Annotated in this window: 54 protein-coding genes (2 of these 54 only partly in view); 14 read left to right on the top strand and 40 right to left on the bottom strand. The window is 68.1% G+C overall.

Translation table 11 applies throughout. From position 1 onward, the window contains the following. Together ABGI63_RS10520 and ABGI63_RS10515 are read right to left on the bottom strand one after the other, a co-directional pair. Positions 1 to 604, bottom strand: partial view of an NADP-dependent oxidoreductase gene (locus tag ABGI63_RS10520; RefSeq protein WP_137944600.1) — the 5' portion only. 413 nt of this gene lie to the left of the window's left edge; 604 of the gene's 1017 nt are visible here — the first part of the coding sequence; it begins with the start codon at positions 602 to 604; the stop codon falls past the left edge of the window. A gap of 97 nt (positions 605 to 701) precedes the next feature. Continuing rightward, the gene (locus ABGI63_RS10515; protein ID WP_349742401.1) at positions 702 to 2120 is read right to left on the bottom strand and encodes a short-chain fatty acyl-CoA regulator family protein; all 1419 of its coding nucleotides are present in this window, start codon (positions 2118 to 2120) and stop codon (positions 702 to 704) included. 125 nt (positions 2121 to 2245) lie between these two features. On the opposite strand from ABGI63_RS10515, the gene ABGI63_RS10510 reads away from it, so the two are divergent. Together ABGI63_RS10510 and ABGI63_RS10505 are read left to right on the top strand one after the other, a co-directional pair. After that, the gene (locus tag ABGI63_RS10510) at positions 2246 to 2680 is read left to right on the top strand and encodes an acyl-CoA thioesterase (RefSeq protein WP_349742366.1); all 435 of its coding nucleotides are present in this window, start codon (positions 2246 to 2248) and stop codon (positions 2678 to 2680) included. Positions 2681 to 2799: 119 nt separating this feature from the next. Continuing rightward, a complete protein-coding gene (locus ABGI63_RS10505; RefSeq protein ID WP_269838862.1) occupies positions 2800 to 3639 on the top strand; it encodes a sterol desaturase family protein in 840 nt (279 codons plus the stop codon). Here ABGI63_RS10505 and ABGI63_RS10500 read toward each other — a convergent pair. Next, positions 3636 to 4379 carry a helix-turn-helix transcriptional regulator gene (locus ABGI63_RS10500; RefSeq protein WP_349742365.1) on the bottom strand — a complete coding sequence of 248 codons (744 nt, stop codon included), beginning with the start codon at positions 4377 to 4379 and terminating at the stop codon, positions 3636 to 3638. The two genes, ABGI63_RS10505 and ABGI63_RS10500, sit on opposite strands and share 4 nt — an antisense overlap. Further along, positions 4379 to 5302, bottom strand: a complete 924-nt coding sequence (locus ABGI63_RS10495) for a LysR family transcriptional regulator (RefSeq protein WP_137944596.1) — start codon at positions 5300 to 5302, stop codon at positions 4379 to 4381. The genes ABGI63_RS10500 and ABGI63_RS10495 overlap by 1 nt, the downstream gene beginning before the upstream one ends. A 108-nt stretch (positions 5303 to 5410) precedes the next feature. Here ABGI63_RS10495 and metE point away from each other — a divergent pair, with 108 nt between their 5' ends. Continuing rightward, a complete protein-coding gene (metE, locus tag ABGI63_RS10490; RefSeq protein ID WP_349742364.1) occupies positions 5411 to 7720 on the top strand; it encodes a 5-methyltetrahydropteroyltriglutamate--homocysteine S-methyltransferase in 2310 nt (769 codons plus the stop codon). Positions 7721 to 7732: 12 nt separating this feature from the next. Here metE and ABGI63_RS10485 read toward each other — a convergent pair whose 3' ends face one another. The 6 genes from ABGI63_RS10485 to ABGI63_RS10460 are packed head-to-tail and all read right to left on the bottom strand — an operon-like array spanning position 7733 to position 14605. Next, positions 7733 to 8194, bottom strand: coding sequence for a PaaI family thioesterase (locus ABGI63_RS10485; protein ID WP_349742363.1), 462 nt, complete (start codon positions 8192 to 8194; stop codon positions 7733 to 7735). A gap of 6 nt (positions 8195 to 8200) precedes the next feature. Next, on the bottom strand, positions 8201 to 8992 hold the full coding sequence (locus tag ABGI63_RS10480; protein ID WP_349742362.1) for an SDR family oxidoreductase: 792 nt from the start codon (positions 8990 to 8992) through the stop codon (positions 8201 to 8203). Positions 8993 to 9023: 31 nt separating this feature from the next. After that, complete coding sequence (locus ABGI63_RS10475) at positions 9024 to 10874, bottom strand: acyl-CoA dehydrogenase (protein WP_349742361.1); 1851 nt, start codon at positions 10872 to 10874, stop codon at positions 9024 to 9026. Positions 10875 to 10890: 16 nt separating this feature from the next. Continuing rightward, positions 10891 to 11313, bottom strand: coding sequence for a PaaI family thioesterase (locus ABGI63_RS10470; RefSeq protein ID WP_349742360.1), 423 nt, complete (start codon positions 11311 to 11313; stop codon positions 10891 to 10893). After that, positions 11310 to 12485 (bottom strand): acetyl-CoA C-acyltransferase, encoded by a 1176-nt coding sequence (locus ABGI63_RS10465; RefSeq protein WP_349742359.1) that lies wholly within the window; start codon positions 12483 to 12485, stop codon positions 11310 to 11312. The genes ABGI63_RS10470 and ABGI63_RS10465 overlap by 4 nt, the downstream gene beginning before the upstream one ends. 26 nt (positions 12486 to 12511) lie before the next feature. Beyond that, positions 12512 to 14605, bottom strand: a complete 2094-nt coding sequence (locus ABGI63_RS10460) for a 3-hydroxyacyl-CoA dehydrogenase NAD-binding domain-containing protein (protein ID WP_349742358.1) — start codon at positions 14603 to 14605, stop codon at positions 12512 to 12514. A 288-nt stretch (positions 14606 to 14893) separates the two neighbouring features. On the opposite strand from ABGI63_RS10460, the gene ABGI63_RS10455 reads away from it, so the two are divergent. Continuing rightward, entirely contained in the window at positions 14894 to 15307 is a 414-nt protein-coding gene (locus ABGI63_RS10455) for a hypothetical protein (protein ID WP_349742357.1), read from the top strand. A 16-nt stretch (positions 15308 to 15323) separates the two neighbouring features. Here ABGI63_RS10455 and ABGI63_RS10450 read toward each other — a convergent pair whose 3' ends face one another. The 7 genes from ABGI63_RS10450 to ABGI63_RS10420 form a co-directional block, all read right to left on the bottom strand. Further along, positions 15324 to 16826, bottom strand: a complete 1503-nt coding sequence (locus ABGI63_RS10450; protein ID WP_349742356.1) for a TonB family protein — start codon at positions 16824 to 16826, stop codon at positions 15324 to 15326. Positions 16827 to 16995: 169 nt separating this feature from the next. After that, the gene (locus ABGI63_RS10445; RefSeq protein ID WP_349742355.1) at positions 16996 to 17700 is read right to left on the bottom strand and encodes an ABC transporter ATP-binding protein; all 705 of its coding nucleotides are present in this window, start codon (positions 17698 to 17700) and stop codon (positions 16996 to 16998) included. Further along, complete coding sequence (locus tag ABGI63_RS10440) at positions 17697 to 18485, bottom strand: ABC transporter ATP-binding protein (RefSeq protein WP_432767395.1); 789 nt, start codon at positions 18483 to 18485, stop codon at positions 17697 to 17699. The genes ABGI63_RS10445 and ABGI63_RS10440 overlap by 4 nt, the downstream gene beginning before the upstream one ends. Then, positions 18482 to 19792, bottom strand: a complete 1311-nt coding sequence (locus tag ABGI63_RS10435; protein ID WP_349742353.1) for a branched-chain amino acid ABC transporter permease — start codon at positions 19790 to 19792, stop codon at positions 18482 to 18484. Before ABGI63_RS10435 ends, ABGI63_RS10440 begins: the two co-directional genes overlap by 4 nt. Position 19793: 1 nt before the next feature. Next, complete coding sequence (locus ABGI63_RS10430; RefSeq protein ID WP_432767402.1) at positions 19794 to 20744, bottom strand: branched-chain amino acid ABC transporter permease; 951 nt, start codon at positions 20742 to 20744, stop codon at positions 19794 to 19796. 154 nt (positions 20745 to 20898) lie between these two features. Then, positions 20899 to 22140, bottom strand: coding sequence for a branched-chain amino acid ABC transporter substrate-binding protein (locus ABGI63_RS10425; protein ID WP_349742351.1), 1242 nt, complete (start codon positions 22138 to 22140; stop codon positions 20899 to 20901). Positions 22141 to 22219: 79 nt separating this feature from the next. Then, positions 22220 to 23866, bottom strand: coding sequence for a 3-(methylthio)propionyl-CoA ligase (locus ABGI63_RS10420; protein WP_349742350.1), 1647 nt, complete (start codon positions 23864 to 23866; stop codon positions 22220 to 22222). A gap of 219 nt (positions 23867 to 24085) precedes the next feature. On the opposite strand from ABGI63_RS10420, the gene ABGI63_RS10415 reads away from it, so the two are divergent. The 5 genes from ABGI63_RS10415 to ABGI63_RS10395 all read left to right on the top strand — a co-directional run bounded on the left by ABGI63_RS10415 (position 24086) and on the right by ABGI63_RS10395 (position 27857). After that, entirely contained in the window at positions 24086 to 25630 is a 1545-nt protein-coding gene (locus ABGI63_RS10415; RefSeq protein WP_349742349.1) for a methyl-accepting chemotaxis protein, read from the top strand. 56 nt (positions 25631 to 25686) lie between these two features. After that, positions 25687 to 26100 carry a peptide-methionine (R)-S-oxide reductase MsrB gene (gene msrB / locus ABGI63_RS10410; protein ID WP_349742348.1) on the top strand — a complete coding sequence of 138 codons (414 nt, stop codon included), beginning with the start codon at positions 25687 to 25689 and terminating at the stop codon, positions 26098 to 26100. Next, positions 26097 to 26360: a BolA family protein gene (locus ABGI63_RS10405; protein WP_349742347.1), complete on the top strand. Its 264-nt coding sequence runs from the start codon at positions 26097 to 26099 to the stop codon at positions 26358 to 26360. Before msrB ends, ABGI63_RS10405 begins: the two co-directional genes overlap by 4 nt. A 55-nt stretch (positions 26361 to 26415) precedes the next feature. Continuing rightward, positions 26416 to 27219 carry a peptidylprolyl isomerase gene (locus ABGI63_RS10400; RefSeq protein ID WP_349742400.1) on the top strand — a complete coding sequence of 268 codons (804 nt, stop codon included), beginning with the start codon at positions 26416 to 26418 and terminating at the stop codon, positions 27217 to 27219. Positions 27220 to 27299: 80 nt separating this feature from the next. Beyond that, positions 27300 to 27857, top strand: a complete 558-nt coding sequence (locus ABGI63_RS10395) for a DUF2062 domain-containing protein (RefSeq protein WP_349742346.1) — start codon at positions 27300 to 27302, stop codon at positions 27855 to 27857. On the opposite strand, the gene ABGI63_RS10390 is transcribed toward ABGI63_RS10395, so the two are convergent. The 4 genes from ABGI63_RS10390 to ABGI63_RS10375 all read right to left on the bottom strand — a co-directional run bounded on the left by ABGI63_RS10390 (position 27848) and on the right by ABGI63_RS10375 (position 31048). Further along, complete coding sequence (locus ABGI63_RS10390; RefSeq protein WP_349742345.1) at positions 27848 to 28369, bottom strand: peptidase associated/transthyretin-like domain-containing protein; 522 nt, start codon at positions 28367 to 28369, stop codon at positions 27848 to 27850. The genes ABGI63_RS10395 and ABGI63_RS10390 overlap by 10 nt on opposite strands. A gap of 17 nt (positions 28370 to 28386) precedes the next feature. Then, the gene (gene pcaH, locus ABGI63_RS10385) at positions 28387 to 29079 is read right to left on the bottom strand and encodes a protocatechuate 3,4-dioxygenase subunit beta (protein WP_349742344.1); all 693 of its coding nucleotides are present in this window, start codon (positions 29077 to 29079) and stop codon (positions 28387 to 28389) included. Positions 29080 to 29102: 23 nt separating this feature from the next. Beyond that, entirely contained in the window at positions 29103 to 30269 is a 1167-nt protein-coding gene (gene pobA / locus ABGI63_RS10380) for a 4-hydroxybenzoate 3-monooxygenase (protein ID WP_349742399.1), read from the bottom strand. Positions 30270 to 30361: 92 nt separating this feature from the next. Next, complete coding sequence (locus ABGI63_RS10375) at positions 30362 to 31048, bottom strand: ABC transporter ATP-binding protein (protein ID WP_349742343.1); 687 nt, start codon at positions 31046 to 31048, stop codon at positions 30362 to 30364. Positions 31049 to 31063: 15 nt separating this feature from the next. Here ABGI63_RS10375 and ABGI63_RS10370 point away from each other — a divergent pair, with 15 nt between their 5' ends. Further along, entirely contained in the window at positions 31064 to 31708 is a 645-nt protein-coding gene (locus ABGI63_RS10370; protein WP_432767394.1) for an arylesterase, read from the top strand. A gap of 1 nt (position 31709) precedes the next feature. Here ABGI63_RS10370 and ABGI63_RS10365 read toward each other — a convergent pair whose 3' ends face one another. Both ABGI63_RS10365 and def read right to left on the bottom strand, forming a co-directional pair. Beyond that, positions 31710 to 33530, bottom strand: a complete 1821-nt coding sequence (locus ABGI63_RS10365) for a DUF6600 domain-containing protein (protein ID WP_349742342.1) — start codon at positions 33528 to 33530, stop codon at positions 31710 to 31712. Positions 33531 to 33614: 84 nt separating this feature from the next. Further along, on the bottom strand, positions 33615 to 34151 hold the full coding sequence (def, locus tag ABGI63_RS10360; protein WP_137944571.1) for a peptide deformylase: 537 nt from the start codon (positions 34149 to 34151) through the stop codon (positions 33615 to 33617). Positions 34152 to 34200: 49 nt separating this feature from the next. On the opposite strand from def, the gene ABGI63_RS10355 reads away from it, so the two are divergent. Next, complete coding sequence (locus tag ABGI63_RS10355) at positions 34201 to 35163, top strand: MBL fold metallo-hydrolase (protein ID WP_349742341.1); 963 nt, start codon at positions 34201 to 34203, stop codon at positions 35161 to 35163. On the opposite strand, the gene ntrC is transcribed toward ABGI63_RS10355, so the two are convergent. The 10 genes from ntrC to ABGI63_RS10305 all read right to left on the bottom strand — a co-directional run bounded on the left by ntrC (position 35160) and on the right by ABGI63_RS10305 (position 45471). Then, complete coding sequence (gene ntrC, locus ABGI63_RS10350; RefSeq protein ID WP_349742340.1) at positions 35160 to 36629, bottom strand: nitrogen regulation protein NR(I); 1470 nt, start codon at positions 36627 to 36629, stop codon at positions 35160 to 35162. The genes ABGI63_RS10355 and ntrC overlap by 4 nt on opposite strands. Positions 36630 to 36659: 30 nt before the next feature. Next, the gene (gene glnL / locus ABGI63_RS10345) at positions 36660 to 37754 is read right to left on the bottom strand and encodes a nitrogen regulation protein NR(II) (RefSeq protein ID WP_137944567.1); all 1095 of its coding nucleotides are present in this window, start codon (positions 37752 to 37754) and stop codon (positions 36660 to 36662) included. Positions 37755 to 37787: 33 nt separating this feature from the next. Next, complete coding sequence (locus tag ABGI63_RS10340) at positions 37788 to 38288, bottom strand: hypothetical protein (protein WP_349742339.1); 501 nt, start codon at positions 38286 to 38288, stop codon at positions 37788 to 37790. Between the two features lie 120 nt (positions 38289 to 38408). After that, positions 38409 to 39824, bottom strand: coding sequence for a type I glutamate--ammonia ligase (gene glnA, locus ABGI63_RS10335; protein WP_137944565.1), 1416 nt, complete (start codon positions 39822 to 39824; stop codon positions 38409 to 38411). A 252-nt stretch (positions 39825 to 40076) separates the two neighbouring features. Next, on the bottom strand, positions 40077 to 40883 hold the full coding sequence (locus ABGI63_RS10330; RefSeq protein ID WP_349742338.1) for a competence/damage-inducible protein A: 807 nt from the start codon (positions 40881 to 40883) through the stop codon (positions 40077 to 40079). Then, positions 40880 to 41761, bottom strand: a complete 882-nt coding sequence (locus ABGI63_RS10325; RefSeq protein WP_349742337.1) for an EI24 domain-containing protein — start codon at positions 41759 to 41761, stop codon at positions 40880 to 40882. Before ABGI63_RS10325 ends, ABGI63_RS10330 begins: the two co-directional genes overlap by 4 nt. A 49-nt stretch (positions 41762 to 41810) precedes the next feature. Continuing rightward, entirely contained in the window at positions 41811 to 42773 is a 963-nt protein-coding gene (locus ABGI63_RS10320) for a sterol desaturase family protein (protein WP_349742336.1), read from the bottom strand. Next, positions 42773 to 43570 (bottom strand): polysaccharide deacetylase family protein, encoded by a 798-nt coding sequence (locus ABGI63_RS10315; RefSeq protein WP_349742335.1) that lies wholly within the window; start codon positions 43568 to 43570, stop codon positions 42773 to 42775. The genes ABGI63_RS10320 and ABGI63_RS10315 overlap by 1 nt, the downstream gene beginning before the upstream one ends. Beyond that, a complete protein-coding gene (locus ABGI63_RS10310; RefSeq protein ID WP_349742334.1) occupies positions 43567 to 44529 on the bottom strand; it encodes a YncE family protein in 963 nt (320 codons plus the stop codon). Before ABGI63_RS10310 ends, ABGI63_RS10315 begins: the two co-directional genes overlap by 4 nt. Before the next feature lie 129 nt (positions 44530 to 44658). Continuing rightward, the gene (locus tag ABGI63_RS10305; RefSeq protein ID WP_349742333.1) at positions 44659 to 45471 is read right to left on the bottom strand and encodes a TIGR00266 family protein; all 813 of its coding nucleotides are present in this window, start codon (positions 45469 to 45471) and stop codon (positions 44659 to 44661) included. Positions 45472 to 45541: 70 nt separating this feature from the next. Here ABGI63_RS10305 and ABGI63_RS10300 point away from each other — a divergent pair, with 70 nt between their 5' ends. Continuing rightward, a complete protein-coding gene (locus tag ABGI63_RS10300; protein ID WP_137944560.1) occupies positions 45542 to 46345 on the top strand; it encodes an IclR family transcriptional regulator domain-containing protein in 804 nt (267 codons plus the stop codon). A gap of 87 nt (positions 46346 to 46432) precedes the next feature. Here the strand turns inward: ABGI63_RS10300 and phbB are convergent, their stop codons facing one another. The 3 genes from phbB to phaC form a co-directional block, all read right to left on the bottom strand. Continuing rightward, the gene (gene phbB, locus ABGI63_RS10295) at positions 46433 to 47173 is read right to left on the bottom strand and encodes an acetoacetyl-CoA reductase (RefSeq protein WP_349742332.1); all 741 of its coding nucleotides are present in this window, start codon (positions 47171 to 47173) and stop codon (positions 46433 to 46435) included. Positions 47174 to 47307: 134 nt separating this feature from the next. Beyond that, positions 47308 to 48489, bottom strand: a complete 1182-nt coding sequence (locus ABGI63_RS10290) for an acetyl-CoA C-acetyltransferase (RefSeq protein ID WP_349742331.1) — start codon at positions 48487 to 48489, stop codon at positions 47308 to 47310. A gap of 40 nt (positions 48490 to 48529) precedes the next feature. Next, the gene (phaC, locus tag ABGI63_RS10285; RefSeq protein ID WP_432767393.1) at positions 48530 to 50224 is read right to left on the bottom strand and encodes a class I poly(R)-hydroxyalkanoic acid synthase; all 1695 of its coding nucleotides are present in this window, start codon (positions 50222 to 50224) and stop codon (positions 48530 to 48532) included. 113 nt (positions 50225 to 50337) lie between these two features. On the opposite strand from phaC, the gene ABGI63_RS10280 reads away from it, so the two are divergent. Further along, positions 50338 to 50610: a hypothetical protein gene (locus ABGI63_RS10280; protein ID WP_349742330.1), complete on the top strand. Its 273-nt coding sequence runs from the start codon at positions 50338 to 50340 to the stop codon at positions 50608 to 50610. On the opposite strand, the gene pgeF is transcribed toward ABGI63_RS10280, so the two are convergent. Continuing rightward, the gene (gene pgeF / locus ABGI63_RS10275) at positions 50539 to 51309 is read right to left on the bottom strand and encodes a peptidoglycan editing factor PgeF (RefSeq protein WP_349742329.1); all 771 of its coding nucleotides are present in this window, start codon (positions 51307 to 51309) and stop codon (positions 50539 to 50541) included. The two genes, ABGI63_RS10280 and pgeF, sit on opposite strands and share 72 nt — an antisense overlap. After that, on the bottom strand, positions 51306 to 51941 hold the full coding sequence (gene maiA, locus ABGI63_RS10270; protein WP_349742328.1) for a maleylacetoacetate isomerase: 636 nt from the start codon (positions 51939 to 51941) through the stop codon (positions 51306 to 51308). The genes pgeF and maiA overlap by 4 nt, the downstream gene beginning before the upstream one ends. Positions 51942 to 51980: 39 nt before the next feature. Between maiA and ABGI63_RS10265 the strand changes: the two genes are divergently transcribed. Beyond that, on the top strand, positions 51981 to 52541 hold the full coding sequence (locus tag ABGI63_RS10265) for an NUDIX hydrolase (RefSeq protein ID WP_349742327.1): 561 nt from the start codon (positions 51981 to 51983) through the stop codon (positions 52539 to 52541). 11 nt (positions 52542 to 52552) lie between these two features. On the opposite strand, the gene ABGI63_RS10260 is transcribed toward ABGI63_RS10265, so the two are convergent. Next, positions 52553 to 54463, bottom strand: a complete 1911-nt coding sequence (locus tag ABGI63_RS10260; protein WP_349742326.1) for a bifunctional diguanylate cyclase/phosphodiesterase — start codon at positions 54461 to 54463, stop codon at positions 52553 to 52555. A gap of 25 nt (positions 54464 to 54488) precedes the next feature. Further along, positions 54489 to 55124, bottom strand: the 3' portion of a protein-coding gene (locus ABGI63_RS10255; RefSeq protein ID WP_349742325.1) for a transglutaminase-like cysteine peptidase. It continues 24 nt past the right edge of the window; the window shows 636 of its 660 coding nt (coding positions 25–660); its start codon lies off the right edge, out of view — the gene reads right to left on this strand; its stop codon occupies positions 54489 to 54491.

The following is a 55124-nucleotide window of genomic DNA, read 5'->3' as shown; positions in this document are numbered from 1 at the left end:
TGTAGTCGATGCACTCGTCAAAGCCCAGCTCCTCGACCACCTGGCGGCATTTGTCAGGGCCGCCGGCGATGCCCACCGCACGCGCGCCGCGCACCTTGGCCAGCTGGCCCACCGCGCCCCCGACCGCACCGCTGGCGGCACTGACGACGACGGTCTCGCCGGCCTTGGGGTTGATGATCTTGACCAGGCCATACCAGCCGGTCACGCCGGGCATGCCTACCGCGCCCAGATAGGCCGACAGCGGGATGTGGCTGGTGTCCACCTTCTGCAGCACGCCGCGCTGGCTCGCATCGACCAGCTGGTACTCCTGCCAGCCGCCCATGCCGACCACCTTGTCGCCGGGCTTGAAGGCGGCGTTCTTCGACTCGACCACCTCGCCGACCGTGCCGCCAATCATCACCTCATTGAGCGGCTGCGGCTGGGCATAGCTCTTGCCCTCGTTCATGCGGCCGCGCATATAGGGGTCCAGGCTCAGGTAGTGGTTGCGCACCAGCACCTGGCCCTCGGCCAGCGCCGGCAGCGCCACCTCGACCAGCTTGAAGTTGTCGGTGCTCGGCTCGCCCTGCGGGCGCGACGCGAGTTGGATCTGGCGGTTGACGGTCATGGCGGGCTCCTCGAATGCAAGAGCGCCGATTGAATCACGGACGCTCGGACCTCGGGCGTCTCATGGGTGACAAAAAAGAACGGTCGTTCGATTCCGCTCAAGCGGCCGCATAGGGCTCGCGCAGGCGCTCACCCTCGTCGATGCGCAGGCGCCGCCCCAGCGCCGGAAAGGCGCGCTGGGCGCAGCCCTGGCGCTCGCAGAGCTTGCAGCCGGGGCCTATCGGCGTGGCGCTGTCCGGGTCGCTCAGATCCAGGCCCTGGGCATAGACCAGCTGGGCCGCGTGGCGGATGTCCACACCCAGGCCGATCGAGAAGCTGCGCGCTGGCGAACGGTAGCCGCCGCTCTGGCGGCGCTCGCTGCGCGCAATCCACAGATAGCGGCGGCCATCGGGCATCGCGGCCAGCTGGGTCAAGACCTGAGCCGGCTGGGCAAAGGCTTCGTAGACCGTCCACAGCGGGCAGGTGCCGCCGCTGCGCGAGAAATGGAAATCGGTGGCCGACTGGCGCTTGGAGATATTGCCGGCGCGGTCGACCCGCACAAAGAAAAACGGCAGGCCGCGTGCCTGCGGGCGCTGCAGGGTCGAGAGCCGGTGGCAGACGGTCTCGAAGCTGACGCCAAAGCGCTGGGCCAGCAGCGCGATGTCGTAGCGCAGCGCCTGGGCCGCCGCCAGGAAGCGGCCATAGGGCAGGACCAGGGCGCCGGCGTAATAGCTGGCCAGGCCGATGCGGGCCAGGGCCTTGGCCTCGCCGCTGGCGAAGCGGCCCTCATCGGCGGTCGCCTGTATCAGCGGCCCGGCCTCCAGATAAGCCAGCTGGGTGGCCAGCTGGAAGGCGCGCTGGCCGGGTGTCGCGCCGTCGCTGAGCTGCAGCAGGCGCCGGGCCGGCTCGTAGCGGCGTAGCGGCGCCTGCTCGGCGCTCAGGGTCTGGACGCTGACGCGGTGCCGCATCGCCAGGCGCGCTTCCAGCAGCGCCGCCAGGTCGGCACCCGGCGGCCCCTCGGCCAGCAGCTGTTCATGGCAGGCCTCGGCGGCCTCGTCGAGCGCGGCCATGTAGTTGTGACGTGCATAGAAGAAATCGCGCACCGCCTCATGCGGCTGCTGGCCCGGCAGCTGCTCCTCGCCGCGCTCGCCGAGGCCGACGGCCAGCGTGGCGATGCGCTCCTCGGCGGCCCGCGCCCGGCCATGCAGCCGTATCAGCAGCTGTGACAGCCCCGGCATCTGCTGCGCCAGCGTGCGCAACTCGGCATCCGGCACCCCTTCCGGCAGGGCGGTCTCGGCCACGATTTCGTGCAGCTGCGCGGTCAGGCGCGCCTCGTCGTCCTCAGAGAAGAACTGCAGATCCACGCCCAGCGCCGACTGCAGGCGCAGCAGCACCGGCACGGTCAGCGGGCGCTGGTTGTTCTCCAGCTGGTTCAGATAGCTGGGCGACAGCGCCAGCGCCTGGGCCAGCGCCGCCTGGGTCAGGCCGCGCTGCTCGCGCAGCGTCTTCAGCTTCACACCGAGAAAGGTCTTGCGCACCGTCATTCACCTTCGCAAACATTGCAAATTCAGCCAGATCACATCGCAAACATTGGCCAGTTCAGCTCTTGTTGCCAGCATACCCAAATGCAAATATTGCGAATATCAAAACCCCGGAATCCCCCATGAATGACTGGATCAGCGGCCTGGCTGCAACACCGACCAAGGAACTGCGACTGACCGAGTTGGTGCTGCCGGCCCAGGCCAACCACTACGGCACGCTGTTCGGCCCGCAGGCCCTGGCCCTGCTGGGCAAGACCGCCTACCTCGCGGCGGCCGGCTTCGCGCAGCAGGCGGTCGTGATGGCCGGCGCCTCGCGCATCGACTTCATCGCCCCGGTGCCGGTGGGCGCCCTGCTGCATCTGCATGCCCGGGTCAGCCGGGTCGGCCGCAGCTCGCTGACGGTCGAGGTGCGGGCCGCGCTGGACGCGGCGCCGGGCACGCGGCCCGGCGAGGTGCTGCGCGGCAGCTTCGAGATGGTGGCCGTGGACGCGCAGGGCCGCCCCAGCGCGCTGCGGGCCCGGCAGCGGCAAGCGGTGCCGGAGGCCCTGACGCGCTGAGGACGGGCGCGCAGCCAGAGCCCGCCGGTGCGGCGACCCTGTCGAGGCAGCCGCTGCGTTCAAGACAGGGCAGCCGCCCATCGACACCATGGGCGCTCCTGAACCCTGTGGAGCGTCTCGTGAATTTCTTGTTGCTCAAGCGGATCTATGCACCGCTGATGCTGATCGGCTGGAATGCCGCCGCGCTGACCCTGCTGATGCGAGGCGGGCCCGGCATCGCGCTGCTGCCCCTGCTGCTCGGCGCCGTGGCCTGCTCCTTTCTTGCCGAGCGCTGGATCCCTTATGAGCCGCGCTGGAACCAGGCGCATGGCGACCGCTGGCGCGACACCGCCCATGCCCTGGTGAACGAGGGCTTGAGCCTGATGGGCGTGCTGGCCATTCCGCTGCTGGCCGCGCTTCGACCCTGGCCCTCGATATGGCCGACGGACTGGCCGCTGGCCCTGCAATGGCTGCTGGCCCTGCTGGTGGCCGATGCCGGCATCACGCTGACGCATTGGGCCAGCCACCGCCTGCCGTGGCTGTGGCGCTTTCATGCAGTTCATCATTCGGTCGAGCGTCTGTATGGCTTCAACGGGCTGATGAAACACCCGGTGCATCTGGCCATCGAGACCGCGGCCGGCACGGCGCCACTGCTGCTGCTGGGCCTGCCTCAGCAGGTGGCGGCCTTGCTGGCCTTCTCGGTGGCGCTGCAATTGCTGCTGCAGCATGCCAATGTCGATATGCGCATCGGCGCGCTGCGACACCTGCTGGCGCTGGCGCCGGTGCACCGCTTTCACCATCTCAAATGGGCGGGCACCGGCGATGTGAACTTCGGCCTGTTCACGACGCTGTGGGACCGCCTGCTGGGCAGCGCCCACGACGAGCCGGGCCGCCGCTTCCGGCCCGGGGACTTCGGCATCGGTACCGCGCCCGACTATCCGAAAAGCTATCTGGCGCAGCTGCTGGCGCCCTGGCGCTAGGCCCGGATCTGCGAGGCCGTGACGCCGAACATCGCCTTCAGCGTGCGGGCCAGATGGGCGGCATCGGCAAAGCCGGCCTGATGGGCCGCCGCCGTGGCGCCCTGCCCGGCGGCCAGGGCCTGGCCGGCCAGCCGCAGCCGGCGCCACAGCACATAGCGCTTGAAGGGCAGACCCGATGCCTGCGCAAAGCGATGGCGCAGATGCTCGCTCGACAAACCCATGTGCGCGGCCAGATCGTCCAGCGCCAGCCGACCGTCGCCCAGGCGCAGCTCGATGAAGTGGCAGGCGCGCGCCAGCCAATCGCCATCGGCGCGATCGGCGCCATTGGGCTCGCGCCGAGCCAGCCAGCGCTGCCAGAAGGACGCTGGCGGGGCCGGACTTGCCAGCTCGCTCAGGCGCAGCGCGTCGGCCATCACCGCCTCGAAGCCGGCGGGCAGAATCGATTGGGCCAGCACCTGGCTGGCCGGCACCCAGGGCTCCAGAAACACCAGGGCCACGTCGGCGCCCACCGGCAGGCGATGCCATTGCATAGGCTCGATCAGCACGCAGGCCGCTTCGCAACGCCGGCCGTGCCGGTCCTCCACCACCGCCAGGCCTTGACGGGCCAGCACCGCCTGTGCCGCCGTGTGCCGGTGCAGCAGGCTGTCACCGGCCACACCGCGCCAGACCGCGCAGGCCGGGGCAATCTCCAGCCCACCCTGCCAGTGCTGCGGCCGCCGCGATGCGCTGCCCTCCCTCATCACAGCAGGCTGACGCCCGGCAGGTTCAGCAGCGAGGTCTCGCGCATGATGCGCACGAAGTCTGCGAGAAAGGGCTTGCGGGCCAGGGCCTCGGTGCTGACCGCATAGAGCCTGCCGGTCAGCCCGGCCTCGCCGATGCGCTGGCGCGCCAGGTAGCCGCGCGCCAGATAGCTCTCGACCGCCCACAGCGGCAGGGCCGCCAGGCCGCGGCCGCTGGCCACCAGCTGCAGCATCGCGACGGTCAGCTCGGTGCTGCGCCGCGGCGGCGTGACCCCCGCCGGGGCCAGCACGCGGCGCACCAGGTCCAGCATCTCGTCGGGCACCGGGTAGGTGATCAGCGTGTGCGGTGCGAAGTCCTGTGCCTCCAGCCAGGGCCGGGCCAGCAGCTCATGGCCCTTGGGCAGCAGGGCCACGATCTCGAAGCTGAACAGCGGATGCACGGCCACGCCTGACTCGTCGGCATCGACCTCGGAGACGATGGCCAGCTCGGCGCGGTCCTGGTGCAGCAGGCCCACCGGGTCGGCATGGAAGCCCGAGACGATGTCGAGCTCGACCTCGGGCCAGCGGGCGCGGAAGGCGTCCATCGCCGGCATCAGCCAGTCGAAGCAGGTATGGCATTCGACCGCGATGCGCAGCGTGCCGGCCGAGCCGTCCACCAGGCGCCGCACCTCCCGCTCGGCCTCGTCGACCAGGGGCAGCACCGCATCGGCCAGGCGCAGCAGGCGCTGGCCGGCCGCGCCAAAGACCAGCGGGCTGGACTTGCGCTCGAACAGGCCGATGCCGTAGTGCGCCTCCAGGCCCTTCAGCTGGTGCGACAGCGCCGACTGGGTCAGGTTCAGCAGCTGGGCCGCGCGCGACAGATTGCCGGCCTCGCGCAGGGCCAGCAGGGTCTTCAGATGGCGCAGTTCAAGCAGCGAGTTCATGACCTGGTGCATGAATGACATTCAGAGTCATCACAAGAAAGTTTCGTTTGAATCATAGAGCTGGTTTGCCGATGATGACGAATCAAATTCACCGTCATCACAAACAACATGATCAAGACTCATATTCTCGGCTTTCCGCGCATGGGCGCGCAGCGCGAGCTGAAGCAGGCGCTGGAGCGGCATTGGCGCGGCGAGATCGATGCGCAGGTGCTGGAAGCCACCGGCCGGGCCTTGCGCCAGCGGCATTGGGCGCTGCAGATCAAGGCCGGCCTGGCCTTTGTGACGGTGGGCGACTTCGCCTACTACGACCAGGTCGCCAACCATATCCAGCTGTTCGGCTGCGAGCCGGCGCGCTTCGGCTTCTCGGGGCAGGAGGCGCCGCTGCAGCGCTATTTCACGATGGCGCGCGGCATCGCGCCGACCCAGGGCCACGAGGGCTGCACCCACGCCCCGGCCGAGACCTTCGCGCTGGAGATGACCAAATGGTTCGACAGCAACTACCACTACCTGGTGCCCGAGTTCGATGCCCAGACCCGGTTCAGCCTGCAGGCCGAGCGATTGCTGGCCGAGGTCGACGAAGCCATCGCGCTGCCGGCGGCGGTCAAGGTCGTGCTGCTGGGCCCGGTCAGCCTGCTGTGGCTGGGCAAGTCCAAGCAGGCCGGCTTCGATCGCCTGGACCTGCTGGAGCGCCTGCTGCCGGCCTATGCCGAGCTGCTGAACCGGCTGGCGGCGCGCGGCGTCAGCTGGGTGCAGCTGGACGAGCCGGTGCTGGGCCTGGATCTGGACCGGCCCTGGCAGGACGCGCTGCGCCAGGCCTATGCGGCGCTGGCCCACAGCGAGCAGCAGATCCTGCTGGCGAGCTACTTCTCGCCGCTGCAGGGCAATCTGGCACTGGCCTGCGAGCTGCCGGTGGCCGGCCTGCATATCGATGCGGTGCGCGCGCCCGAGGAGATCTTCGCGGTGGCGCGCCGGCTGCCGCGCGAGCGCGAGCTGTCGGTGGGCATCATCGACGGCCGCAATATCTGGCGCAGCAATCTCGACCAGGCCCTGGCCCTGCTGCGCGAGCTCAAGGAGCTGCGCGGCGGCCGGCTCTGGATCGCGCCATCCTGCTCGCTGCTGCATGTGCCCTTCAGCCTGCGCGAGGATGCTGCACTCGACCCCGAGCTGCAGAGCTGGCTGGCCGGCGCGGTCGAGAAGCTCGATGAGCTGCGCGTGCTGGAGCGCGCGCTATGGGGCGACCAGGCCAGTGTCGCGGTCGAGCTGGCCGATGCCCGAGCGGCCCTGGCGGCGCGCCGTCACAGCCCGCGCGTGCGCAATGCGGCGGTGAGCCAGCGCCTGGCCGCGCTGCCGGCCGATGCCGACCGCCGCCGCTCGCCCTTCCCGGCCCGCCAGGCGGCGCAGCAGGCGCGCCTGAAGCTGCCGGCCTACCCGACCACCACGATAGGCTCCTTCCCGCAGACCGCCGCGATCCGCGCCGCCCGTGCGGCCTTCAAGCGCGGCGAGCTCGACGCGGCCGGCTACCGCGCGGCGATGCGCGCCGAGATCGCGCTGGCCGTGGCCCAGCAGGAAGCGCTGGGCATCGATGTGCTGGTGCACGGCGAGGCCGAGCGCAACGATATGGTCGAGTATTTCGGCGAGCAGCTCGACGGCTTCGCCTTCACCGCCAATGGCTGGGTGCAGTCCTATGGCTCGCGCTGCGTCAAGCCGCCGCTGCTGTATGGCGATGTCGCGCGCCCCGAGGCGATGACGGTGGACTGGACAGTCTATGCGCAAGGCCTGACCCCCAAGCCGATGAAGGGCATGCTGACCGGACCGATCACCATCCTGCAATGGTCTTTCGTGCGCGACGACCAGCCGCGCTCGAGCACCGCGCTGCAGATCGCGCTGGCGATCCGCGACGAGGTGGCCGATCTCGAGGCCGCCGGCATCGCCATCATCCAGATCGACGAGCCGGCCATCCGCGAGGGCCTGCCGCTGCGCCGCGCCCAGTGGCGCGATTACCTGGACTGGGCGGCGCGCGCCTTCCGCATCTCGGCCAGCGCGGTGCGCGACGAGACCCAGATCCACACCCATATGTGCTATTCGGAGTTCAACGACATCCTGCCCGAGATCGCCGCGATGGACGCCGATGTGATCACCATCGAGACCAGCCGTTCGGACATGGAGCTGCTGCGCGGTTTCGGCGACTTCAAGTACCCCAATGAGATCGGCCCGGGCGTCTACGACATCCACTCGCCGCGGGTGCCGTCCAGCGCCGAGATGCTGAGGCTGATGCGCAAGGCCGCCGAGGTGATCCCGGCCCGGCAGCTCTGGGTCAATCCGGACTGCGGGCTGAAGACCCGGGCCTGGCCCGAGACCGAGGCTGCGCTGCGGCGCATGGTCGAGGCCGCTGTAACCCTGCGCGCCGAGCTGGCCTGAGGAGCGCGCGCCTCAGCTGCGCTGCAGGGTCTTCAGGCTGCGGCCGCGCCCTGGCAAGGCCTTCAGGTATTTGAAGGTGCCGGTGGCATGGGCGCAGAGCTTGCCGTCCTCGCCCAGTACCGAGCCTTCGCAGAAGGCCATGGTCGTTGAGCGGTGCAAGAGCTTGCCGATCGCGCGCAGCTCGCCCTCGCCGGGGCGCATGAAGGAGGTCTTCATCTCTATGGTGACGACGCCGGGGCCGAAGCCCGGCTGATCGCGATGGATGCTGCGCGCCGCATGGGCCATCGCCACATCCAGCAGTGTCATGATGACACCGCCATGTGCCACCTCCCAGGAGTTCAGATGCGCCTCCTTCAGGTCCACCCGCAGCTCGGCCTCGCCCTCGCCCATGCTGTGCAGCTCCAGCCCCAGCTGCTCGACAAAGGGGATGTGAACGGGGAATTGCAGCGGCGGCGGGGGCTTTTTACTACTCATCGTCGATCAGGTTCCGTGAATGGCCGAGACGCCGCCATCGACCGCCAGGATCTGGCCGGTGATGTGCTTGCCGGCGCGCGAGGCGAACAGCAGGGCGGCGCCCTTCAGGTCTTCATCATCGCCGATGCGGCGCAAGGGGGCGTGCGCGGCCAGGGTCTCCTCGCCGATGCTGGCCAGCAGGCCCTTGGTCATCTTGCTGGGGAAGAAGCCCGGCGCGATCGCGTTGACCGTGATGCCGTAAGGGCCCCACTCGCCGGCCAGCGCGCGGGTGAAGTTGACCGCCGCGCCCTTGCTGGTGTTGTAGGCGATGGTCTTCATCACCGCCGAGTTGCCCGACAGGCCGGCAATCGACGCGATATTGATGATGCGGCCGTAGCGGCGCGGAATCATGCTCTGCTTCGCGGCCTCCTGGCTCATCACGAAGAGGCTGCGGATGTTCAGGTTCATCACCTTGTCCCAGGCCTCGAGCGGATGCTCCTCGGCCGGCGCGCCCCAGCTGGCACCGGCGTTATTGACCAGGATGTCGATCTGGCCGAGCCGCTCCATGGTCTGCGTGACGATGCCGCGTGCCTGGGCCTCGTCGGCCGCATCGGCGGCGATCCAGCGGGCGTCGATGCCCCGGTCCTGCAGCAGGGCCACGGCCTCCTCCAGATCAGCCGCCTTGCGCGAGCTCAGCACGATCTTGGCCCCGGCCTCGCCCAGGCTCTCGGCGATCTGCAGGCCCAGGCCGCGCGAGCCGCCGGTCACCAGGGCCACCTGGCCGCTCAGATCGAACAGTTCTTGGATGCGTTGTGTCATTGCTCGTGTCTCCGTCTGTGTCTCGGTTGTCTCAGAACCAGCCGTCCCGCATCTCGCGGCACAGCGCCTCGCGGCTGCCGACCACGCCCAGCCAGGCATCGATCTTGGGCAGCTCGTAGGCATAAAAGTAGCGCGCGGCCGCGCGCTTGCCCTGGGCAAAATCCGAGGGGCCTGCAGCGCTGAGGCTCAGGTCCAGCCACAGCCAGGCCAGCACCACATGGCCGAAGGCCTGCAGATAGGGCGTGGCATTGGCCAGCGCTTCCTCGGGATTGCCGGTGGCCCAGGCGTTCTTGGTGGCACGGCCCAGCTTGGCGAGCGCGGCCGCCAGCTGGTTGCCCTGCTCGGCCAGCGCGGGCTGCTGCACGGCGGCCTCGATGGTGCTGTTGATGCGCGCGGCCAGGGCCAGCAGAGCCGCGCCGCCATTCATCACCACCTTGCGGCCCAGCAGGTCCAGGCCCTGGATGCCGTGCGTGCCCTCGTGGATCATGTTCAGGCGGTTGTCGCGCCAGTGCTGCTCGACCGGGAAATCGCGCGTGTAGCCGTAGCCGCCCAGCACCTGGATGGCCAGCGAGTTGGCCTCCAGACACCATTCGCTGGGCCAGCTCTTCGCGATCGGGGTCAGCACCTCCAGCAGCAGCCTGGCCTCGGCCGCGGCCTCGGGCGCGCCGCTGTTCAGCTCGTCGACCAGGCGCGCGCAATACAGCTCCAGCGCCAGCCCGCCCTCGACATAGCTCTTCTGCGCCAGCAGCATGCGCTTGACGTCGGCGTGTTCGATGATGGGGAGTTGCGGGGCGGCGGCGTCCTTGCCGCCGGGGCCTTTGCCGGTGACAGCCCTGCCCTGAGGCCGCTGGCGGGCGTATTCCAGGCTGGCCTCATAGCCGGCGTAGCCCAGCATCACGGCGCCGAGGCCGACACCGATGCGGGCCTCGTTCATCATATGGAACATGCACTGCAGGCCCTGGCCGGGCTCGCCGACCAGATAGCCCACAGCGCCCGGTCGGGCGCTGCTCTCGGGATCGCCCGGCTTGCTGCGAGGCAGGAACTTGCCCTCGCCGAAATTCAGCAGGCAGTTGGTCGTGCCGCGATAGCCCAGCTTGTGGTTCAGGCCGGCCAGCGCGACGTCGTTGCGCTCGCCGGTCAGCCGGCCCGAGGCATCGACCATTTTCTTCGGCACGATGAAGAGCGAGATGCCGCGCGTGCCAGGCACCAGCTTGCCGTCGGGGCCGGGGATCTTGGCCAGCACTAGGTGGATGATGTTCTCGCTCAGCTCGTGCTCGCCGCCCGAAATCCACATCTTGTTGCCCTTGAGCCGATAGCGCGTGCCCAAGGGGTCGTCGCCGTCCGGCTCGGCCCGCGTCGACACATCGGACAGCGAGGACCCGGCCTGCGGCTCGCTCAGGCACATGGTGCCGAACCAGCGGCCGGCGAACTCGTTTTTCGCGAACACTTCCTTTTGCAACTCGCTGCCATGGGCCATCAGCAGGCCGGCATTGCCCTTGGTCAGCATCGCGTAACCGCTCATCGCGACGCTGGCCTTGCTGAAGAAGGAGGTGGCCGCCATCTCGACCACGCAGGGCAGCTGCATGCCGCCGATCTCGTAGTCCTGGCTGGCGGCCAGCAGGCCGGATTCGGCAAAGGCCGCCATCGCCGCATGGGTGGCCTCGGGCAGATGCACGCGCTCGCCATCAAAATGCGGCTCCTGCGTATCGACCAGGCGGTTGAAGGGCGCGAACTTCTCGCGAGCCATCTTCTCGCTGGTGGCCAGCACCGCATCGAAGGTTTCGCGGGAATGGTCGGCAAAGCGCTCACGCGCGTTCAGGTCCTGCACCTTGAGCCAGTCGTAGAGCAGGAAATCCAGGGTCTGGCTCAGCGCTTGACTCACGGCAGCCTCCTTGTCGTTAGTTGGTCTTGGTCACGGCCATCGTTCCGGAGGCCTTGACGCAGAGCTGGCGCTGGCCATCGGCCGCCACCGCATACACCTCGGCCTCGGTGAACATGATCTGCCGGCCGGGCTTGAGCACCCAGGCCTCGCAGACCAGCTTGTCGCCACGCGCGCCACGCAGCAGATTGGTCTTGAACTCGGCCGTCAGGATCCAGTGGCCGTCCGGCGTCATCACCTGCGCCGCCGCGCCCATGCTGTGGTCGGCCAGCGAGGCCAGCACGCCAGCATGGACCACGCCGGTGTGCTGCAGATGGCGCGGCGCCAGCAGCAACTCGGTCGTGACCCGCCCCTGCTGCACCGCCACCGGCTCGACACCCAGGTCCACCATGAAGGGTGCGCTGCGGAAGAAGCCGCGCAGGGTATCGAGGTCGATGTTCACAGCACCTCGAACACGCCGGCTGCGCCCATGCCGCCACCGATGCACATGGTCACGCACACCTTCTTGGCGCCGCGGCGTTTGCCTTCGATCAGCGCATGGCCGGTCAGGCGTTGGCCCGAGACGCCGTAGGGATGGCCCACCGCGATCGCGCCGCCGTTGACATTCAGGCGGTCCATCGGGATGCCCAAGGTGTCGGCGCAGTACAGCACCTGCACCGCGAAGGCCTCGTTGAGCTCCCACAGATCGATGTCGGCCACCGTCAGGCCCAGCTTCTTCAAGACCTTGGGCACCGCGAACACCGGGCCTATGCCCATCTCGTCGGGCTCGCAGCCGGCCACCGCAAAGCCGAGGAAGCGGCCCAGCGGCTTCAGGCCGTGGCTCTCGGCGTACTGCTCGCTGACCACCACACAGGCACCGGCGCCGTCTGAAAATTGGCTGGCGTTGCCGGCCGAGATCAGACCGCCCGGCAGGGCCGAGCGCAGGTCCTTGATGCCGTCATAGGTCGTGCCTTCGCGCAGACCTTCGTCGGCGCTGATCGTCACTTCCTTGCTCATCAGGCCCATCACCTTGTCGGCCACGCCCATGGTCGTCGTGACGCTGATCAGCTCGTCGGCGAACTTGCCGGCGGCCTGGGCGGCGCAGGCCTTTTGCTGGCTGGCCGCACCGTACTGATCCATGCGTTCGCGGCCGATGTTGTAGCGCTTGGCCACCTGCTCGGCGGTCTGCAGCATCGACCAGTAGATCTCCGGCTTGTGCTTGACCAGCCAGGTGTCGGCATACATATGGCGGTTCGCCTCGTTCTGCACGCAGGAGATGCTCTCGACGCCGCCGGCCACATAGACATCGCCCTCACCGGCGATGACGCGCTGCGCAGCCATCGCAATGGTCTGCAGGCCCGAGGAACAGAAACGGTTGATGGTGACGCCCGACACCGTGATCGGCAGACCGGCGCGCAGCACGATCTGGCGCGCGATATTGCCGCCGGTCGCGCCCTCGGGCGTGGCGCAACCCATCAGCACATCCTCGATGGCGCCGGCCTCGATGCCGGCGCGCTCGACGGCGGCCTTGACGGCATGGCCGCCCAGGGTCGCGCCATGGGTCATGTTGAAGGCGCCCTTCCAGCTCTTGGCCAGCGGCGTGCGTGCGGTGGAGACGATGACTGCTTTGCTCATGATTGCAACTCGCTAGGAAGAGGGTTTCAGGAGAAGGACTTGCCTTCGGCGACCAGGCGCTTGATCAGCGGCGCTGGCTCCCAGAACTTCGCGTCATCGAGCGGGTTCTTGGCAAAGCGCTTCATCGCCTGTACGACGTTGAACAGGCCGACGGTGTCGGCATAGCACATCGGGCCGCCGCGCCACAGCGGGAAGCCGTAGCCGGTCAGGTAAACCATGTCCACGTCCGACGCGCGCTGGGCGATGCCCTCTTCCAGCAGATGGGCGGCCTCGTTGACCAGCGCGAACACCAGGCGGTGCACGATCTCCTCGTCGCTGATCTGGCGCGGCGTGATGCCCAGGGCGGCGCGGTGCTTGTCCAGCATCTCGCCCACCACCGGCGACGGGATCGCGTCCCGCTTGCCCGTCTGGTAGTCGTACCAGCCGGCCTGGGTCTTCTGGCCGTAACGGCCCAGCTCGCAGAGCAGGTCGGCGCTCTTGGAGTAGCGCAGATTCGGTTTCTCTTGATAGCGGCGCTTGCGGATGGCCCAGCCGATGTCGTTGCCGGCCAGATCGCCCATGCGGAACGGGCCCATCGCAAAGCCGAATTTCTCGGCCGCCTTGTCGACTTGCTGGGGCGAGCAACCCTCGTCCAGCAGGAAGCCGGCCTGGCGGCTGTACTGCTCGATCATGCGGTTGCCGATGAAGCCGTCGCAGACGCCCGAGACCACGGCCGTCTTCTTGATCTTCTTGGCCAGCTGCATCACGGTGGCCAGCACATCCTTGGCCGTGGCCGCACCGCGCACCACCTCCAGCAGCTTCATCACATTGGCCGGGCTGAAGAAGTGCATGCCCACGACATCTTGCGGGCGCTTGGTGAAGTTCGCGATCTTGTTGACGTCCAAGGTCGAGGTGTTCGAGGCCAGGATCGCGCCGGGCTTCATCACCTCGTCGAGCTGCTTGAACACCGCCTCCTTGACCGACAGCTCCTCGAACACCGCCTCGATGACCAGGTCGGCCGAGCCGATGTCGGCATAGTTCAAGGTGGTGCTGAGCAAGGCCATACGCTGCTGGTACTTGTCTTCCTTGAGCTTGCCCTTCTTGACCTGGGCCTCGTAGTTCTTCTTGATGGTTGCAACGCCGCGGTCGAGCGCTTCCTGCTTGGTCTCGAGCATCGTCACCGGGATGCCGGCGTTCAGGAAGTTCATGCTGATGCCGCCGCCCATCGTGCCGGCGCCGATCACGGCCACCTTCTCGATCTTGCGGGTGGGCGTGTCCTCGGGCACATCGGCTATCTTGCTGGCGGCGCGCTCGGCGAAGAAGGCATGGCGCAGGGCCTTGGACTCCGGCGTCAGCATCAGCGCGGCAAAGCCCTCGCGCTCGGCCTTCATGCCGTCATCGAACTTCAGCTTGACCGAAGCAGCCACCGCTTCCAGGCAGCGCAGCGGCGCCGGGAAGTTCTTGCTCATGCCGCCGACCATATTGCGAGCGAACTGGAAGTAGGCTTCCGGGTCGGCATGGCGGGCTTTCAGCTCGCGCACCTTGGGCAGCGGACGCTTTTCTGCCACTTCCTGCGCAAAGGCGATCGCACCGGTCAGCAGGTCGCCCTCGATGATCTTCTGGAACAGCTGCTGGCCAGGCACCTGGGCGAGCAGCTCGCTGGCGACCGGCTCGCCGCTGACGATCATGTTCAGCGCGGGCTCGACACCCAAGGCACGCGGCAGGCGTTGCGTGCCGCCGGCGCCGGGCAGCAGGCCCAGCTTCACTTCCGGCAGCGCGATCTTGGCGCCCGGCGAGGCGACACGGTAATGGCAGCCCAGCGACAGCTCCAGGCCGCCGCCCATGCAGACCGTGTGAATCGCGGCGACGACCGGCTTGCTGCAGTTTTCCACCACGGCGATCAGGCTCAGCAGGTTCGGCTCGGCCAAGGCCTTGGGGCTGCCGAATTCCTTGATGTCGGCGCCGCCGGAGAATGCCTTGCCGGCCCCGGTGATCACGATGGCCTGCACGGCCGCATCGTTCTCGGCCTGCTCGATGCCGGCGGCGGTGGCCTTGCGGGTGTCATAGCCCAGTCCGTTGACCGGCGGGTTGCTCAAGGTGATCACGGCAACATTGCCGCGGACTTCGTAAGTAGCTGTCATGCTGACCTCTTGCTCGGGGTGATCGGGGCGGGGACTACAAATAGAACGGTCGTTCGATTCTAGGCATGTGCCCCGACGATGATCTGTCCCTGTCGTGACAAAGTGCTTTGGGGGCTTGCTGCGGCTGTGCTTACAATGCCGGCCGACGCCATCGAAACATCGACGACGTCACCGCCGATTTACCAACTACTTGCGGGCGGACTACAAATGCGGCTAAAGCGTTGCGGCTCCGCTGCCCCGGGACCGGCAAACGCCGGTGACACCCATGGGCAGCGGAGTTTTTTCGTCATGCATGAACTGGCCAGCTTTGATCGCCTGATCGCTCGCTCCCATCCGAGCCTGAGCCCCTTGAACAAGCCCGCCGCGCGCCTGCTGCGCGACCCCGAGGGTCAGGTCGTGAGCACGCTCGCCAGCGGCCCGGACCTGGCCCGCAGCATCCTGCTTGCCGCCCATCGCATCGCCGCCGGCGACTGGCTGGGCCTGCTGGCCGACGAGAACCGGGCCCGTGGCCTGCAGCAGGCCTGGCGTCTGGCCCTGCTGCGCGCCGAGCGCCACGGCCAGCCCCGCACCCTGCGCGATGGCGGCCCGCTGTGGCTCAGTCCCGCCCTGCCCGGCCGCCCCGGTCTGGCCCCGGCCCTGCTGCGCCAGCAGGTCGAGGCGCTGGCGCTGCGCCAGCTGTGGCAGCTGGGCTGGCGCTGGTAGGTCTTGCGGCTACCCGTCAGTACAGCCGCACCGCCATATCGAAGCGCCAGGTCCGGCGGATCTCGATCACATCGAACTCGCGCGCCAGGGCCGGCGGGAAGGCCGGGTAATTGGCCTGGCTCTCGACGATGCGCCTGACGGCAGCGTCGATCGCCGGCACCCCGCTGGAGCGCACAAAGCTCACCGACTCCACCGAGCCATCGCTGCGGACGGCCACCGTCACCAGCGGCTCGGCATGCGGCTGCCTGGCCGCCTCGCGCACCAGCTCGAAGGTCTGGTTGAGTTCTATCTTGCGACTCCAGGCTTCGGCGTAGAGCACCAGTTCCGCATTGGCATCGCTGCGCCCGAACAGCCGGCCGCGGCGGATGCTGCTGGCCGAGGGCGGCAGCCGCGCGGCGATGGCGTCGCGCCGGGCGGCCTCTTCGTTCAGCTGACGGCCGATCGCCCGCAGCCGCTCTTCGCGCTGTGCTTCGGCCTGGGCCTTGGCCTCGGCTTTCGCGGCAGCCAGCCGCGCGGCCTCGACCCGTGCGGCGTCCTGGCGGTCCATCTCCTCACGCGCCGCCTGCGCAGCCTCGGTCACAGCCGCAGCCTGACGTGCCGTCGCCTGGCGCTGAGCCTCGACACGTGCGGCCTCCTGCCTCAAGACCTCCTCCTGGCGCGCAGCCTCCTGTCTTGCAGCCGCCTGCTGCTCGGCCGCCGCCCGCTGCGCCAACGCTTGCGCCTCGCGCGCCTGCAGGCGCTCAGCCTCCAGGCGCGCGGACTCTTGCCGCGCGGCGGCCTGCCGGATGGCTTCCTGGCGCAAGGCCTCGGCCCGCATGGCTTCCTGCCGCGCGGCTTCCAGCCGGGCCTCCAGTTCCTGGGCCGCTCGTCCCCCGACGCGATCTAGCACTGCAAGTTCCGGCGCGCGCGTCACGGCCATCGCATCGACCTGCACGAGCGGCGCCATCGTGGCAGCCGCATGCAGCTCGCGCGTCTGCGGGCTGGAGGCACTGGGTGCCGCTGTGATGGCCGGCAGCAGCGGCAGCGTCGCCGGCACGGCCGGCAAGGCCCAGGAGCGGCTGTCAGGCCGCAGCGCGCGGATCACGTCGGGCGGTGCCAGAAGCGTCGGCGGCATCGGCTCGGCAGCTGCTGCAGGCTCATCAGGGCCGGGGTCGGCCACAGGCGGCTCCGCCGACACCATCGCTTCGGGCGCCATCACCGACAGGCTGGCGACCGCCGCCACCGTCTGCTGCGGGGCCGGCGCGGGCAACTCGGGCGGCGCCGGCTCAGGAGCTGCGGCAAGTTCAGGGGCCGGCTCCGCAGCTTCGGCCGGCGCAGCGGCGGCCGCGGGCGCTGCTGTCTGCGGCGCCTGGGTCAGCACGACGCGCAACTCCGGCGCCTCGGCGCGCCGCTCCTGCCACGGGAAGACCAGGCCCGGCAGCCCCGGCCCGTCGCCGCCGAAGCTCAGGCTCAGCAGCAACGCATGGATCAGCAGGGAGAGCAACAGCGCCGTCGTCGGGCGCCTGCGTTCAGCCCTCATGCGCCGGGGCAGCCGGTGGCACCGGATGGCATGGCCCCGCGACCATGGCGGTGACAAAGCAAGTCGGAGGCGTTCGGGTCTGCATCCGCCCTATTGTCTTATCCAAAGCGCCTGCGATTGACGGTTCGGTGGGGTCAGGTCTTTCCCCAGGGCTGCAGTAGCCGAACCTTCACACCTCCAACCACTCCTTGCGGATATAGGCATTCCCGCGCAGATCCGCCGGCGTGCCCTCGAACACGATGCGGCCGTGGCCCATCACATAGCAGCGCTCGGAGATTTCCATTGCGATGGCCAGCTTCTGCTCGACCAGCAGCACGGCGATGCCGCGGCGCTTGAGTTCCTTCAGGTATTCGGCCACCAGTTCGACGATCTTGGGGGCCAGGCCTTCGGTGGGCTCGTCGATCATGATCAGGTCGGGGTCGCCCATCAGCGTGCGGCACAGGGTCAGCATCTGCTGCTCGCCGCCGGAGAGCACGCCGGCCTCGGTGTGCTGGCGCTCCTTCAGGCGCGGAAACATGCCGTACATATCGTCGAAGCCCCAGCGCGGCGTTTTCGCGCCGGACTTCTGACCCAGCAGCAGGTTCTGGTGCACGGTCAGCTTGGGGAAGATGTCGCGGTTCTCGGGCACATAGCCTATGCCTTGGTGGGCGATCTCGTAGGCCTTCTTGCCCAGCAAGTCCTTGCCGCCGAACTGGATCGAGCCGCTGCCGTCGACCTGGCCCATGATGGTCTTGACCGTGGTCGAGCGGCCCGAGCCGTTGCGGCCCAAGAGGCTGACGATCTCGCCGGGGCGCACCTCCATGCTGACGCCATGCAGCACATGGCTCTTGCCGTAGAAAGCGTGGACGTTGTCGAGTTTGAGCGCGCGGGTCATGCCGGCACTCCTGCGGCGGCCTGCTGCTCGGCCAGCACCGAGCCCAGATAGGCCTCCTGAACCCGCGCGTTCGCGCGCACCGCCTCGGGCGTGTCGAAGGCGATCACCTCGCCATAGACCAGCACCGCGATCTTGTCGGCCAGGCCGAACACCACACCCATATCGTGCTCCACGGTCAGCAGCGTCTTGCCCTCGGTGACCTCGCGGATCAGCTGGATGAAGCGCTTGGTCTCGCTTTTGCTCATGCCGGCGGTCGGCTCGTCGAGCAGCACCACCTCGGCGCCGCCGGCGATCGTGATGCCGATCTCCAGCGCGCGCGCCTCGGCATAGGTCAGATTGGTGGCCAGCACATCGCGCTTCTTGTCCAGCTTGATCATCTCCAGCACCCGGTCGGCGCGGTCATTGGCATCGTCCAGATCGGCCAGGAACTTCCAGAAGGCATAGCGATAGCCCATGCTCCACAGCACCGCGCAGCGGATGTTCTCGAACACCGACAGCCGCGTGAACAGATTGGACACCTGGAAGCTGCGCGACAGGCCCAGGCGGCTGATCTCATAGGGCTTGCGGCCATCGATGCGCGCGCCGTTGAGCCGGATCTCGCCGCTGCTGGGCGCAAAGCGGCCGCTGATCAGATTGAACAGCGTGCTCTTGCCGGCGCCGTTCGGGCCGATGATGGCGATGCGCTCGCCGGGGCGCACCTGCAGCTGCGCGCCACGGATGATCTCGCTCTTGCCGAAGCGCTTGTGCACATCCAGCAGCTCCAACGCGAATTCGCTCTTGCTCACAGGCTCTCCCGGCGCTTGATCTCTTTCTCGATCTCTTCCTGGGTCTGGTCCCATTCGAGTTTGAACTGCCGGCGCGACAGCTCAAACAGACCCAGGCCCACCAACAGCAGCATCGCGGCACCGAACCAGGCATCGATGCGCTCGCTGTTCAGGCTCACGCCCATGAAGTTCAGCTCCGGGCCCAGCGCGGCATTGAGCTGCCAGTGGTAGAGCATCTCCACCATCGCCGCCGCGCCGATCAGCATGGCCAGCGCGGTGCCGCCCAGGGCCAGATAGGAGGTCCAGAGCCGGCCCAGCTTGCCGAAGGCCGCAACGCGCAGATTCATCATGATCAGCGCCGCAAAGCCGCCCGGCGCATACATCACCATGAACAGGAAGATCAGGCCCAGATAGAGCAGCCAGGCCGAGGTCAGCTCGGACAGCAACACGCCCGCCAGCACCATCAGCACCGCACCGATGATGGGGCCGAAGAAGAAGGTGGCGCCGCCCAGAAAGGTGAACAGCAGATAGGCGCCCGAGCGCAGCGCGCCCACCACCTCGGCCGTGACGATCTCGAAATTGATCGCGCCCAGGCCGCCGGCAATGCCGGCGAAGAAACCCGAGATCATGAAGGCCAGAAAGCGCACCCACTGCGTGTCGTAGCCGATGAACTCGACACGCTCGGGGTTGTCGCGCACGGCGTTGAGCATGCGGCCCAGCGGCGTGCGGGTCAGCGCGAACAGCGCCGCGGTGCAGACAAAGCAGTAGCCCGCGATCAGGTAGTAGACCTGGATCTGCGGCCCGAAGCTGATCCCCATCACCGGCTTGCCGACCACGCGGTTGCCGCTGATGCCGCCCTCGCCGCCGAAGAACTCGGGCAGCATCAGCGACATCGACCAGATCAGCTCGCCCAGGCCCAGCGTGATCATCGCGAAAGGCGTGCCCGACTTCTTGGTCGACACATAGCCGAACAGCGCCGCGAAGAACAGGCCCGCCAGCCCGCCGACCAGCGGGATCAGGCTGACCGGCACAGTCCAGGCGCCGGCCGAGACCTGGTTCAGCGTGTGGATGGCCAGAAAGGAGCCCAGGCCGCTGTAGACCGCATGGCCGAAGCTCAGCATGCCACCCTGGCCCAGCAAGAGGTTGTAGGCCAGGCAGGCGATGATGCCTATGCCCATCTGCGAGAGCATGGTGTGGGACAGGCCCGAGGTCCAGATCAGCGGCGACACCAGCAGAACCAGGGCATAGAGGCCCCAGATGATCCAGCGGCCGACGTTGTAGGGTTTGAAGTGGTAGTGGGGGCCCGAGGCGCGTGTGCGTGTCGTCATATCATTCGTCTCGCGTGCCCATCAAGCCCTTGGGGCGGAAGATCAGGATCAGCACCATCAGCAGATAAGGCAGGATGGGCGCCACCTGGGCCAGGCTCAGTTTCAGCACCGGGTAGCCCCAGGTGTCGGGGCCCAGCTTGAACAGTGTGGCCAGCGAGCCGTCGACGGTCAGCGGCAGGGTCTGCAGCAGGCCGATCAGGATGGAGCCGACAAAGGCTCCCGCCAGCGAGCCGACCCCGCCGACCACCACGACCACGAAGATGATGGAGCCGACGATGACGGCCATCGAGGGCTCGGTGACGAAGGTGATGCCGCCGATCACGCCGGCCAGCGCCGCCAGCGCGCAGCCGCTGCCGAACACCAGCATGAAGACGCGCGGCACGTTGTGGCCCAGCGCCTCGACCATCTCGGGATGCTTCAGCGCGGCCTGGATCACCAGACCGATGCGGGTGCGGGTCAGCAGCAGCCACAGCGCCACCAGCATCGCCAGGGCCACCAGCATCATGAAGGCGCGGGTCAGCGGAAACTTGGAACAGATCACGCCGGCCGCGCTGCACACGCCGGCGCCGGCCTCGCCCAGCGCGAAGCTGAGGCCGCTGGCTGGGTTCTGGATGAAGGTGAACGCCGGGCCCTGCAACTCGGGCGGCGGCGCGAACGGCACCGCCGTGCGGCCCCAGATCAGCTGCACCAGTTCCAGGATCAGGTAGGACAGGCCGAAGGTGATCAGGAGCTCGGGCACATGGCCGAACTTGTGCACCCGGCGCAGCGCCATGCGCTCGAAGCCCGCGCCGATCAGCCCCACCAGCAGCGGCGCCAGCAGCAGCGCCGGCCAGAAGCCCAAGAGGCCCACCAGGGTGTAGGCGATATAGGCACCCAGCATATAGAAGCTGGCGTGAGCAAAGTTCAGCACGCCCATCATGCTGAAGATCAGCGTCAGGCCCGAGCTGAGCATGAACAGCAGCAGTCCGGAGGACAGGCCGTTCAGCAGATTGATCAGGAATTGGTCCACAGGATCTCGCCAATGCAGGGCATCTCAGGAACGGGGCCACCCCAAGGATGGCCCCGCCAGGATCGGCGCCAGAATCTGCGCCAAGCGCCACGCCTACTCAGGACGGCCGCTTCATCTCGCAGGAGGTCGGCGTGCTCGACACATAGGGCTCGAAGGTGCGCACCGGCACAAAGGTCATGCCGGTCTTCTCGGGGCTGTAAGTGTTCTTCGCATCGGTCTTCTGCCAGACCGACAGATACAGGGTCTGCTGCAGCTGGTGGTCGGTCTTGCGCATCTCGACCTCGCCGTTGAAGCTCTTGGTCTTCATGCCCTCCAGCACCGCGGCCACCTTGACCGGATCGGTGCTCTTGGCCTTGGCGAAGGCCTCGCCCAGCAGGGTGTAGATATGGATCACGCTGCCGGTGTAGAAGTCCGAGTTGAACTTGTCCTGGAACTCCTTTTGCCACTTGGACATCTGGCCGCCCATGTTGTAGTGGTTGTAGGAGATCTGGTAGACGCGGCCGGCCGAGCCGGTGCCCAAGGCCGTGGGCGTGCCGGTGACGCCGGCGTAGTAGGTGAAGAACTTGCCGTTGTAGCCGGCCTCGTTGGCGGCCTTGACCAGCAGGGCCAGGTCCGAGCCCCAGTTGCCGGTGATCACGGTGTCGGCGCCACTGGCCTTGATCTTGGCCACATAGGGCGCGAAGTCGCGCACGGCGGCCAGCGGGTGCAGGTCCTCGCCGGCGATCTTCACATCGGGGCGCTTGCGGGCCAGCATTTCCTTGGCATAGCGCGCCACCTGGTGGCCGTGGGCATAGTTCTGGTTCAGCAGGAAGACGCTCTTGATGTCGGGCTGGTCCTTCATGAAGGTGGTCATCGCCTCCATCTTCATCGAGGTGTCGGCGTCGGTGCGGAAATGCCAGTAGCTGCACTTGCTATTGGTCAGGTCGGGGTCGACGGCCGAGTGATTCAGGTACAGCACCTCCTTGCCGGGATTGCGCTCGTTGTGCTTGTTGACCGCATCGATGATGGCCAGCGCCGCACCCGAGCCATTGCCCTGGGTCACATAGCGCACGCCCTGGTCAATGGCGGACTTCAGCGCATTCAGCGACTCGGCCGGGCTCAGCTTGTTGTCGATCGCGATGATCTCGAACTTGACGCCGGCCGGATTACTGGCATTGAACTTCTCGGCGAAGAACTGAAAGCTCTTGACCTGGTTCTGCCCCACCGGTGCCATCAGGCCGGACAAGGGATCGATCCAGGCAATCTTGACCGTCTCGCCTTTCTGCGCGAACGCTGCGGAGCCGGCCAGCACCAGGGCGGCCGCTGCGGTGAACTTCAGGACGTGCTTGCTGCTGTACATCGTTGTCTCCTTTGTGGTTTGCAAGGCGTGTAGAGCTTAAGAGGCGGCGCAGGCAAAGCAGCCTGCGGTTTGCCCGGGGTCAAGCGCTGGGCAGTCGGTAGCTCTTGAACTGCTCGCGCAGCTTGAGCTTTTGTAGCTTGCCGGTGGCGGTGTGCGGGATCTCGGCCACGAAGGCCACATCGTCGGGGATCTGCCATTTGGCGATGCGCCCCTCGAAGAAGGCCAGCAGCTCCTCGCGCGTGACTTGGGCGTCGGGCTTCTTGACCACCACCAGCAGCGGCCGCTCGTCCCACTTCGGGTGGGCGCAGGCGATGGCCGCCGCCTCATGCACGGCCGGGTGGGCCATCGCGATGTTTTCGAGATCGATGGAGCTGATCCACTCGCCGCCGCTCTTGATGACGTCCTTGCTGCGGTCGGTGATCTGCATGAAGCCGTCGGCATCGATGGTGGCCACATCGCCGGTCGGGAACCAGCCAGGCTGGCCGTCCACCGTCACCAGCGGTGAGCGCGACTCGCCGAAATAGCTGCTGATGACCCAGTGACCGCGCACCACCAGGTTGCCCGAGCTCTGCGCGTCCCAGGGCAAGGCCTGACCCTCGTCGTTGATCACCGCCATATCGATGCCGTAGATCACCTTGCCCTGCTTCTCCAGGATGCGGCGCTGCTGCTCGGCCGGCAGCGCGAGCTGCTTGGAGGTCAGCTTGGACAGCGTGCCCAGCGGCGAGAGCTCGGTCATGCCCCAGGCGTGGATGACCTCGACGCCGAAGTCATCCATCAGGCTGGCCAGCATCGCCGGCGGGCAGGCCGAGCCGCCGATCACCGTGCGCTTGAAGCTGCTGAACTTCAGGCCATTGCTCTTCACATAGCTCAGCAAGCCCAGCCAGACCGTGGGTACGCCGGCGCTGAAGGTCACGCCCTCGGTCTCGAACAGCTCGTACAGCGACTTGCCGTCCAGATGCGGGCCGGGGAACACCAGCTTGGCGCCGACGATGGCGCTGCTATAGGGCAGGCCCCAGGCATTGACGTGGAACATCGGCACCACCGGCAGGATCACGTCCTTGCTGGAGCAGTCCATCGCATCGGGCAGCGCCGAGCCGTAGGCATGCAGCACGCTGGAGCGGTGGCTGTAGACGGCGCCCTTGGGGTGGCCGGTCGTGCCCGAGGTGTAGCAGATGCTGGACGCGGTGTTCTCGTCGAACTCGGGCCAGCGGTAGTGGCCGTCCTCGGCCTCGACCAGCTCCTCGTAGCACAGCAGGTTCGGAATGCTGCTGGCGGCCGGCATATGGGCGCGGTCGCTCATCAGCACATAGTGGCGGATGCCCGGCAGCTGGGCGCTGAGCTTCTCGACCAGGGGCAGAAAGCTCAGGTCGAAGCACAGCACCTGGTCATTGGCATCCTGGGCGATCCAGACGATCTGCTCGGGGAACAGCCGCGGATTGATCGTGTGGCAGACCAGGCCGGAGCCCGAGCTGCCGTAATAGAGCTCCAGATGGCGGTAGCCGTTCCAGGCCAGCGTCGCGACCCGGTCGCCCGGCGACAGCCCCAGCCGGCCCAGCGCCTGGGCCACCTGGCGCGAGCGCCGCTCGGCATCCCGCCAGGTGTAGCGGTGCAGATCGCCTTCACAGCGCTTGCTGACGATTTCGGTATCGCCCGAATGCCGCGCCGCATGTTGGATCAGCGACGAAATCAGCAAGGGCATGGTCATCATTTGACCCATCAGCGCCATCAGCGGTCTCCTGTCTTTGTGTGGCCTCGGCAGGCCTGTTCGGATCAGTTTAAACCTCGCATCCGACCGGCCATAGTCACCGGAGTTACACAGCCGGCACCGGTGGTCTAGGGGTATTCACCGGCGTTTCGTGAGCATCGCACGTCGCCTGCCCTCCATGAGTTGGCAAATCGGGGGCGCATGCTCAGAATCGGTGCACGCCTTGATGCTGGAGTCCGCATGAACCTGAACAACCTGGGCCTTGCCCGCAAACTCTCCGGCGCCATCGCGCTGCTGCTGCTGGCCATGCTGCTGGTCGGAGGCCTGACCCTCTACCGCGGCCAGGTGATCGCCCGCGAAGCGAATACCGCGATCGACCAGGCCCAGGACCTGATACGCCAGTCGGTGCGCTGGCAGGGCATGACCCAGGTCGCGGTGACGCGCAGCATGGCCGCATCGATCAGCGCCGACCCGGCCGTCGGCGAGCTCTTCAAGGAACCGATGGCCACCGACACCCCACGGGTGCAGAAGCTGCGCGAGGAGATCACCAAGCAGGCCCAGACACCGGAGGACCAGGCCCAGCTGAAGATCATCGTCGGCCATGGCGGCGCGCTGCTGGCCGCCAGCAAGAAGGCGCGCGAGGCCGGCGCCGGCGGCAATCAGGCTGGCGCCCAGACCATCATCCGCGACGAGTACGCGCCCGCCGTCGGCCGTTATCTGGGCGCCATCGAGGACTTCGTCAAGCTGCAGGAGCAAAAAGCCGAGCGGGCCGATGCACAGGCTGCGGCGGCACGCGCCGGCCTGCTGTGGATGGGTGGCATCGGCGCGCTGCTGGTGGTGGGCGTGGGCATGGCGATCGCCTGGCTGCTGGTGCGCTCCATCGTCACGCCGCTGGCCGAGGCGGTCAAGGTGGCCGAGGCGGTGGCCGGCGGCGACCTCAGCTCCCGCATCGAAGTCAAGGGCAAGAACGAGACCGGCCAGCTGCTGGGCGCACTCAAGCGCATGAACGACAGCCTGGTGAGCATCGTCGCCCAGGTGCGCGCCAGCAGCGACTCGATCGCCACCGGCACCGCCGAGATCGCCAGCGGCAATGCCGACCTCTCACAACGCACCGAGGAGCAGGCCGCCAATCTGGAGCAGACCGCCGCCTCGATGGAAGAGCTGACCGCCACCGTCAAGCAGAACGCCGAAACCGCCCGCACCGCCAACCAGCTGGCCACCAGCGCCTCGGGCGTCGCGGCTCAGGGCGGCTCGGTGGTCGGCCAGGTAGTCAGCACCATGGAGCAGATCAGCGCCGCCTCGCGCAAGATCAGCGACATCATCGGCGTGATCGACGGCATTGCCTTCCAGACCAATATCCTGGCGCTGAATGCGGCCGTCGAGGCGGCCCGGGCCGGCGAGCAGGGTCGCGGCTTCGCGGTCGTGGCCGGCGAGGTGCGCACGCTCGCGCAGCGCAGCGCGCAGGCGGCCAAGGAGATCAAGAGCCTGATCGGCGACAGCGTGGCCAAGGTCGAGGCCGGCAGCGCGCTGGCCGCCAATGCCGGCAAGACCATGGGCGACATCGTCGGCCAGGTCAAGCGCGTCACCGACCTGATCGCCGAGATCAGCGCCGCCAGCGCCGAGCAGAGCCAGGGCATTGACCAGGTCGGCGAAGCCGTGTCCCAACTTGACCAGGTGACCCAGCAGAACGCCGCGCTGGTCGAGCAGAGCGCGGCGGCGGCCGAGAGCCTGAAGTACCAGGCCGCCCGCATGACCGAGGTCGTCTCGGTGTTCCGCCTGCAGTAAGGCCGCAAGACCCCGCAGCGGCGCGGGCACGGGCCGCTGGCTACACTGGAGCGACCATGAGCGATCACGACTACCCCATCAAGAAGACCGAGGCCGAGTGGCGCGAGCAGCTCGACGCCATGCAGTACCAGGTGGCCCGTCAGGCCGGCACCGAGCGCGCCTTCACCGGCAAGTACTGGGACCACTGGGAAGCCGGCAAGTACCAGTGCGTGGGCTGCGGCACGCCGCTGTTCGAGGCCGACACCAAGTTCGATGCCGGCTGCGGCTGGCCCAGCTATTACGCCCCGGTCAATAGCGAGGTGGTGGAGCGCATCGTCGACCGCAGCCACGGCATGGTGCGGGTCGAGGTGCGCTGCAACAACTGCGGCTCGCATCTGGGCCATGTCTTCCCCGACGGCCCCGAGCCGACCGGCGAGCGCTTTTGCATCAACTCGGCCTCGATAGACTTCCGCGCCGAGCCCAAGCCATGAGCATGCTCGAAGAGATCGAACGCCGCCTGCGCGCGGGCCTGCAACCCAGCCTGCTGACCTTGCGCGACGACAGTGCCCAGCATGCCGGCCATGCCGGTGCCCGCGAGGGCGGCCACTACCACGTCAGCATCGTCAGCGAGCGCTTCATCGGCCGCTCGCGGGTGGCCCGCCATCAGCTCGTATATCATTCCTTGGCTGAGTTGATGCAGCAAGGCATCCATGCGCTGGCGATCGACGCCCGCGCACCGGACGAAAGCTGACTCTCCCGCACCCCGCGCCGTCAGGCGCATTTTTCTACCTTTGCTGCCCATGTCCATGAAGAAGTTTGTGCTCGCCGCCACTGTTGCGGCCCTGTCCGCTGCGCTCGTGCCCGTGACGGCCAGTGCGCAAAACGTCGCCACCGTCAATGGCAAGCCGGTGCCCAAGGCCCGCGTCGACCTGCTGATCAACCAGGTCACCAAGAGCGGCCAGCAGCAACGCACGCCCGAGCTGGAAGCCCAGGTCAAGGACGAAGTCGTGCTGCGCGAGATCTTCATCCAGGAGGCCGAGAAGCGCGGCATCCCGGCCAGCGCCGACTACAAGGCGCAGATGGAGCTGGCCCGCCAGAGCATCCTGATCCGCGAACTGTTCGCTGACTTCGGCAAGAAGAACGGCGTCACCGACGCCGAAGCCCAGGCCGAATACGACAAGTTCAAGGCCCAGAACAGCGGCACCGAGTACCGTGCCCGCCACATCCTGGTCGAGAAGGAAGAAGACGCCAAGGCCCTGATCGCCCAGATCAAGGGCGGCGCCAAGTTCGAAGAACTGGCCAGCAAGAACTCCAAGGATCCGGGTTCGGCAGCCAATGGCGGCGACCTCGACTTCGCCAACCCCGGCAGCTATGTGCCCGAGTTCAGCAAGGCGCTGACGGCCTTGAAGAAGGGCGAGATGACGCAGGAGCCGGTCAAGTCGCAGTTCGGCTTCCACATCATCAAGCTGGAAGACACCCGCGAGGCCCAGTTCCCGGCCTTCGACGACGTCAAGCCGCAGATCGTGCAGCGCCTGAGCCAGCAGAAGATCGCCAACTTCCAGCAAGAGCTGAAGACCAAGGCCAAGACCGACTACAAGTTCGCCAACTGAGTTGAGTTGAGCCAGAACCGCGCGACGCCCCCCGGCGAGCGCGGTTTTTTTTCGTCTCAGGAACCGCCCAAGCGCAGCCCATGCCCGCCACCCGTCTTGCCCGCCGCCTGCTGCCCCATCCCGACACCTTGGCCAAGACCCCGGGGCTGAAGTGGCTGGGCCATTACCTGTCGCCGCGGCCCTGGCTGTGGGTCGCACACCGCCGCCGTGTCGCGCTGGGTGTCGGTCTGGGGCTGGCGGTCGGCGTGATCCCGCTGCCGACGCAGATGGTGCTGGCGGCCGTCGTGGCGATCGCCTGCCGCGCCAATGTCGCGGCGGCGATTGCCGCCACCTGGCTGACCAATCCCTTCACGCTGGTGCCGATCTGGAGCCTGGCCATCCTGCTGGGCCGGATGGCCTCGGGGCATGATGGACCGATCGCGACGCCGGCAATGCTGGAGATAGCCTGGACCGCGCCGCTGAGCTGGGGCCCGGCCCTGCTGGGTTGGATCCAGGCGCTGGGCAAGCCGCTGCTGATCGGCCTGCCGCTGGCCGGCCTGCTGCTGGGCGCGCTGGCCTATCTGGCGGTCTATATCGGCTGGTGGGCGGTGATACGCGGCGAGCGGCTGCGGCGGCTGCGCCGCCGTGCTCAGCGGTAGTCGAAGAACACCGTCTCGCCGTCGCCCTGCAGGCGGATGTCCCAGCGGTAATGTCCCGGCGCCGCGTCGGGCAGCGCCAGCAAGCTGGCGCGGCGCGCCTCGGGCACCTGGGCCAGCAGCCCCGAGTCGGCCAGGCCGGCAGCATCGGCCAGGAAGACCGCGCTGAACTGGTGCTTCAGCAGGCCGCGCGCAAACACCGTGATATGGGCCGCCGGCTCGCCATGGCCGACGGCCGGGCTCAGCCGCAGCACGAACTCGCCCTGCTCGCCGGTGGGCACGCGGCGAAAGCCCGGCAGCGGGCCGGCCTCGGCCACGCCCGGGGTCCAGGCCTCGATCCAGCCGTCGTTGACGGGCTCGCCGGCGCCGTCGAGCAGGCGGCCCGCGATCACCACGGCCACAGCCCCCGCCACAGCGCCCGGCTGGGCCGAGGCCTCGACAGCCCAGTGCCAGGCCTCATGCGGGAACGGACCTATGGTTTGCGAGCTGGTCAGCAGGCAATCGTGGTCGGGCATAGCAAGCTCCTGGCGGCTCACAGGCCGAAGGGGGTGGCCGCGCTGCCGCGCAGCACGATGTCGAAGCGATAGCCCAGCATCTCGGCGCCGACCGTGTCCTCCATGCTGAAGCGGGCGATCAGGCGCTCGCGCGCCGCCGCATCGGCAATGCTCTGGAAGATCGGGTCGTGGTCGAACAGCGGGTCGGCGGGGAAGTACATCTGCGTGACCAGGCGCTGTGCCATCACATTGCCGAACAGCGAGAAATGGATATGGGCCGGGCGCCAGGCCTTGTCATGATTGCCCCAGGGATAGGGGCCCGGCTTGATCGTGATGAAGCGGTAGCGGCCCTCCCCGTCCGTCATCAGCTTGCCCAGGCCGAAGAAGTTGGGGTCCAGCGGCGCGGCATGCTGGTCCTTCTTGTGCCAGTAGCGCCCAGCCGAATTGCATTGCCAGACCTCGATCAGCGAGTCACGCACCGGCCGGCCATCCTCGTCCAGCACCCGGCCGCTCACGACGATCTTCTCGCCCAGCGGCGCGGCGGCGCCCTGGCGGGTCAGATCGGCGTCGAGCGGGCCCAGCAGCGCGCGGGCCAGGGTCAGGCCTTGCGTCGTCACGGCCGGCGCCGCGATGCGCAGCGGCGGTTGCACGGGCCCGCGGCTGCGCGTGGACTTGTAGGGCGGGTAGATCAGCGCGGGGTAGACGCCCGCCGGCACCGGCTTGAATTGCATCTGGCTCTCCTGGGAGGTGCTCGTCAGAGCGGCAGGCCGACATAGTTCTCGGCGATCATGCCGCGGCCATGGGCCGATTCGAGCAGATAGCTCAGCTCGGCCTCCTGCAGCCGGGCATCGAAGGCCGGCTGATCGGGGAAGCGGTGCAGCAGCGTGGTCATCCACCAGGAAAAGCGCTCGGCCTTCCAGATCCGCTGCAGGCAGCGCTGCGAGTAGTGATCGACGCCCAGCTCGCTGCCCCGGTAGGAATCGGCCAGCGCCTGCCACAGATAGGCCACATCGGAAGCCGCCAGGTTCAGGCCCTTGGCCCCGGTCGGCGGCACGATATGGGCGGCATCGCCGGCCAGGAACAGGCGGCCGAAGCGCATCGGCTCGGCCACGAAGCTGCGCAGCGGCGCGATGCTCTTCTCCAGCGCCGGCCCGCTCACCAGGCGCGCCGCCTCGGCGGCCGGCAGGCGGCGGCGCAGCTCGTCCCAGAAGGCCTGGTCCGACCATTGCTCGACCCGCGCCTGGCTGTCGCACTGCAGGTAGTAGCGGCTGCGTGTCGCGCTGCGCTGGCTGCACAGCGCGAAGCCACGCTCATGCCGCACATAGATCAGCTCGGGCGAGACCGGCGGCACGTCGGCCAGCACGCCCAGCCAGCCGAAGGGATAGACCTTCTCGTGCGTGCTCAGCAGCGCGGGCGGCACGCTGGCGCGGCAGACACCGTGAAAGCCGTCGCAGCCGGCGATGAAGTCGCAACGCAGCTCGCGGGCCTGGCCGTCCTGGACAAAGCGCACCCAGGGCTGCCGGCCGTCAAAGTCCAGCACCTCGACCTGCTGGGCCTCGTAGACGATCTCCAGCCCCGCGTCGGTGCGCGCGTCCATCAGATCGCGGGTCAGCTCGGTCTGGCCGTAAATCGTCACCTGCTTGCCGGTCAGCGCCTGCAGATCGATGCGCTGCAGCCGGTCGCCGATGCACAGCTCGAAGCCGCCATGCGGCAGACCCTCGCGATGCAGGCGCTGGCCGACCCCGGCCTCGTCCAGCAAGGCCACCGTGCCCGGCTCCAGCACGCCGGCGCGGATGCGCGACAGCACATGGGCGCGGCTGCGCTGTTCGATGATGACGTTGGCGATGCCGGCCTTGGCCAGCAGCTGGCCGAGCAGCAGGCCGGCCGGGCCGGCGCCGATGATGGCGACCTGGGTGCGGATCGCAGCGGGAGGATTCACCATCGGCCAAGCGTAGCCGGCGCCGGCGCGCTTCTCAATGGACACAAACGCTGCAGGCTTGCACTAATCGAACATCAGGCCGTGGCCAGGCGCCCCGCTTCGATGCGCAGCTGGCGCTGGCAGCGCGCCGCAATCGCCGGATCGTGCGTCACCAGCACCAAGGTGGTGCCGGCCTCGCGGTTCATCTCGAACATCAGCGCCATCACCGCCGCGCCGGTCGCGAAGTCCAGGCTGCCGGTCGGCTCATCGGCCAGCAGCACGGCCGGGCGCTGCACAAAGGCCCGCGCCAGCGCCACCCGCTGCTGCTCGCCGCCGGACAGCACGCGCGGATAGTGCCCGAGCCGCTCGCCGAGGCCGACCCGCTGCAGCATCTGCGTGGCCAGCGCCCGGGCCTCGCGCTCGCCGCGCAGCTCCAGCGGCAGCATCACGTTCTCCAGCGCGGTCAGATTGCCCAGCAGCTGAAAGCTCTGGAACACGAAACCGATGTGCAGCGCGCGCTGGGCGGCGCGCTGGTCCTCGTCCAGCACGAACAGATCCTGGCCGGCCAGGCGCACCGTGCCGCTGCTGGGTGTGTCCAGGCCCGCCAGAATGGCCAGCAAGGTGCTCTTGCCCGAGCCCGAGGCGCCGACGATGGCCACCGACTCGCGCGCGGCCAGCGTGAACGAGATGTCATGCAGAATCGTCAGCACGCCGGTCGCGTCCTGCACCTGCTTGCCGACGTGGTCGACCTCAACAATCGCTGCGGAAATCACTTCAGACATAGGATTCGGATCGGGATGAAACGTCGTCAATGGATTCAACACTGTAGCCTGCCGGCTTTGCTGATGACGGTGCCAGGTCTTGCGCAGACCGCGGCCGGCTCAGCGTCACGCCGCATCGTCGTGCTGGGCGACAGCCTGTCGGCCGAGTATGGCATTGCGCGCGGCAGCGGCTGGGTCGCGCTGCTGGAGCAGAAGCTCAAGGACGAGAAACTGGCGGCCCAGGTGGTCAATGCCAGCATCAGCGGCGACACCAGCTCGGGCGGGCGTTCGCGCCTGCCGGCCCTGCTGAGCCAGCACCGACCCACGCACCTGATCATCGAGCTGGGCGGCAATGACGCGTTGCGCGGCCTGCCGCTGACGATGACGCGGGAGAACCTGCAGGCCATGGTGCGCGCCGGCAAGGCCGCCGGCGCCAAGGTGCTGCTGGTCGGCATGCAGGTGCCGCCGAACTACGGCGCCAGCTACGGGCGCGATTTCGCCGCGCTGTTCGAAGCGGTGGCGCGGGCCGAGAAGACCGCGCTGACGCCCTTTTTGCTGGCGGGCGTGGCCGACCGGCCGGATGCCGAGAGCTGGTTCCAGGGCGACCGCATCCACCCGCTGGCCAAGGCCCATCCGCTGATGCTGGGCCAGGTCTGGCGGGCCTTGCGGCCGCTGCTCTGACTCACTGAGCCTGCTCGCCGCGCCGGCCCGGCCCGCCGGTCCATTCGCCGCGCCCGCGCTGCGGGCCGCGCTCCTGCGGCTGCTGCACCTGCGGCGGCCGCGCCGGCTCGGCCTCACGCTGCGGCCGCTCGATGCCGCGCGGCGGAGCCGGGATACCGATCTGGGGCTGCGGCCGGGGCTCGGCGCCGCGTTCCTGGACACGCCCGGGGACGCGCGGCTCGAAGCCAGGCGGCCGACCATGGAACTCGCGGGACGGCAGCGGCTCATCAGAGCGCCCCGCATTCGGATTCGGCGTCGGGCGCGGCGGCGCCACGCCATCGGCCGGCCGGCCGGGTCGGGTCGTCCAGCCCGGTCGCTCGAAGCGCTCGCCGCGCTCGGCCCGGTCGCCCCGATCGGGACGCTCGATGCGTTCAAAGCGCTCGTTGCGATCGATTCGATCGACCCGGTCAATGCGCTCGGGGCGCTCGGGGCGCTCGCGTGGCGGCCGGGGCTCGACGATGGCCTGCGGCGGGCGCACGCGCGGCACCTGCCACTGCGGCAGTTCGCCACGCCCGGGCACCTGGGTCACCGGCCGCAGCGGCCCCATCTGGCCGGGGTTGAAGGGCGAAGGCCGGCCTCGCCCTTGCTCGGGCAGCAGGCTGACGGCGCCGGGCACATCGATATTGCGATGGCGGCGATGCTCGGGGCGTCCCTGCCAGCCCTGGCCGTGCTCGCGGTTGACCCGCTGCCAGTAGCCCGGGCTGTGGCGATAGCCGGGCAGATAGGCCTCGCGCGGCGCCAGCGGATACCAGCCATAGCGCGGCGGCGGCGGCCGGCCGCCGCCGATATGGATGCCAACGCTGACCGCCGGCCCGCCGACCCAGGCCACCAGGGCGGGCGCATAGACCGGCCGCGCCACAAAGGCGCCGGGGGCCCAGCACCAACGCCCGCCGTGATGCACCCAGCGGCCATAGTGGAAGGGCGCGAAGCCCCAGGGCGCGGCATCGATCCAGCTCCAGCCCCAGGCGCGCGTCCAGCCCCAGCGGCCGTAGCGATAAGGCGCCCAGTCGACCGCCACCACGCTGGGCGTCCACAGCGGGCCGTACTCGCTGCTCTGCTCCCAGCGGCCGTGGCGGTCCAGCTCATCGGCGCCGGTCATCTCGGGCGACACATAGCTGTTGGCCAGATGACGGCCCTCGGCCTCGCGCTGCGCCAGCAGCCAGTCGGCGAACTCGTCGCGCTGCAGGCGCTGGCGCTCGGTGCGCGGGCCGTCGGCCCACCAGAATTCGGCCTGCTCGTCGGCCTGCAGCCAGACCGGCGCGGCCTCGCGCGCACGCGAATCGAAGCGCAGGCTGCCCTCCCAGTTCAGCGCACGGCTGCCGCGCTCGAGCTGGTCGATGCGGTACAGGCCCTCGCGCTCGGCGCTGAAACGGCCCTCGCGGGTCAGCAGCAGGTAGTCGTTGACCTCTTCACGGTTGCGCAGCCGCAGCGCCAGCGAGCCCTTGTCGAGCCGGAGCTCGACCCGGCCATCATCAAGCCGGCTGAACTCCAGATCGCTGTCCTCGTCCAGCCACAGACTGGTCGAGCCGACCCGCAGGCTGAGCCGGCCGCCCCCATCGGTGCGCAGGCGGTCGCCCGGGCCTATGGTCTGGTTGCGCTCCAGCTGCACCCATTCCTTGTCTTCGGCATCGAACAGCCAGGCTTCGCCGCTGATCTCGGCCACACGACCGGCCCGCGCCGGCGGGTCCTCGTCGGCCCGGGCAGGGCTCAGCAAGGTGCTCAGCGCCAGGCAGAACAGCAGTGAGTAAAGTCGAGGGAAGCGGGGCAAGGCAGCGGCTTTCATGCTGGTCTCCAGATAGCCGCTGTATAACGCCAAGCGCCCGGGCGGCGCCGACCTGCTTACAAAACTTTGCTTGGCCGCCGGCGCTCAGTCGTCGGCGTTCGGGTCCAGCTCCGGGAACAGCACCGAGGTGTAGCCGAAGCGGCTGAAGTCCTTGATGCGCATCGGATAGAGCACACCCAGCAGATGATCGCACTCATGCTGGACCACGCGGGCGTGGAAGCCCGTGGCCTCACGCTCTATGGGTCGGCCTTCGAGATCGAAGCCGCTGTAGCGCAGCTGGCTGTGGCGCGGCACGACGCCACGCAGGCCCGGCACCGACAGGCAGCCCTCCCAGCCCTCCTCCATGGCATCGGACAGCGGCGTGATGAGCGGGTTGATCAGCACGGTCAAGGGCACCGGCGGCGCATCCGGATAGCGCTCGTTGCGCTCGAAGCCGAAGATCACCAGCTGCAGGTCGACGCCGATCTGCGGCGCGGCCAGTCCGGCGCCGTTGGCGGCCTTCATCGTGTCCAGCATATCGGCCACCAGCTCACGCAGCGCCGGCGTGCCGAACTCGGTGACCGGTTTCGCCACCCGCAGCAGGCGCGGATCGCCCATCTTCAGTAGTTCTCTGACTGCCATCGTTGATCCTGTCGGGCTATCGTTGGGCGGATTCTAAGGAGACAAGACCATGTCCGAGTTTGTGCAGGCTCTGGGCGACGGCATTTACGCCATCGACACCGGCTTTCAGCGCGACCGTTTTGATGCCGCCTATCTGCTGGTCGAGAACGGCCGCGCCGCCTTCATCGACTGCGGCACCAACCACGCGGTGCCGCGCCTGCTGGCCGCGCTGCAGCAGCTGGGCCTGGGGCCCGATGCGGTGGACTGGGTGATACCGACCCATGTGCATCTGGACCATGCCGGCGGCGCCGGCCTGCTGATGCAGTCCTTGCCGACCGCACGTCTGCTGGTGCACCCGCGCGGCGTGCGCCATATGGTCGATCCGAGCGTGCTGTACGAGGGCGCGCTGGCGGTCTATGGCGAGCAGGAGATGCAGCGCTCCTATGGCCGGCTGGTCGGCGTGCCGGCCGAGCGCGTGATGCCCAGCGAGGACGGGATGAGGATCAGCGTCGGCGGGAGCGCACGGGAGCTGCTGCTGCTGGACACCCCCGGCCATGCACGCCACCACCATTGCATCTGGGACGCGAAGAGCCGGGGCTGGTTCACCGGCGACACCTTCGGCCTGTCCTACCGCGAGTTCGACACCTCGCTGGGGCCCTGGATCATGCCGACCAGCACGCCGGTGCAGTTCGATCCCGAGGCGCTGGAAACCTCGGTGGCCCGCCTGCTGAGCTACGCGCCGACGCAGATGTTCCTGACCCACTACAGCCGGGTCGGAGGCCATGCCGACGAGGTGCAGCGGCTCGCCGGCCTGCTGCTGAGCCAGGCCCGGTCCATGGCCGAGACGGCGCGCAGCCTGCGCGGTCACCCGCTGCGCCACGAGGCGCTGAAGGACGCCTTGCTGACGCTCTATCTGCAAGGCCTGGCGGCGCATGGCTGCGCCTTAAGCCCGGCGCGCCAGACCGCGCTGCTGGCCATGGATGTGGAACTCAACGCCCAGGGCCTGGGCGTGTGGCTGGATCGACAAGACTAGGCATCCAGCCCCAGCTCCTGGATCTTGCGCGTGATGGTGTTGCGGCCAATGCCCAGCTTCTGCGCCGCCTCGATGCGGCGGCCGCGCGTCACATCGAGCGCGGTCAGGATCAGGCTGGCCTCGAAGCGCCGGGTCAGCGCGTCCCAGACCTCGGGCTCGCCATTGGCCAGCAGGCGCCGTGCCTCGCGCGCCATCTCGGCCACCCAGGCATCGGGCCCGGTCGCCAGGGCCGGCAGCGGCGCAACGGCCGCCTCACCGAGTGCGGCCGGCACGGCCGTGCCGGCGGGCACTGCGGCGGTCAGCAGCGTGGAGCCTGCCTGCATCAGCTCCTGCGGCAGGTCCTTGGGCTCGACCACCTGGGTCGGTGCCATCACGCTGAGCCAGTGGCAGACGTTTTCCAGCTGGCGCACATTGCCGGGGAAGTCGAAACCGACCAGCCGGGCCAGCGCCGCCTCGGACAGGCGCTTGGGCTCGACACCCAGCTCGGTGGCGCTGCGCTGCAGGAAATAGCGCGCCAGCACCGGGATGTCCTCGCGGCGCTCGCGCAGCGCCGGCAGGCGCAGGCGGATCACATTGAGGCGGTGGAACAGATCCTCGCGGAAGGCGCCCTGCCGCACCCGGTCTTCCAGGTTCTGGTGGGTGGCGGCGATCACGCGCACATTGCTGCGCAGCGGGCTGTGGCCGCCGACGCGGTAGAACTGGCCGTCGGACAGCACGCGCAGCAAGCGGGTCTGCAGATCCAGCGGCATGTCGCCGATCTCGTCGAGGAACAAGGTGCCGCCGTCGGCCTGCTCGAAACGGCCGCGCCGGGTGGCCTGCGCGCCGGTGAAGGCGCCCCGCTCATGGCCGAACAGCTCGCTCTCCAGCAGGTCCTTCGGGATCGCCGCCGTGTTGATCGCGACAAACGGGCCCTCGGCCCGCGGGCTGTGCTTGTGCAGCGCGCGGGCGACCAGTTCCTTGCCCGAACCGGACTCGCCGGTGATCAGCACCGTCACATGGCTCTGGCTCAGGCGGCCGATGGCGCGGAACACATCCTGCATCGCCGGCGCCTGGCCCAGCATCTCGGGCACTTGCGCTGCGGCCTCCTCGGCCACCGCCTCGCGCAGGCTCTCCTCCTGGGCGCGGCGGATCAACTCGACCGCGCGCGACAGATCGAAGGGCTTGGGCAGGTACTCGAAGGCGCCGCCCTGGAAGGCCGAAACCGCGCTGTCCAGATCGGAGTAGGCCGTCATGATGATGACCGGCAGACCGGGCAGCTTGGCCTTGACCTTGGCCAGCAGATCCAGGCCCGAACCGCCGGGCATGCGGATGTCGGAGACCAGCACCTGCGGGCTGTCCTCATCGAGCGCCGCGAGCAGATCGCGGGCATTGCTGAAGCTGCGCACCGGCAGGCCCTCGCGGCTCAGCGCTTTTTCCAGCACGAAACGGATGGAATGGTCGTCGTCAACAATCCAGATGGATTTCATCTAAGGCTCCCCTTTGTCCCGAGCTGGTATTCAGGGCAAAGGCAGGGTCAATCGAAAATCTGTCCGGCCCGGTTCGCTGTCGCAGTCAATCATCCCCTGATGCTGCTGAGCGATGGTTTGTGACAGCGTCAGCCCCAAGCCCGTGCCTCCGTCCCGCCCTGAGACCAGGGGGTAGAAGATGCGATCTCGGATCTCCGCCGGCACACCAGGGCCGTTGTCCTGCACATGCAATTCCAATGCCAAGCGCCAGCGTTGCTTACCAATCGTCACCTGTCGCGCCACCCGGGTCTGCAGATTGATCACGGCCGTGCCCTCGGCGATGCGGGCATGGCAGGCCTGCGCGGCGTTCTGCACGATGTTCAGCACCGCCTGAATCAGCTGCTCGCGGTCGCCGCGGAAATCGGGCAGCGAGGTGTCGTAGTCGCGCCGCACCTCCAACCCGCGCGGGTACTCGGCCAGTATCACCGAGCGCACCCGCTCGCAGACCTCGTGGATATTGACATCGACCACCACCTGGGCACGCCGGTGCGGCGCCAGCAGGCGGTCGACCAGGGCCTGCAGCCGGTCGGCCTCATGGACGATGACCTGGGTGTACTCGTTGAGCTCGGGGCCGAGGTCGGTGGGCTGCAGCTCCAGCGCCAGCAGCTGGGCCGCACCGCGGATGCCGCCCAGCGGGTTCTTGATCTCGTGGGCCAGATTGCGTATGAGCTCCTTGGTGGCCTGCACCTGGTCGAGCGTGCGCTCCTCGCGGTCCTGGCGGGCCTGCTGGGCGTTCTCGATCAGCTCGACCAGCACCCGCTCCGGGCTGTCGGTCTGGCTGACGATCACATGCACCGGCAGCAGATCCTCATGCGGGCGCGGGCCGCGCCGCAGCAAGGCATCGAAGCGGCTGCTGGAGAAGGCGTTCAGCGCCACCGCCTCGACCGTCTCGCTGAGCCGGGTGGCATCGGCAAACCAGTCGAACAGATTGACGCCCTGCACCGTGCGGCGCGAGAGCCGCATCACGGTCTCGAAAGCGGTGTTGGCGAACAGGCATTCGCCGTCGGGTCGCACCACGGCCACCATGGTGGCCAGCATGTCGAAGGCCTCGAAGCCCGAGGCGGGGCGGGATGAGTGCTGAGTCATGGTCCTGTGGCTCGTGCGGCCAGACCAGCGAACTCAAGGCAGCTTGCTGATCTCGCGCTTGAGCGCCTGTATATCGTTTTCCTGCCGGGTGATGCTGGTCTTGAGCTCGGCCACCCGGTCCAGATACTTCTGGAAATTGCGTTCGTCGCCGCGCCGCTCGGGCTGGCCGCCCTGGTACTCGCGCTGCAAGGCCGCGAGCCGCTCCTCGCTCTCGCGCAGCTCGGTTTCAAGCACCTTGCGGCGCTCGCCGTCGCGGCTGCGCTGCTGGGCGGGGTCAACGCGCCCATCACCGCTCCTCGCCGCAGCGCTGGCCGCGCCGTTGGTTGCCGGTGCTGCCGCGCGCGGCCGCTGGCCCTGCAAGACCGTGATCGGCGTGCCCTCGATCGAGCGGCAGCCCTTGTCCTGCGCTTCCTTGGGGGTCAGCGCGTCGGTGTAGAGCACCGGCGGGCCGGGACAGCGGTAGACCACGGACTGGGCCTCGGCGGCAGCGCCGCAGGTCAGACCGATGAGCAGCAAGGCGGGGCGATAGAGCATGGCGCGATTGTGGCTCATGCCGGGCGCGGGTTTCACAAAGCACAAGGGACGGCCACGGCCGTCCCTTGTTCGCTGACCCGGGCAGCGTCGCGTGGGGTGCACGCTCGCCGCCCATGGACATCACAGCGAGTAGTACATGTCGTACTCGACCGGGTGCGTGGCCATGCGGAAGCGGGTCACTTCCTGCATCTTCAGGTCGATATAGGCATCGATGAAGGAGTCGGTGAACACGCCGCCCTTGGTCAGGAAGGCACGGTCCTTGTCCAGATACTCGAGCGCCTGATCCAGGCTGTGGCAGACGGTCGGGATCTTCGCGTCTTCTTCCGGCGGCAGATGGTAGAGATCCTTGGTGGCGGCTTCGCCCGGGTGGATCTTGTTCTCGACGCCGTCCAGGCCGGCCATCATCAGTGCGGCAAAGCACAGATAGGGGTTGGCAGAAGGATCGGGGAAGCGCGCCTCGATGCGGCGGCCCTTGGGGTTCGCGACATAGGGGATGCGGATCGAGGCCGAGCGGTTCTTGGCCGAGTAAGCCAGCTTGACCGGGGCTTCGAAGCCGGGGACCAGACGCTTGTAGCTGTTGGTGCCGGGGTTCGTGATCGCGTTCAGCGCGCGGGCATGCTTGATGATGCCGCCGATATAGAACAGCGCGAACTCGCTCAGGCCTGCGTAGCCGTCGCCGGCGAACAGGTTCTTGCCGTCCTTCCAGATCGACTGGTGCACATGCATGCCGGAGCCGTTGTCGCCAACGATGGGCTTGGGCATGAAGGTCGCGGTCTTGCCATAGGCATGGGCGACATTGGTGATCACGTACTTCTGCAGCTGCAGCCAGTCGGCGCGCTTGGTCAGCGTGCTGAAGCGGGTGCCGATTTCCATCTGGCCGGCGTTGGCCACTTCATGGTGATGCACCTCGACCGGGATGCCCAGCTGCTCGAGGATCAGGCACATTTCCGAGCGCATGTCCTGGCCGGCGTCGACCGGGGGCACCGGGAAATAGCCGCCCTTGACGGTGGGACGGTAGCCGGTGTTGCCGTGCTCGTATTCCTTGCCGGTGTTCCAGGCGGCCTCTTCGGATTCGATCTTGTAGAAGCAGCCGGACATGTCATTGCCCCAGCGGATCGAGTCGAAGATGAAGAACTCGGGCTCGGGACCGAAGTAGGCGGTGTCGCCCAGGCCGGAAGACTTCAGATAGGCTTCGGCGCGCTTGGCCAGCGAACGCGGGTCGCGCTCATAGGCCTTGCCGTCGGCCGGGTCGACCACGTCGCAGGACAGGATCAGCGTCGGCTCTTCGAAGAAGGGATCGATATTGGCGGTGTCCGGATCGGGCATCAGCAGCATGTCGGAGGCTTCGATGCCCTTCCAGCCGGCGATCGACGAACCGTCGAAGGCATGACCGGAGACAAACTTGTCCTCATCGAAATGCGACACAGGCACAGACACATGCTGCTCTTTGCCACGGGTGTCGGTGAAGCGGAAGTCAACGAACTTGACTTCGTTGTCCTTCACCATCTGGATCACATCGGCGACGGTCTTGGCCATCAATCACTCCTAGCTAGCGGAAAGCTTTGTACAGGTGGTACGGGTATCGAACGAATTCGGCGAGCGCCTCGGCGCGTGCGTTTCTAACTAAGCAGGTTGCGTGCCAAGTCGGTGAGCGGCGAGCGCCAGCTCGGTGCATCACCGAGTGGCCGGGGCATTATCGGCCGACCTCCCACTGACGCCCTTGAGCGCGCACCGCCGGTCGGGCGACAAGCGCGCAACAAGCACCAAAACAGAGCAAGCCGGCGCCGACTATCGCACCATTTCAGTGCTTATAACAGCACCAAATTGGATCAGGCCCTGCTTCAGCGCGGCATAGGCCTGCACCAGCCGCTCGGGCTCCTGCTCCGGGCCGGCCTTGACGCCCAGCTCGATATGCCGACCCCATTGCGGATGGTCGACGCTGGGCAGGCTGAAGACCTTGATGCCGGCAAAGTCGGCCTCGATCTGCTCCATCAGCGGGGTCAGCGCCGCCTCCATCGCGCCCTGCACGATCAGCGAGCGTTCGCTGATGCCGCTGGCGCGGTGCAGATCGGCATGGCGTTGATCCAGCACCCATTCCATCATCGGGTGGGCCATCACCGGGAAGCCGGGCACAAAGTAGACCGTGCCGACATAGAAGCCCGGAATCTTGTTGAAGGGATTGGGGATGATGGCAGCCCCCGCCGGGAACACGCCCATCTGGAAGCGGCGCAGGCTGTCGGGGTGCTCGGGGTCGGCGCTCACGCCCTGCTCGGCCGCCATCTCGCTGATGCGCTGCCAGATCAGTTCCCTGGCCTCGGGGTGCAGGACCAGTTCGCGACCCAGCGCCGCAGCGGCGGCCTGGCGGCTGTGGTCATCGGGCGTGGCGCCGATGCCGCCGCAGGAGAGCACCAGATCGCCGCTGGCGAAGGCGCGGGCCAGGCTGGCCGTCAGGCGCTCGCGGTCGTCGCCGACATACTCGGCCCAGGACAGCGAGAGGCCGCGTGCGGCCAGGATCTCGATGAACTTGGCCAGGTGCTTGTCCTGGCGCTTGCCGGACAGGATTTCGTCACCAACGATGATCAGACCGATATTCATAGTGCGGGCGGCAGCAGGGTGGGCGGGGATGGCAATTCTTCCAGCACGGGCGGCGCTTCGGGGACGACGCCCACGCGGGCCCGCAGCTCGGCCAGCGCATGGAGCGCGTAATGGGCGAACCACAGCGTCGAGAACGCGAAGATCAGGGTGTAGAGCCAGACCGTCAGCAGCACCAGAAACGGCGCCAGCACCACGGCCATCATGCTGACCGCCCAGATCAGCGAGGGCGCGGCGCCCAGATAGCCGCTGATCACGCCCATGGCCAGCAGCGGCAGGCGGTGCTCGCGCATCAGCTGCTTGCGCTCCTCGGCCGAGGCATGCTCGGCCAGCACATCGAAGGCGAACACGCGGTAGGTCAGCCAGCCCCAGATCAGCGGTGGCAGCACCAGCACCAGCGGCGGGATCAGCCAGAACGGCATGCTCAGGAACAGCACCAGCAGCGCGCCGGCCGAGCACAGCAGCGACCACAGCAGGCCCTGCCACCAGGCCGAGCCGCGCTTGCGCTCAAGCAGCGGGAAGCGCCGCTCGGCCACCAGGGTGACGATGGACGGCGTCATCAACAGCGCCACCAGCAGCAGGCTGAAGATCAGCACCACCGGCACCGCCATCACGATCACCAGGAGCGGTGCGACCACGCTGCGAAAGCCCTCGCCCCCCATGCTGTCCAGCCAGCGCAGCAGGCTCTCGATCAGCAGCCAGGATTCCAGCGTGCCGCGCACGCCGGCCACCGCCGCCTCCCAGAAGAAATAGGCCAGGCCCACGGTGGTGCCGGCCGCGATCAGCAGCGGCAGCAGCGACAGCGCGATCACGCGCGGATGCAGGCAATAGGCGGCGGCGCGCCAGAAGGCATCACCGAGGCGGCCCATCGTGTTGACCATCGTCATCCCTCTTCTGTTGGCAACGGGCGCCAAGCATACCCGCGCTGTTTCAGCCGCGCCCCACGAGGCGCTTGAGCCCCAGCCATTGCTGGGCCCAGAAGCCGCGCCCGTAGTCACGCCCGCCCTCCTCGGCCAGCTGGTCGCGGATGCCGGTCGGCTCATAGCGCAGCTGGAAATCGGCGGTGCCGAACAGCTGATCCCAGACCGGCAGCAGCACCGCGAAATTGCAGCCGCCCAGCGTGCCCCGGCCGGCCGACTCATGGCCGATGCCGATCGCATGATGGCGGCGGTGAAAGCGCGGGCTCACCAGCAGCCGCTCCAGCACCGGCCCGAACCACAGCCGCACATTGGCATGCTGCAGGCTCTCCAGCAGCTGCGACAGCGCCACCAGCGCGACGAACTGCCCGGGCTCCACGCCGATGAAGCGGGCCAGCAGCACAAAGGCCGAGTCGATCAGCACATCGTCGAGCAGATGGTTGCGGTTGTCGCTCCACAAGCTCATCTGGCGCTGGCTGTGGTGCAGCGCATGCAGGGACCACCACCAGCCGAACTGGTGCTGGGCGCGATGCAGCCAGTAGTTGACGAAGTCGAAGACCAGCAGATAGAGGCAGAAGCTGACCCAGGGGATGTCGCTGACGCCGGGCCAGATCGCGTCGAGCTGGAAGCTCGGCACACCGGCCATGCGCAGCGTGCCGGCCAGCGCGTCCCACAGCGGGTCGATCGCGAAGAACATCGCGACCCTGAACAGGCCTAGGCGATGGATCAGGGTGTAGATAACATCGACCCGCCGCGCCGCGCGGTCGGTCTGCGCTTCGACCGGCCGCCAGCGCTCCAGCGCGCGCAGCAGGGTCAGCATCACGAGGATCTGCGCCAGCCCCACCAGCAGCCAGCCGGTCGCCGCATAGCCGTCTTCCAGCAGATCGCCGAAGCCCAGCCCGAACAGCAGCGGCTGGACCCATTGCTCGAACAGCCACTGCTGCGCGAGACCGAAGGCATCGACCAGCCAGTCCATCAGGGCCTCTTGGCAGTCTGCGCCGCCATCAGCGCGGCATAGCGCGGATGCTCGCGCAGCGGCGCGAAGCAGAAGCCGCGCTGCTTCAGCCCCAGCACCAGCGGCTCCAGCACCGCCGGCGCCCAGGCGTCCTGGCGCGACCAGATGCCCAGATGGGCCAGCAGGATGTCACCGGGCCGGATCTCGCGCAGCGCCTTGGCCAGCAGCTGCGCATTCGGATAGCGATCGCTGGGCAGCTCGTCGCCCAGGAAACCGGCCGCGCTCCAGCCCACATGCTCGAAACCGCAGGCCTTGGCCGCTGCCTGCAGGGCCGGCGAGGTCTTGCCGCCGGGGGCGCGGAACAGCGGCGCCATCGGCCGCCCCGTCATCTCGGCAAAGCGCCGCGCCGGCTGTTTCAACGCCTCGCAGTACTGCGCAGCCGTCAGCTCGCGCAGGCGCGGCGTCTGCTGCCCGGCCACGGTGCGAAAGCGAAAGCGTGCCTCGCCCTTCAGCGGCGGCAGGTCCTTCAGCCAGATGTCGTGGTCCCAGGTGTGGGAGCCGAAATCATGGCCTTCGCCGGCACGCTCGCGCCACCAGGGGGCCCATTGCGCGTCCAGGCTGGCACCGCCGTCCAGCGTCGGCTCATTGGCGAGGAAGAAGCTCAGCCGCAGCTGATGCTTCTTGATCAGCGAGGCCAGCAGCGGCGCGACACCCATATGGCCGGTATCGAAAGTCAGATAGACCGGCTTCTCGCCGCTCTGGCAGGCCTGGGCCGGCAGCACCGCCAGCAGCAGGAGCCCCAGCCATTGGATCTTCATTGCCGGGGCGCGTGATCCAGGGTCCAGACGCCATGCGGCGAGCGGCCCACCTTGACCTGGCGCAGCACCTGGCGGCGCTCGATATCGACCAGGGTCAGCTTGCGCGCCCAGCGCGAGGTGAACAGCAGGGTCTTGCCGTCGGCCGACACATCCATATCGTCCGGCCCGCCCGGGCCGGGCAGCTCGCCGACCACGCTGAAATCGGCCAGCGCGATCTTGCTGATGGTGTTGGCCGCGCGGTTGCTGACCAGCACATGGCGGCCATCGCCCAGCGCGCGGAAGGAATGCGCGCCCTTGCCGGTCACTATGCGGCGCACCAGCTGCGGCTGAGGGCCGCTGACGTTGTAGACCTCGACCAGCATGTCGCCGGTCAGTGCCACCAGCAGGTGCTTGTCGTCCGGCGTCAGATAGACATCGGCCGGCATCTTGCCGACCTTGATCTTCCAGCGCGGCGTCTGCGTCGCCAGGTCGATGGCCAGCAGCTCGTCGCTGCCCTGCAGGCTCACATAGACCATGCGGCTGCGGCTGTCGATCGAGAGATGGCTGGGGATCTTCGGTGCCTCGATGCGCTTGACCAGCTGCAGCGGCGCCGCCGCATTGCTCGGCAGCCAGCGGTACAGCGCCACATGGTCGAGCCGGTTCGCGGTCGTGACCAGCCACTTCATGTCCGGCGAGAAACGCAGGTGGTAGGGGTCGGGAATGTCGCGCAGCACGCGCTGCACCTCGGCCGTGCGCGGGTCGACAAAGGTCAGCGAATCGCCCAGCGCATTGGCCACCACCAGGGACTTCTCGTCCGGGCTCAGATAGAGGTGGTGCGGCTCCTTGCCGGTGGGGATGCGCTTGATCTGCGTGAAGCTGACCGGGTCGATCACGCTGATGTCGGCATCCAGCGAATTGAGCACAAAGATCGGCTTGGCTGCCGTGCTGGCCTGCGCCCCGGCGGCCATCAGCACAAGCATCAAGACGGCCGCACAGCACGACCGGAAAGGGGTTCGCATCGAAAGTCCTTGGAGTCCGTTCGCCCGCCACCCCAAAAAACAAAAGGCAGTGCGAGCACTGCCTTGAGTGTAGGGCCGGGAAGCGAAGGCCTATTCGTCGTCGCCACCCAGCAGGCCGCCCAGAATACCGGCGCCGGCCACGCCGGTCAGCAGCGAGCCCTCCTCGCGGCGACCGCCGTTCTGCGGCGCGGCAGCGAAGATGCGCGAGGCCAGGCGCGAGAAGGGCAGGCTTTGCAGCCACACCTCGCCGGGACCGCTGAGCTTGGCCAGGAACAGGCCCTCGCCGCCGAACAGCGCCGTCTTGATCTTGCCGACGTACTGGATCTCGAAGTTGACGCTGGGCGTGTAGGCCACGACGCAGCCGGTGTCCACCATCAGGGTCTGGCCCGGCGCCAAGGTGCGGCGCAGGCAGGTGCCACCGGCATGGACAAAGGCCAGGCCGTCACCCTCGAGCTTTTGCATGATGAAGCCCTCGCCGCCGAAGAAGCCGGTGCTGAGCTTCTGCTGGATCGCGATGCCCAGCGAGACGCCGCGCGCCGCGCACAGAAAGGCGTCCTTCTGGCAGATCAGCGTGCCACCCATCTTGCTCAGATCCATCGGCAGGATCTTGCCCGGATAGGGGGCGGCAAAGGCGACGCGCTGCTTGGCGCCGGCGTTGTTGGTGTAGATGGTGGTGAACAGCGACTCGCCGGTCACCAGGCGCTTGCCGGCGCCCAGCAGCTTGCCGAAGAAACCGCCCTGCTGTGCGGAGCCATCACCAAACACCGTGTCCATCGCGATGCCGGCGTCCATGAACATCATGCTGCCGGCCTCGCCGATCGCGGCCTCGCCCGGGTCGAGCTCGACCTCGACGAACTGCATCTCGCTGCCCTTGATCTCGTAATCCACCACGTCCATTGCCATTGCCAACTCCTGAAAATCGAACCAAACGGGCGAGATCGTAACCAAAGTTGCCATGCCTATACTGCGCCCCATGACGGAAGCCCCCACCGCCGCCTTGCCGGACCTCAAACCCGGCGACAGCTATGTGCAATCCTTCGCCCGCGGACTGTCCGTGATCCGCGCCTTCAGTGCCGAGGCCCCGCGCCAGACCCTCACCGAGGTGGCCAAGCGCTGCGGACTGACCCGCGCCGGCGCACGCCGCATCCTGCTGACCCTGGAGACCCTGGGCTATGTGCGCAGCGACGGCCGCCTGTTTTCGCTGACGCCCAAGATTCTCGACCTGGGCTTTGCCTATCTGTCCTCGCAGCCGCTGTGGCAGTTTGCCGAGCCGGTGATGCAGAACCTGGTGGCCGATCTGAAGGAGAGCTGCTCGGCCGCCGTGCTGGAGGGTCAGGACATCGTCTATGTGCTGCGGGTGCCGGCGCGCAAGATCATGAGCATCAATCTGGGCCTGGGCAGCCGGCTGCCGGCCTGGTGCACCTCGATGGGGCGGGTGCTGCTGGCCTCGATGAACGCCGAGGAACTCGAGGCGCATCTGAGCGGCGTGCAGCTGCAGGCCCATACCGGCCGCACCGTGATGCATCTGGACGAGTTGCGCGAGCGCATCGCCGCCGCGCGCGAGCAGGGCTGGTGCCTGGTGAATCAGGAACTCGAAGAGGGCCTGGTGTCGCTGGCCGCGCCCATCGTCGACCGCAGCGGCCGCGCCATCGCGGCGCTCAATGTCAGCGGCCAGGTCAACCGCACGCCGCCCGACACCATGCTGGCGAGCTGCCTGCCCCGGCTGCTGGAGGCGGCGCAGGGGATTTCGAGGTTGTTGCAATTGCGGGCGGGGTGAAGCCACAAGCCCACCCGGCCGCTGGCCTGCAGGCCAGCGGCGTGATCGGGGCGAGCAAGCAGCCGCAGGGCTGCTTGCTGTCCCCAATCACCCCATGTGCAAGCCGCCGTTGCAGCTGAAGTCGGCCCCGGTCGTGAAACCGGAGTCCTCGCCGGCCAGCCAGGCGACGATGGCGGCGATCTCCTCGGGCGTGCCCAGGCGCTTGATCGGAATCGTCGCGACGATCTTCTCCAGCACCTCGGGCTTGATGGCCTTGACCATATCGGTGCCGATATAGCCCGGGCTGACGGTGTTGACCGTCACGCCCTTGCTGGCCACTTCCTGCGCCAGCGCCATCGTGAAGCCGTGCATGCCGGCCTTGGCCGCCGAGTAGTTGGTCTGGCCGAATTGGCCCTTCTCGCCGTTGACCGAGGAGATATTGATGATGCGGCCCCAGCCCTTGTCCAGCATGCCCTCGATCACCTGCTTGGTGACATTGAACATGCTGTCCAGATTGGTGTTCATCACCGCGTCCCAATCGGCCTTGCTCATCTTGCGGAACATGCCGTCGCGGGTGATGCCGGCATTGTTGACCAGCACATCGACCGTGCCGTGCTCGGCCTTGACCTTGTCGAAGGCGGCGACCGTGGAGTCCCAGTCGCCGACATTGCCGACCGAGGCGTAGAACTTGTAGCCCAGTGCGGCCTGCTCGGTCAGCCATTTGTCGAAGTCGCGGCTCGGGCCGCAGCCGGCGATCACGGTAAAGCCTTCCTTGTGCAGGCGCTGGCACATCGCGGTGCCGATGCCACCCATGCCGCCGGTCACGTAGGCCACTTTTCTATCGCTCATATGAATCTCCTTCACGCCTTCCTTCGGCGCCGCGTCCTACGCGCCCGGAAAGGCCTTGTCTCTGCTTCGAAGAAGACGCGTCCCTAGGCTCCGCCAAGCCCCGTCCAGGGTCAAGCGGGTTCGCCCTTACTCGCTCAGCGCTCGACGGTCAGCGCCACGCCCATGCCGCCGCCGATGCACAGCGAGGCGATGCCTTTCTTCGCATCGCGCCGCTGCATCTCGTGCAGCAGGGTCACCAGGATGCGGGCGCCGGAGGCGCCGATCGGGTGGCCCAGCGCGATCGCGCCACCGTTGACATTGACCTTGCCGGTATCCCAGCCCATCTCCTGATGGACGGCGCAGGCCTGGGCCGCGAAGGCCTCATTGATCTCCAGCAGGTCCAGGTCCTGCGGCTTCCAGCCGGCGCGGGCCAGGGCCTTCTGCGCGGCCGGCACCGGGCCCATGCCCATCAGGGCCGGGTCCAGACCGGCGCTGGCATAGGAGGCGATGCGGGCCAGCGGGGTCAAGCCCAGCGCGGCGGCCTTCTTGGCACTCATGATCACCAGGCCGGCGGCGCCGTCATTCAGGCCCGAGGCATTGCCGGCGGTCACGCTGCCGGCTTTGTCGAAGGCGGGGCGCAGGCCGGCCAGGGCCTCGGCATTGCTCTTGCGGTTGATGAACTCGTCGGCGTCGAACACCAGCGCGTCGCCCTTCTTCTGCGGGATCAGCACCGGCACGATCTCGTCCTTGAAGCGGCCGGCATCCTGCGCGGCGGCCGCCTTCTGCTGCGAGCCCAGCGCCAGCGCGTCCTGCTGCTCGCGGCTGATGCCGTGGGCCTTGGCGACGTTCTCGGCCGTGATGCCCATGTGGTACTGGTTGTAGACGTCCCACAGGCCGTCGACGATCATCGTGTCGATCAGCTTCCAGTCGCCCATGCGCTGGCCCTCGCGCGAGCCGGGCAGCACATGCGGTGCCAGGCTCATGCTCTCCTGGCCACCGGCGATGACGATCTCGCTGTCGCCATCACGGATCGCTTGCGCGGCCAGCATCACGGCCTTCAGGCCCGAGCCGCAGACCTTGTTGATCGTGAAGGCCGGCACGCCGTGCGGCAGACCGGCCTTGATGACGGTCTGCCGCGCGGGGTTCTGGCCGGAGCCGGCTGTCAGCACCTGGCCCAGGATCAGCTCGCTGATCTGGCCGGCCTCCAGCTTGGCGCGGCGCAGCAGGTCCTTGACCACCGCCGCCCCCAGATCCGGCGCCGCGGTCTTGGCCAGGCTGCCGCCGAACTTGCCGATGGCGGTACGGGCCGCGGCGACGATCACGATGTCTTCAGTCATTGTCTTCTCCGGTGAAAGTGAGGATGAGGCCTGTGTCCGATCAGGCCTTTTGTTTGACGTAGCGGCCTGGCGCCGGCTCGATGGCCTTGTAGCCCTTGCCGCCGGGGGTCTTGGGCGCGGCCTTCTTAGCGCCGGCATGGCCGGCCAGCCAGGCCGCCCAGTCGGGCCACCAGCTGCCGGCATGCTCGACCGCCGTCTCCATCCACTGCTCGGCGGTGGCGGGCAGGGCCGCTGTCTTGCCTATCCAGTGGCTGCGCTTTTTCTTGGCCGGCGGGTTGATCACGCCGGCGATATGGCCCGAAGCGCCCAGCACGAAGCGCTTCTTGCCCTTGAGCACCTGGGTGCTGCGGTAGGCGCTGTCCCAGGGCACGATATGGTCCTCGCGCGAGCCGTAGATATAGACCGGCGCCTCGATCAGTCCCAGGTCCAGCTTTTCGCCGCAGACGCTCAGCCGGCCCGGGATCCGCAGCTCGTTCTGCAGATAGGTGTGGCGCAGATACCAGCAATACATCGGGCCGGGCAGATTGGTCGAGTCGCCGTTCCAGTACAGCAGATCAAACGGCGGCGGCGCCTCGCCCTTCAGGTAGTTGCCCACCACATAGTTCCAGACCAAGTCGTTGGGGCGCAGAAAGCTGAAGGTGGTGGCCAGCTCCTGACCCTTCAGCAGCCCCGGGCCCTTGGGCGAGGCCGGGCCTATCGTCATCTCGCGCAGCTGCACCGAGCCCTCGTCGACGAACAGATCGAGGATGCCGTTGCTGGAAAAGTCGATCAAGGTGGTCAGCAGGGTCACGCTGGCCGCCGGCTGCTCGCCGCGCGCGGCCAGCACCGCCAGTGCGGTGGACAAAATCGTGCCGCCGACACAGAAGCCCAGCGTGTCTATGGTCTCGGCGCCGCTGATCTCCTGCACCACCGAGATCGCCTTGATCGCGGCCTGCTCGATATAGTCGTCCCAGGTCCAGCTCTTGCAACTCTCGTCCGGGTTGCGCCAGCTGAGCACAAAGACCCGATGGCCCTGCTCCACCGCATAGCGGATCAGCGAGTTCTCGGGCTGCAGATCGAGGATGTAGTACTTGTTGATGCAGGGCGGCACCATCAAGAGCGGGCGCTCGAACACCTGGGCCGTCAGCGGCTTGTATTCCAGCAACTGGAAGAACTCGTTCTCGAACACCACGCTGCCCTCGCTGGTGGCCACATTGCGGCCCACCTCGAAGGCGCTCTCATCGGTCTGCGACAGGTGGCCGCGCTGCACATCTCCCCACAGCTGCTGCATGCCCTTGGCGATGCTCTCGCCCTTGCTGTCCAACGCCAGGCGCAGCGCCTCGGGATTGAGGGCCAGATAGTTGCTGGGCGAGGCGGCGTCCACCCATTGCTGGACGGCGAAGCGGATGCGCGCCTTGGTCTTCTCGTCGCCTTCGACCTTGTCGGCCATCTGCTGCAGGGTGCGGGCGTTCAGCAGATAGAGCTGGGCCACGAAGCTGCCGGCCGGGTTGCTGCTCCAGGCCTCGCCCGCGAAACGCCGGTCCGCCGGCACGGGCAGCTTGGCGCCGTGCAGCGAGGCGTTCCAGAGCTCGGTGGCCTGCTTCAGATAGTCGGTCTGAAGGCCGCTGAGGGCCTCGATCGGGATCTGCAGACCCGCCACCGTCTTCCACATCTCGCCAAGGCCGGCCGTCAGGTCGGCAGCGGCGGCATTGACATCCGGGCCTGGGGCCTCGGCAGGGCTGGGCTTGCGCTTCATGTGTCTCCTCAGGGGCCGGGGTGGCCCGGTTCGTCTCGACTCAGGCAAGAAGCTTGCCACAGCCGGCCGTACCCATGTTGTACCCTTCTCAACTTACCTTCTGATGACTTGCCATGTATCTGGTTGCAATCGCCTGGCTCTATGTTGCGTTGATGATGGCCCTGGCCGAGGCCACCAGCAGCCAGGGTACTGTGCTGGGCGCCATCGTCACCTTTGTGCTCTACGGCGCGCTGCCGATCAGCATCGTGATGTATCTGCTGGGCACACCGGCACGGCGCGCGGCGCGCCGCCGGGCCGAGGCCGCCGAGCCCCCGTCAGCCGAGCAGCCGGATCACGGCGGCCATGCGACCGTCGAGCCGACTGCGGCGGAAGGAGAAAAACCGTGAGGCATCGCCATGGGTGCACCAATGCCCGCCGCTGATGTGCATCAGGCCGGCCGCCTGCAGACGCCGCCGCGCCAGCGCCACCAGATCGGCGCGCCAGCGCGGCTCGCCCTGCTCATTGGCCTGGAAGCGGAACAGCGCCGGATCGAGGTCTGAGGGCGTCGCGCCAAAGGCCTGCAACACATCCTCGCCGACCTCGAAGGCCGTCGGGCCGATGCAAGCCCCCATCCAGGCATGGATGTCCTGCGGCGCGCAGCGGGCCTCCTCACAGAGCGCGGCCACGGTGTTCTCCAGCACGCCGGCCGAGAGCCCGCGCCAGCCGGCATGGGCACCGCCGACGCCGCCGGGCGCCGCGAACAGCACCGGCAGGCAGTCGGCCGCCTGGATCGCCAGGCCCAGCCCCGGCAGCGTGCTGACGATGGCATCGGCCTGCACCCGTTCCGCGCCCGGCTGCCCATGCTCGGGCCGCAGGCGCAGCACCGCCGCGCCATGCACCTGCCAGACAAAACGCGCCGGCGCGCCCAGCGCCTGTTCGATCAGGCCCTTGTTGTGCGCCACCGCCGACGGATCGTCACCGACCGACAGCCCCACATTCATGCTGGCGCAAGCGCCCTGGCTGACACCGCCGGCGCGCGTGGTCATGAAGGCCCGCACATGATCCAGGCCCCAGTCGGGCCTCAGCCAATCCGCGTGAATCGTCATGTCTGGGCGTCCGGGCAGGCCGAGGGTTGGGTCTTGGCAAAAGCCTCGTGCGCCATGCAGTTGGCATGGATGCGCATCAGCTCGGGCACATGGTCGAGCTTGCAGTCGAAGCGCTGGGCATTGAAGATCTGCGGCACCAGCACGCAGTCGGCCAGCCCCGGTGTGTCGCCATGGCAGAACCGCCCGGCGCCTTGCTGCAAGCGCCGCTCGACCACCGTCAACCCGCTCTCGATCCAGTGACGTATCCAGCGGTTCTTCTGGTCCTCGTCCACGCCCATGTCCCTGACCAGGTAGCGCAGCACGCGCAGATTGTTCAGCGGATGGATCTCGCAGGCGATGTCCTGGGCCAGCGCCCGCACGCGCGCACGGCCCAGGGCGTCCGGCGGCAGCAGCGGCGGCTCGGGGTGGGTCTCGTCCAGGTATTCGATGATGGCCAGCGACTGGCTCAGCAGCGCGTCGCCATCCTTGAGCAGCGGCACCAGGCCGGACACCGAGGCGCTGGCATAGGGTTCCTGCTGCTGCTCGTTCTTGACCAGATGGACCGCGCGGTAGTCATAGTCCAGGCCTTTGAGCGCCAGCGCGATGCGCACGCGCCAGGAGGCCGAGGAGCGGAAGTAGTTGAAGAGTTCCATGGGCCGATGATGCCATTGCGCCCGGCTACACTGAAACGCATGTGGCTTCCCCGACGCTTCAAACATTGCCCCAGCTGCGGCCAGGCGGTCGAGTACCGCGTGCCGGCCGACGACAACCGCGAGCGCGCCACCTGCACCGCCTGCGCCACCGTGCACTACGAGAACCCGATCAATGTGGTGGGCACCCTGCCCGTCTGGGGCGAGGGGCCGGACGCGCAGGTGCTGCTGTGCAAGCGCGCGATCGAGCCGCGCTACGGTCTGTGGACCCTGCCGGCCGGTTTTCTGGAGCTCGGCGAGACGGCCGCCGCAGGCGCCTTGCGCGAGACCGATGAGGAAGCCGGCGCGCAGATCGAGCTGCTGCCGCTCTACAGCCTGATGAATGTGGTCTCGGTCGGCCAGATCCACCTCTACTACCGCGCCCGCCTGCTCTCGCCCGAGTTCAATCCCGGCCCCGAGACGCTGGAGGCCCGGCTGTTCCACGAGCATGAGGTGCCTTGGGACGCGCTGGCCTTCCGCACCGTGCGCGAAACCCTGCGGTGCTTCTTCGAAGACCGCCGGCTGGGCCGGCCCTTCGCGCTGCACAGCGCCGATATCGGCTGATCAATGCGCGCTCAAGTCTGCGCCGTCGCCCAGGGCCCGGTCACACCGTCGAGCTCGCAGTCCCACAGCGCCTGCACATCCATGCCGTCGACCACCCCCTCGGCATAGACCTTCAGCGCCAGGCTGCGCAGCATGATGACCATGCCGCGCACAAAGGCGGCGCGGGCGGCGTCGCCGGACACGCCCGCGACCACGGCGGCGTCCAGCTTCACATAGTCCAGCCCGGCCTGATAGAGCCGGTCCACCTGGGCCAGCCCGACGCCGGCATGCTCCAGCCCCAGCTTGACGCCCAGCGGGCGCAGCTGGCGGCCCATCTCCTGCAAGAGCTCGAAATGCTGGATGGCCGCGCCCTCGGCCAGCTCCAGCCCGAGCTTGCGGGCCGCCTGCGGCGACTGGAACACCTGCTCGCGCAGGCGCGCGACGAAGCCGCCGTCCAGCAGCGAGCTGGGCGCCACATTGACGCAGCGCGCCCGGCCGTCCAGCACGATGGCCTCCAGCGCCAGCGCCGCCGCCTGCAGATCGATCTCGGCCGTCAGCCGGCTGCGCACCGCCAGCGGCAGCCAGCGCGCCGCGTTCTCGAACGGACCGTCGGCCACCAGGCGCAGCTGCAGCGGGCACTCCAGATGCAAGACCTGACCCTGCTTGTCCAGCACCGGATACTCGGCCAGCCGGCCGCGGCGCTCGCGCAAGGCCTCCGAGATCTGCGCACGCCAGGCGCGCTCGCCCTGGATCTGCGCCTCGGCCGACGGCGCCAGCACCTCGACGACAAAGCCCGGCCGGCCCTCGGCCCGCGCCAGCGCCGCGTCGGCGGCGCCGAACCAGTCGCTGGACGGGCGCTCCCGGGCCAGCTCGACGGCGCCCAGCGCCACCTGCACGCCGGCGCCGAAGGCCGGCAGGCTGGCCTGCAAGGCATCGGCCAGCGCGTTGGCGGTGTCGCCGACGACATCGGGGGCCGGCAGCCAGAGCGCGAAATCGGCCCCGTTCAGCCGCCCGGCCAGGCAACCCTTGACGCGCTCGGGATAGACCTGCACCGCATGCGCCATCGCCACCAGCAGCTGGTCCACCGCCGCCCGGCCCAGGCGCTGGTTCAGGCCGGCCAGATCGCGCAGCCGCAGCAGCACCAGACCGGCCCTGACCGGCCCCTCGTCGCGGGTCAGCGCCGAGTCCAGCTCGGCCAGGAAATGGGTGCGCGTGCTCATGCCGGTCAGCGCGTCGCAATGGGCTTGCACACGCAAGACCTCGAGCTGGCTGGACTGCGCCTCGAACATCTGCCGGACCCGCTCCACCATGGTGTTCATCGCCCGGCTCAGGCGCCGCAGCTCGGGCTCGCGGGGCTCGTCGACCTGGGTGTACTGGCCGGCCACCAGGGCCTCGGCCTGGGTCACGGCGTTGTCCAGCGGCCGGCGGATGTGGCCCAGCACCCATAACGCGGCCAGGCCGGCCAGCAGGCCGACACCGGCCATGAGCCCCACCATGCGCAGGCTGGCGCGCCACAACTCGTCATGGGCATAGGCCGACTGGCTGCGCACCTCCACCGAGCCCACCGCGTTCCAGCCATTCGAGACCTTGGCCACGCCGGGCTGCGTGTCGATCGGCGTCAGCGCGACGAACCAGGCCGGCGCCTTGCTGCTGCGGCCGGGCGCCGCGCGCTCGAAGGCCACGCTGCCGTCCGCAGCCAGCCAGCGCAGGCTCTGGTAGTGGCCGGTGTCGAACTGGGCCGAGACCAGCAGCGACATCAGCTGGGCGTCCCCCCCCTGCTGCGACAAGGCCAGCGCCAGTGCGGCGGCGTTGTCGCTGTTCTTCAGCTGCAGCTGGGTTTGCAGCAGGGCCCGCATGCCGATGGCGGACACCGCCATGCTGCCCAGCACCGACGCCAGCACCACACCCAGGACCAGGAACCAGACTTGACGAATCAGCGACATGGCCGCATCCATTTTGTTTGCATCATTAGAACCCCTCCGCCCTGATCTTCGCCAAGGCGTCCCTCCAGATCGACAAACGCGCGACGGCATTGCCCGAGCTGGCGCTGCCCACCCCCTGCCACAGGCCTTCGCTATTGAAGCTGAACACCGGCGCCAGATCGGCGCGCTGCGAGGCCGGTCGCACCTCGGCCTGCAGATTGTCCAGAATCAGCGGCTCGGCCTCGGGCTGGGCATAGTAGGCCAGCACCATATGGGCCTGCGGTCGGCCGTCCAGCATCGCCCGCACATAGACCAGGCGCAGCCGCGCCTCCGGCACACCGGCGGCCAGCAGGCTGAAGTACTTGGCGATCGCATAGTCCTCGCAGTCACCCTGGCCGCGATCCAGGGTCTCCAGCGGGCTGGCCCAGTAGTCGGGCTTGGCCCAGATATCGCGGTCCTCGCGAAAGGCGATGCGCTGGTTGAAGAAGTCGTTGATGGGCTTGAGCCGCAGGCCCTCGTCCAGGCTGCCGCTGCGCTCGACCAGCTGCTGCAGCTCGCGGGCGGCCGCCAGCGTGCGCGGACCGAAGCGCGCCGCGCTGGCCAGCACACGCTCAGCCTCCCAGGCCTGCAGCCCGGGCGTCGGACTCAGCACCAGACAGGCGGCCAGCAGCGCCCCTGCAAA

The organism is Roseateles cavernae (assembly GCF_040187885.1).
Taxonomy (GTDB): domain Bacteria; phylum Pseudomonadota; class Gammaproteobacteria; order Burkholderiales; family Burkholderiaceae_C; genus Roseateles_E; species Roseateles_E cavernae.
Note: the sequence above shows the minus strand (reverse complement) of the source record. Positions and strands in the feature narration are given on the sequence as shown.

Bases quoted from the DNA above. Each gene is read 5' to 3' on its own strand.
- ABGI63_RS10510 (WP_349742366.1), top strand. From the start codon at position 2,246: ATGAATGACTGGATCAGCGGCCTGGCTGCAACACCGACCAAGGAACTG.
- ABGI63_RS10500 (WP_349742365.1), bottom strand. From the start codon at position 4,379: ATGAGGGAGGGCAGCGCATCGCGGCGGCCGCAGCACTGGCAGGGTGGG.
- ABGI63_RS10495 (WP_137944596.1), bottom strand. From the start codon at position 5,302: ATGAACTCGCTGCTTGAACTGCGCCATCTGAAGACCCTGCTGGCCCTG.
- metE (WP_349742364.1), top strand. From the start codon at position 5,411: ATGATCAAGACTCATATTCTCGGCTTTCCGCGCATGGGCGCGCAGCGC.
- ABGI63_RS10485 (WP_349742363.1), bottom strand. From the start codon at position 8,194: ATGAGTAGTAAAAAGCCCCCGCCGCCGCTGCAATTCCCCGTTCACATC.
- ABGI63_RS10480 (WP_349742362.1), bottom strand. From the start codon at position 8,992: ATGACACAACGCATCCAAGAACTGTTCGATCTGAGCGGCCAGGTGGCC.
- ABGI63_RS10465 (WP_349742359.1), bottom strand. From the start codon at position 12,485: ATGAGCAAAGCAGTCATCGTCTCCACCGCACGCACGCCGCTGGCCAAG.
- ABGI63_RS10460 (WP_349742358.1), bottom strand. From the start codon at position 14,605: ATGACAGCTACTTACGAAGTCCGCGGCAATGTTGCCGTGATCACCTTG.
- ABGI63_RS10455 (WP_349742357.1), top strand. From the start codon at position 14,894: ATGCATGAACTGGCCAGCTTTGATCGCCTGATCGCTCGCTCCCATCCG.
- ABGI63_RS10450 (WP_349742356.1), bottom strand. From the start codon at position 16,826: ATGAGGGCTGAACGCAGGCGCCCGACGACGGCGCTGTTGCTCTCCCTG.
- ABGI63_RS10445 (WP_349742355.1), bottom strand. From the start codon at position 17,700: ATGACCCGCGCGCTCAAACTCGACAACGTCCACGCTTTCTACGGCAAG.
- ABGI63_RS10435 (WP_349742353.1), bottom strand. From the start codon at position 19,792: ATGACGACACGCACACGCGCCTCGGGCCCCCACTACCACTTCAAACCC.
- ABGI63_RS10430 (WP_432767402.1), bottom strand. From the start codon at position 20,744: ATGCTCAGCTCGGGCCTGACGCTGATCTTCAGCATGATGGGCGTGCTG.
- ABGI63_RS10425 (WP_349742351.1), bottom strand. From the start codon at position 22,140: ATGTACAGCAGCAAGCACGTCCTGAAGTTCACCGCAGCGGCCGCCCTG.
- ABGI63_RS10420 (WP_349742350.1), bottom strand. From the start codon at position 23,866: ATGGCGCTGATGGGTCAAATGATGACCATGCCCTTGCTGATTTCGTCG.
- ABGI63_RS10415 (WP_349742349.1), top strand. From the start codon at position 24,086: ATGAACCTGAACAACCTGGGCCTTGCCCGCAAACTCTCCGGCGCCATC.
- msrB (WP_349742348.1), top strand. From the start codon at position 25,687: ATGAGCGATCACGACTACCCCATCAAGAAGACCGAGGCCGAGTGGCGC.
- ABGI63_RS10405 (WP_349742347.1), top strand. From the start codon at position 26,097: ATGAGCATGCTCGAAGAGATCGAACGCCGCCTGCGCGCGGGCCTGCAA.
- ABGI63_RS10400 (WP_349742400.1), top strand. From the start codon at position 26,416: ATGAAGAAGTTTGTGCTCGCCGCCACTGTTGCGGCCCTGTCCGCTGCG.
- ABGI63_RS10395 (WP_349742346.1), top strand. From the start codon at position 27,300: ATGCCCGCCACCCGTCTTGCCCGCCGCCTGCTGCCCCATCCCGACACC.
- ABGI63_RS10390 (WP_349742345.1), bottom strand. From the start codon at position 28,369: ATGCCCGACCACGATTGCCTGCTGACCAGCTCGCAAACCATAGGTCCG.
- pcaH (WP_349742344.1), bottom strand. From the start codon at position 29,079: ATGCAATTCAAGCCGGTGCCGGCGGGCGTCTACCCCGCGCTGATCTAC.
- ABGI63_RS10375 (WP_349742343.1), bottom strand. From the start codon at position 31,048: ATGTCTGAAGTGATTTCCGCAGCGATTGTTGAGGTCGACCACGTCGGC.
- ABGI63_RS10370 (WP_432767394.1), top strand. From the start codon at position 31,064: ATGAAACGTCGTCAATGGATTCAACACTGTAGCCTGCCGGCTTTGCTG.
- ABGI63_RS10365 (WP_349742342.1), bottom strand. From the start codon at position 33,530: ATGAAAGCCGCTGCCTTGCCCCGCTTCCCTCGACTTTACTCACTGCTG.
- def (WP_137944571.1), bottom strand. From the start codon at position 34,151: ATGGCAGTCAGAGAACTACTGAAGATGGGCGATCCGCGCCTGCTGCGG.
- ABGI63_RS10355 (WP_349742341.1), top strand. From the start codon at position 34,201: ATGTCCGAGTTTGTGCAGGCTCTGGGCGACGGCATTTACGCCATCGAC.
- ntrC (WP_349742340.1), bottom strand. From the start codon at position 36,629: ATGAAATCCATCTGGATTGTTGACGACGACCATTCCATCCGTTTCGTG.
- glnL (WP_137944567.1), bottom strand. From the start codon at position 37,754: ATGACTCAGCACTCATCCCGCCCCGCCTCGGGCTTCGAGGCCTTCGAC.
- ABGI63_RS10340 (WP_349742339.1), bottom strand. From the start codon at position 38,288: ATGCTCTATCGCCCCGCCTTGCTGCTCATCGGTCTGACCTGCGGCGCT.
- glnA (WP_137944565.1), bottom strand. From the start codon at position 39,824: ATGGCCAAGACCGTCGCCGATGTGATCCAGATGGTGAAGGACAACGAA.
- ABGI63_RS10330 (WP_349742338.1), bottom strand. From the start codon at position 40,883: ATGAATATCGGTCTGATCATCGTTGGTGACGAAATCCTGTCCGGCAAG.
- ABGI63_RS10325 (WP_349742337.1), bottom strand. From the start codon at position 41,761: ATGGTCAACACGATGGGCCGCCTCGGTGATGCCTTCTGGCGCGCCGCC.
- ABGI63_RS10320 (WP_349742336.1), bottom strand. From the start codon at position 42,773: ATGGACTGGCTGGTCGATGCCTTCGGTCTCGCGCAGCAGTGGCTGTTC.
- ABGI63_RS10315 (WP_349742335.1), bottom strand. From the start codon at position 43,570: ATGAAGATCCAATGGCTGGGGCTCCTGCTGCTGGCGGTGCTGCCGGCC.
- ABGI63_RS10310 (WP_349742334.1), bottom strand. From the start codon at position 44,529: ATGCTTGTGCTGATGGCCGCCGGGGCGCAGGCCAGCACGGCAGCCAAG.
- ABGI63_RS10305 (WP_349742333.1), bottom strand. From the start codon at position 45,471: ATGGCAATGGACGTGGTGGATTACGAGATCAAGGGCAGCGAGATGCAG.
- ABGI63_RS10300 (WP_137944560.1), top strand. From the start codon at position 45,542: ATGACGGAAGCCCCCACCGCCGCCTTGCCGGACCTCAAACCCGGCGAC.
- phbB (WP_349742332.1), bottom strand. From the start codon at position 47,173: ATGAGCGATAGAAAAGTGGCCTACGTGACCGGCGGCATGGGTGGCATC.
- ABGI63_RS10290 (WP_349742331.1), bottom strand. From the start codon at position 48,489: ATGACTGAAGACATCGTGATCGTCGCCGCGGCCCGTACCGCCATCGGC.
- phaC (WP_432767393.1), bottom strand. From the start codon at position 50,224: ATGAAGCGCAAGCCCAGCCCTGCCGAGGCCCCAGGCCCGGATGTCAAT.
- ABGI63_RS10280 (WP_349742330.1), top strand. From the start codon at position 50,338: ATGTATCTGGTTGCAATCGCCTGGCTCTATGTTGCGTTGATGATGGCC.
- pgeF (WP_349742329.1), bottom strand. From the start codon at position 51,309: ATGACGATTCACGCGGATTGGCTGAGGCCCGACTGGGGCCTGGATCAT.
- maiA (WP_349742328.1), bottom strand. From the start codon at position 51,941: ATGGAACTCTTCAACTACTTCCGCTCCTCGGCCTCCTGGCGCGTGCGC.
- ABGI63_RS10265 (WP_349742327.1), top strand. From the start codon at position 51,981: ATGTGGCTTCCCCGACGCTTCAAACATTGCCCCAGCTGCGGCCAGGCG.
- ABGI63_RS10260 (WP_349742326.1), bottom strand. From the start codon at position 54,463: ATGTCGCTGATTCGTCAAGTCTGGTTCCTGGTCCTGGGTGTGGTGCTG.